Raw genomic sequence first — 53,611 nt, 5'->3', positions numbered from 1 at the left:
CGACCACAACCCCAGGCCCGGGTGCACGTCGAGCATGCCGGCCAGCTTGACGATGGCCACCAGGATGCCCAGCAGGCACACCTCCAGCATGCTCCACGGCCGCAGGTGCTCCAGGGCACGCATGCAGGCCTTGAAGCCCGGCGCCGCGCGCCCGATGTTGGCGAACCCCAGCACCCAGCAGAGCAAGGCGATCTGCAGGCCGGGCGCAAGGATGATGGCCAGGCCGGTGACGGCGGCGATCAGGCTGATGCGGCCCTGGGCCAGGGCTTCGACCGACTGCCAGAGGGTGGCTTCGTTGCTCAGGCCTTCGAGGCTGATGCCGATCACCGGGAAGGCGTTGGCAAACACGAACAGCAGCGCCGCGGTGATCGACAGGGCCAGCAACTGCTGCACGTTCAGATGTTGGGCGCGCTCCAGCACCGCCCCGCAGCGCGAGCACTGGGAGGTCTGGCCTTTTGCAAGCGGCACGGATTCGTACAGCGAATCGCAATGCTCGCAGATGATCCAGTTGGGAGAGAGTGTCATGGTCTTCGAGTCAGGTGGGACAGCGGAGGGCGCTGATCCATGGCGCGTATTCTCTGCAAAAGTAGAGGATGGTGTCTAGTTTTACCTGAGGACTGCAAACGCTCTGGTGCGCCATAATGTATGCTCCTTGCCGCCTCTCAGACCATGAACGATTCAAAAATGCTCCCGGCCAAAAACCCGCGCTCGCCGAAACAGACTCGTGGCCATGAACGGGTCACGGCGATTCTCGACGCCTGCGCCCACCTGCTGGTCAGCCAGGGAGTGGCCAGCCTGACCATGCATGGCATCGCGCGCGAAGCCGGCACCTCCATCGGTTCGCTGTACCACTTCTTCAGCGACAAGCAGAGCGTGCTCGACGCCCTGGGCCAGCGCCATATCGACGCCATCGACCAGATCACCGCCAACCTCCTGGCCATCGACACGGCCACCTGGGTCGAGTTGAACAGCCAGGAGGTGATCGACCGGATGATCATGCCGATCATGGAATACCTCGAGACCCACCCCGACCTGCTGCAGATGATCAGCCCCACCTTCGCCCCCGGACAGCTCCAGGCCCCGGACGTTCATGCGCGGATCCAGGAAACCTACGACCGCATGCTCGCCCTGCGCCTGCCCACCGCCAGCGCCACGGAACGCGACGCCTACGTGACGGCCATGCGCGGATTGCCCATCGGCCTGTTCCAGGTTGCTCTGGAGAATAGTCAGCTCAAGAGCATTCTGCTGCTGCAGGAAGTGCCCAGGGCGATGAAGGCCTACCTCGAGGCCATCGAACGGCACCACGCCGCCCGCTGACCCCTGCTGTTTTCAACTGGCGCGATCGAGCGGGCGACGCAGCATCAACCGCTCCCGCACCAGGTCGTAACCCCAGTGATAGACATAGGTGTACGGCAGGAAGAACAGCAGCACGCCGAGGTCGAGAATCAGCGCCTGCATCAGGCTGACCTGCAGCCACCAGGCAATCAGCAGCACGCTCACCGCCACCAGGCCGCCCTCGAACAGCAGCGCATGGGCGACCCGGGTCCAGCCGCTGGGTGCCAGGGCCAGGCGCTTGAGCAGGCGGTCGAACAGGCCATTGAAGACCACGTTCCAGGCCAGGGCGATCAGGCCGATGGCGATGGTCGCCACGCCCATGTCGACAAACGGCTTGTCCATGATCCAGGCCAGCAGCGGCGTACACAGCGCGAACGCCAGCAACTCGAAGCCCACGGCCTGGAAAACGCGTTCGGTCAAGGATTTGGTGCTGCTCATGATCCGGCTCCCGCCAGTGAATGTGGTTGCCATGATCACCTCCCCTCCCGATACTTCATAATCAGTAACCATCGATCAAGGCGATAGTTCATGGCCTCACACGAAGTACTGCTGGCCTTTGTCCAGGCGGCCACCCAAGGCTCGTTTTCCGCCGCCGCGCGCAAGCTCGGCAAGAGCCAGTCGACCATCAGCGCGGCGGTGGCGAGCCTGGAGATCGACCTCGACCTGCAACTGTTCGACCGCAGCAGCCGCAAGCCCACCCTCACCCCGCAAGGCCGCGTCATGCTGCAACGGGCCGAAGACATCCTGGCCGCCACCAGCCGCCTGGAAATGGCCGCCAGCCAGCTGGCCCAGGGCGTGGAAGCCAAGCTCACAGTGGCCCTGTCCGACACCTATCAGTCGGATCGTTTCGAAACCTCGCTGAGCGCCTTCGAACAGCGCTACCCGGACCTGGAACTGGAATGCCTGATCGCCGAATGCGACGACCTGATCGAGCTGGTCCAGCGCGGCCGGGCGCAGATCGCCTTCGCCGAAATGCAGCCCGACTACCCGGCGGACCTGGACCATGCGACGGTGGACGAGCGCACGGAAATCGCCCTGTTCGTGTCGCGCAATCACCCCTTGGCGGCGCTGAAACATATCGACCAGGCCCGGCTGCAACAGCACCGCGAACTGCGCCTGGCGACCATCGTCAACCCCTACGACAGCCGGGCCAAGGGCCGGGTATGGTCGGCGCCGAGCTACCTGATGCTGCTGGAAATGGCTCAGGGCGGTTTTGGCTGGGCGCCCCTGCCGCGCTGGCTGGTGGAACGTTTCGGTGCCGACAGCCTGGTGGAGCTCGATGCCCGCGGCTGGCCGCGCAACGTGGCGGTCGATGCCCTGTGGTCGCGCCTGCACCCACCTGGCCCGGCGGGCAGCTGGTTGCTGGGGCGGATGCTGGAATAGTCGCGACGATCGGCCGGAACGGCTGCGGCGTATTCGAAATCGCCGAAGGCCTTCGGCCTTATCGCAGCCTGCGGCAGCGGCTACAGGGTTCGCCAGGATTCAACTCAGAGGGTTTTCAGTGCTTCGAGCCTGTTCTCGATAAAGCGCCGCTCCGGCTCCTGGCGGGTCAGTTCCAGGGCCCGCAGATAGGCTTGCCGCGCCGGCTCCACCCGCCCCAACTGCCGGCAGAACTCGGCCCGCGCCGAATGGGCCAGGTGGTAATCCTGCAATTCGCCCCGGGCCAGGATCGCCTCGACCCGCTCCAGGCCGGCCAGCGGCCCGTCCCGCTGGGCGATGGCGGCCGCGCGGTTCAGCTCGATCACCGGAGAAGGCATGGCACGCAACAACACGTCATACAGGCCAATGATCTGCTGCCAGTCGGTTTCCCCGGCCGTCGCCGCCTCGGCATGCACCGCGGCGATTGCCGCTTGCAGGCAGTACGGACCGAAACGCCGGGTGCCCAGGGCGTGCTCCACCAGGGCACAGCCCTCGGCGATCAGTTCGCGGTCCCACAGCGAGCGGTCCTGTTCGTCCAGCAGCACCAGCTCCCCGGTGGCCGAGGTTCGCGCCCGGCGCCGCGACTCATGCAGCAGCATCAAGGCCAGCAAACCCATCACTTCCGGTTCCGGCAGCAGCTCCAGCAACAGGCGCCCGAGGCGGATCGCCTCATGGGTCAGGTCCTCGCGGGTCAGCTCGGCGCCCATCGAGGCCGAATAGCCTTCGTTGAACACCAGGTAAATCACCCGCAACACGCTGTCCAGGCGCTCGGGCAGCTCGCCCAGGGACGGCACCTGATAAGGGATGTGCGCATCGCGGATCTTGGCCTTGGCGCGCACGATGCGCTGGGCGATGGTGGCCGGCGTCGAGAGAAAGGCGCGGGCGATTTCCTCGGTGGTCAGGTCGCAGATTTCCCGCAACGTCAGCGGCACCTGGGCGTCCGCCGCCAGCGCCGGGTGGCAGCAGGTGAAGATCAGGCGCAGGCGGTCGTCTTCCAGGTCCTCCTCGCTCCAGTCAGCCTGCTCCAGCTCTTCGAGCTGGCTGACCAGCGCCGCCTGGGACGCGGCGAACCGCGCCCGCCGGCGCAAACCGTCGATGGCCTTGAAACGCCCGGCCGACACCAGCCAGGCCCGCGGATTGTCCGGCACGCCGTCGCGCTGCCAGCGCTCGACCGCGACGAAGAACGCCTCGTGCAAGGCTTCTTCGGCGAGGTCGAAATCCCCCAGCAGGCGGATCAGGGTCGCCAGGATCCGCCGCGACTCGTTGCGGTAGACCCGCTCCACCAGCGCCTTGACGCTGTCTTGCGCGGCCGCCGGCATCAGTCCGGCATGCCTCGGGTCACCAGGCTTTCCAGGCGATCCAGGCTCTGCCCCCAGCCCTCGTGGAAACCCATGGCTTCATGGGCCTGCCGGTCCTCTTCGCTCCAGTGCATGGCGCGGGCGGTGTAGAGGGTCTTGCCATCCAGGTCGTCGAAGGTCACCTCGGCGCTCATGAAGGCCTTGCCCGAAGGAATCCAGCCCGGCAGGAAGGCGTCGGTGAACACCAGCCGCCGCGGCGCATCTATCTCCAGGAACACGCCCATGGTCGGGTATTCGTTGCCATCCGGGGCGCGCATCAGGGTGCGAAACTGGCCGCCGACCCACAGGTCCATTTCACACTCGGGGGTGGTCATGCCGTGGGGGCCCCACCATTGCACCAGCAACTGCGGTTCGGTCCAGGCGCGGAACAGCTTGCCGGGCGGCGCATCGATCAGGCGACTGATGGACAACTCATATTGGGCGGGCGCAGGGCCCAGGCTGCGGTCGGTCATTGCGAAACTCCTGCTTATGATTGTTTTCAGGGCTCGTTTTCCAAGGTGGCGATCAGGGATTCAACTCGCGCACCGGGCGCACCTCGACGCTGCCGACCCGGGCCGCCGGGATGTTGCCGGCGACCTGGATGGCTTCGTTGAGGTCCTTGGCATCGATCAGGTAGAACCCGGCCAACTGTTCCTTGGTTTCGGCGAACGGGCCGTCGGTGATCGACAGCCGGCCGCCGCGCATGCGCACCGTGGTCGCGGTCTGCACCGACTCCAGGGCCTCGGCGGCGAGCATCCGGCCGCTGCCCTGCACCGACTCGGCGTAGGCCATGCACTCGGCGTCCTTCGGGCTCTCCGGCAGGCTGTGCAACAGCTGTTCGTCGCTGTAGACCAGGCATAGGTATTTCATGGGGCTCTCCTCGATCGAGCTGATCAACTATGGCTGCAGTTTCAGGCTTTGGCGAAAAACCCGACGATCAGGGTTGCAGGTCGAACAATGCGGTGCCGCTCATCATGTCGAAGGGTGCCGACCAGTGTTCGTGGACCACTTTCCACTGCCCACCAATACGCTGGTAACCCGCGGTCACGCGCATCCAGCAGGCCTTGGTCTCGCCCTTGTCGTCGGTGCCGCCACAGTGGGCCAGCCAGTGGGCGAAGGCGATGTCGCTGGCGCCGACTATGTGCAGTTGCTCGAAGTCGAAGATGCCAGGGCCGGGGCAGACTTCCATGCAGGCCTTCCAGTGCGCGCGGTAGGCTTCCTTGCCCTTGAATTGCAACGCGGTCACGGCGTCGAACGAGGTGATGTCGTCGGCGTAGTAGCTGACGATGCGGTCGATGTCCTTGACCATCACGGCCTGGCGCCAGGCGTCGATCAGGCTGCGGATTTCGCTTTCGGTGGTTTGGGCGTTCATGGCAGTTCTCCTTGCGATTGAGTGACACGGGCTCAAGGTGGCCGCCGCAGGGCGACCGTTAAATCGTGAAGACACCCTTAGTCGTCTGGCCGCCCGGCAAATCGACAAGGCCAGGAAAAAAAACCGGGACCCCGGGCAAAATCGCTAGAATCGCCACTCCCGCAGCCCACCCTCAGTGCCCGGATATGGATAGCCCAACGACCACCCGACTCGTGCCCTACGAACAGCTCGACGCCACGCAATTGCAGCAGCTCGACGCGCTCGAGGTGCACCCGCAGCAGAAGAGTTATTCCGGCGATATCTACACCGCGCTGCATACCCTGCTCAAGGCGCCGGAGCCCGGGATCAAGGGCTTCGCCCTATTGGCCGACGAAGTTCCGGTGGCGTTCCTGCTGCTCAAGCGCCCGCCGTTCCTGCCCCATTGGGCCGACCCCGACACCGCCACCCTGCATGCCTTGCAGGTCGATCACCGGGTCCAGGGCCAGGGCTATGGCCGCGCCTGCCTGCAAGCCCTGCCCGCCGCCGCTCGCCAGGCCTGGCCGGAGATCAAGGGGCTGATGCTGTCGGTGGACGCGGACAACGCAGCGGCCTTCAACCTCTACCTGAAGCAAGGCTGGGTCGACAGCGGCGAGGCCTACCGGGGCCGCATCGGCTACGAACGCCGCCTGGCCCTGATTTTCTGACGTTACCCAGGAGAAGCATGATGCTGACCACCCTCGAGCAACTGGAAGCGATCTACGGCCAACCCCTCGAACGGGCCGTGCGCAAGGAAATCCCCTTCCTCAACCCGGACTACCAGGCCATGGTGCGCGCCTCGCCGCTGGTGATCCTGAGCACCAGCGGCCCCGACGGCATGGACGGCTCGCCCCGCGGCGATGTCCCGGGCTTCGTGCGGATCATCGACGAACGCACCCTGGCCCTGCCCGACCGCCCGGGCAACAACCGCATCGACAGCCTGCGCAATATCGTCAGCGACCCGCGGGTGGCCCTGCTGTTCATCATCCCGGGCATCGGCGAGACCCTGCGGGTCAACGGCCGGGCGCGGATCTCGGCCGAGCCGGCGCTACTGGACAGCTTCGCGGTGAATGGCAAACCGGCGCGCACGGTGATCCTGGTGGACGTCGAGGCGGCCTACTTCCATTGTTCCAAGGCCATCGTGCGTTCCGACCTGTGGAACCCCGAGCACTACCTGGAACGCTCGGCCCTGCCCTCGGCCGGCGCCATCCTCAAGCGCCTCTGCGACGGCCAGTTCGACGCCGACCGCTACGACCGGGAAATGCCGGAGCGGGTGCGCAACAGCCTGTATTGAGGGGTTCTTGTAGGAGCGAAGCTTGCTCGTGATGAAGGTTAACGCGGTACATCAGCCAGACCGCGGCGTCCCTATCGCGGGCAAGCCTCGCTCCTACAGGGGGGTGTCGTGGAATGGCAGGCAGAAAAAAGGGCTGCATCGCTGCAGCCCTTGGGCATTTGTATTGATCACAGCTGCAAGCAGTAGTCGATCAACTGCTTTTCAACGCTCTGTCGTTGGCCGAGAACCAGGGCCACGACAACCAGTTTTTCGGCTGGATAGATTTCATACAGAACCCGCTGGCCCATGGGCAGAAACTCATGGAAATGCGTCACCCCCAGGGAGGCCGCTTGCTGGCAAACAGCATAGGTATGGGCCTGCTCACTCAGGGTCGAGATGATTTGCATAACCAACTGGTCAACGAATGGCCCAGCCTTGCGGGCGCCGCACTGCTGAATCAGGTACTGCTCCAGGGCAATCACACCGTGTTCGGCCGCAGTGGCGAACTCAACCCTGCAGGTTTTCTGCATCTTCGTCTTCTTGTTGCGCTTGACGGCGCTGGGCCAGGCGCTCCAGCAGCGTATCACCGCTGATCAGCTTGCCTTGCTCCTTGTCGCGCCCGGCGAACGAAAGCAGCTTGATCAAGGCTATCGCCTCATCTCGGCGCTTACGCTCTTCGTAGGACTCGATCACATAAGCCGGAACCCCATTCTGCGTGACCAGCATGGGCTCGGAGAGGTCGAGATCGGCAGCGTTCTTTTTGACAAAACTGATGGTTTTAATGCGCATGGTTTATCTCCTGCGCTTTGCGCAGCGGTGAATCCAGCGCAGAAGCTGGTCTGAATTTAGACTACAAAAGAACCAGCAGCAAATGACATGTGTTACCGAGGAAGATTCAGCACCATCTCATGCCAGGCCATGCCGCCATGGTCCGACGCCGAGGCCTTGAGGTAGACGAAGCCAAAACGCTCGTACAGCGGCACATGCCGCTCCTTGCACATCAGGTTGATGCTGGCCTTGCCCAGGCCGCGCATGCGCTCGATAAAGGCCTCCAGCAAACGCCGGGAAACACCCTGGCCCTGATAGTCCGGATGCACCACCACCGACATGATCACCACGTGAGGCCCGGCCGGGTCGTGGCCGATCAGTTCCTTGAAGGCCTCGTCGGCCATCTCGACCTCGAAGGCCGCGCCGGAATTGATGAAGCCGGCCACCACGCCCTCCACTTCGGCGACGATGAAACCCTCGGGCCAGGTGGCGATGCGGGTGGCGATCTTCTCCCGGGTGGCGGCTTCGTCGCCTTCGTAGGCCAGGGTTTCGATGGCGAAGCAGCGGTCCAGGTCAGCGGCGGCGACCTGACGGATCAACAGGCTGGATAAGGTCATGGGGAACAGATCGGCTATGGGAAATGCCGCCGATCATAAAGTAATAAGGCTTGCATATCGAACGGCGGCAAGCCCGTAAAACCTGCATATAGTCGCTGTCATCCGCACGCCGACCGGGTTATTTATCAGGGCTCAATCAATCCCATCCTGGTCGAGTACGGAAGTCGCTATGAGCAATGTTCAGATCGGTTTGCTGGTGCTGTTCGGCATCAGTGCGTTCGGTTTTGTCACCCTGTCCATCGACCTGTGGCGCGCCCGCCGGCCGGGCAAGGGTAAATGACCGGGCCCGTCGCAGGCCCGGTCCGTGGCTCACTGTTCCTTGAGCGGTAGCCAGATTTCCAGCACGCCCTGGCCGGTGTCGGGGTTGAAGTCGGCGCTGTAGCGTTCGAATTCCGGCGCATCGGCGGCTTCGCGCCCGGACTGCGGCAGCCAGGTTTTCCAGATGTACTGGAAGGTCTGCGACAGGCTCGCCAGCGGCCCCTGGTGCTCGAACACCGCGTAGTGCTGCGGCGGCACCTCGACCCAGCGGTACAGCTCGGGCAGGTCGTCGAGCCTGCTGATCTCGACCCCGGCGATGTATTCGAAGCCGCCTTTGCCGTCGGGGTTGCAGCAGAGGCCGTAGGTCACCTCCCCCACCTGGCCGGGTATCTTGCCGAGATGGGGAATGAAGCCTTCCCAGAGTTCAGGAATGCGCTGCGTCGTCTCGGGAGTGAAACGCCCGCCAAGACCGGCGATCAGCAGAAAGCGCCCCTTCTCGAAACGCGGCACCGGCCCGCTGACCTGTTTTTGCTCATCCATGATGCGACTCCTGCCTGAAAAATGGGTTCGGCAGGGAGTATAGAGGCCAAACCCGAATCGCCTGCATCAGAGCGCGGGAAGTTCCGCGACCGCCGCGCCGACGATGAACTCCTGATAACCGGACAGGATCACGTAGACCGCGAAATAGCAGAAGATCGCCGCAGATGCCAGGTAGGAGTAACGCAACAACTTGTCCCCCAGCAGCTTGCCGCCCTGGGTCGCGGCAAAGCACAGGCCCACGACCCAGGCCAGCCCGGCGCAGAAGAAACCGCTGAGGAACAGCCCGGAGCTGAGCAGGTCGCCGCCACCGGAACGGGCAATCAGGGTCCCGCCCACCGCGGCGAACCAGAGGATCGCGCTGGGGGACGACATGGCCAGGAAAATACCGCGGAAAAACTCCTTGCGCGGCGAACCGTTGTCGACCTCGCCGGTCTCGGCCAACACCGCGCTGTGGTGGATCGCCGAATAGATCATCTTCGCCGCGAAATACACCAGCAGCGCCGACCCGCCGATCCACAACACCCAGCGCACCGCCTCGTACTGCAGCAGCACGGTCATGCCGGCCAGCGCCAGCACCGCGTAGACCAGGTCACCGACACAGGTGCCCAGGCCCAGGCAGAAACCCTGGAAGTAGCCACGCTGCATGGCCAGGGTAATCATCGCGATATTGGCCACGCCTATGTCCAGGCACAGCGAAAGGCTCAGCAGAAAGCCGCTGGTAAACTCCATCATTCATCCTGTTCGATGCGGTTGTTCGAGTGGGGGGTATTTAACGCGGGCGGGCCCGGCAAACACAATGCGCAGGCTGCGAATCCCGCCACGACGATGCAAATCCCTGTCCAGGCAGCGCCGCTGCCGGCGAAAAAATAGTTGTCGCCCCCCTCTGGACAGCCTGGCGCCACAGCCCTTATCGTCTGCCCCCAGGCCACCGCAGTGGCCGACGTCGCTCGGACGGTTCCGGGCGCTCACGTACTCGAGGCAACAATGGCCGAACAAGGTTCGCCGCGCCGCTTTGCGCGCATAGATCGACTCCCCCCCTACGTATTCAATATCACTGCCGAGCTGAAGATGGCTGCGCGTCGGCGCGGCGAAGACATCATCGACTTGAGCATGGGTAACCCCGACGGTGCGACTCCGCCGCACATCGTCGAGAAACTGGTCACCGTCGCCCAGCGCGAAGACACCCACGGCTACTCCACCTCCAAGGGTATCCCGCGTCTGCGCCGGGCCATTTCGCGCTGGTACAAGGATCGCTACGAGGTCGATATCGACCCGGAAAGCGAAGCCATCGTCACCATCGGTTCCAAGGAAGGCCTGGCGCACCTGATGCTCGCCACCCTGGACCAGGGCGACACCGTGCTGGTGCCCAACCCGAGCTACCCGATCCATATCTACGGCGCGGTGATCGCCGGCGCCCAGGTGCGTTCGGTGCCGCTGGTGCCGGGCGTGGACTTCTTCGACGAGCTGGAACGGGCCATTCGCGGTTCGATCCCGAAACCGAAGATGATGATCCTCGGTTTCCCGTCCAACCCGACCGCGCAGTGTGTCGAGCTGGACTTTTTCGAGCGGGTGATCGCCCTGGCCAAGCAGTACGACGTGCTGGTGATCCACGACCTGGCCTACGCCGACATCGTCTACGACGGCTGGAAAGCCCCGTCGATCATGCAGGTGCCGGGCGCCAAGGACATCGCGGTGGAGTTCTTCACCCTGTCCAAGAGCTACAACATGGCCGGCTGGCGCATCGGCTTCATGGTCGGTAACCCGGAGCTGGTCAGCGCCCTGGCGCGGATCAAGAGCTACCACGACTACGGCACCTTCACCCCGCTGCAGGTGGCGGCCATCGCCGCGCTGGAAGGCGACCAGCAGTGCGTGAAAGACATCGCCGAGCAGTACCGCCAGCGCCGCAATGTGCTGGTCAAGGGCCTGCATGAACTGGGCTGGATGGTCGAGAATCCCAAGGCTTCGATGTACGTCTGGGCGAAGATTCCCGAGGCCTACGCGCACCTGGGCTCGCTGGAGTTCGCCAAGAAGCTGCTGGCCGAGGCCAAGGTCTGCGTCTCGCCAGGTGTCGGTTTCGGCGAGTACGGCGACGACCATGTGCGTTTCGCCCTGATCGAAAACCAGGACCGCATCCGCCAGGCCGTGCGCGGTATCCGCGGCATGTTCCGCGCCGATGGCCTGGTGCAGAAAGGCTGATACCCACCGACAAACAAGCAGGCACAAAAAAACCGCATCGCTGCGGTTTTTTTGTGCCTGTCTGCCGACCCTGTAGCCGCTGCCGCAGGCTGCGATAAGGACCGAAGGGCCTTCAGCGATTGCAAGATCGCTACGGCCGTGCCGGCCGATCGCAGCCTTCGGCAGCGGCTACAGGGCTCGGCTTACACCACCAGCGACAGCAGCAGGATAAAGATCAGGCCCACCACCGAGAGGATGGTTTCCATCGCGGTCCAGGTCTTGAAGGTTTCCGCCACGGTCATGTTGAAGTACTGCTTCACCAGCCAGAAACCGGCGTCGTTGACGTGGGACAGGATCAGCGAACCGGCACCGGTGGCCAGCACCAGCAGCTCACGGTTGACCCCGGGGATCATACCGACCACCGGTACCACGATGCCCGCGCCAGTGATGGTCGCCACGGTTGCCGAACCGGTGGCGATGCGAATCACCGCCGCCACCAGCCACGCCAGGAGGATCGGCGAGATCTGTGCGTTGACCGCCATATGGCCGATCACGTCACCCACGCCGCTGGTCACCAGCATCTGCTTGAAGCCACCGCCGGCACCGATGATCAGGATGATCGCCGCGGTCGGCGCCAGGCTGGCGTCGAGCAACTTGAGGATCTGCTTGGAGCCGATGCCCTGGCGCGAACCGAAGGTATAGAGCGACAGCAGCAAGGCCAGCAGCAGCGCGCTGATCGGGTGACCGATCATGTCCATCCAGATGCGGAAGAAGTGCCCGTCCGGGAAGGCCACGTCGGCGAAGGTCTTGAGCAGCATCAGGAACACCGGCAGCAGCACGGTCAGCAGGGTCACGCTGAAGCTCGGCAGATTGGCCGAGGTGTTTTCGCGTGCCAGCTGGTCGACCAGTTCCTGGGACGGATGACCCGGGATGTGCTTGGCGATGAAGGTGCCGTAGATCGGACCGGCGATGATCGCGGTCGGCAGGGCAACGATCAGGCCGTAGAGAATGGTCTTGCCGATGTCGGCGCCGAACACACCGATGGCCAGCAGCGGGCCCGGATGCGGCGGCACCAGGCCGTGCACCGCGGACAGGCCGGCCAGCAGCGGGATGCCGATCTTGATGATCGACACGCCGGTGCGCCGGGCGACGATGAACACCAGCGGGATCAGCAGCACGAAGCCGATCTCGAAGAACAGCGGGATGCCCACCAGGAAGGCGGCGAACATCATCGCCCACTGCACCCGCTCCTTGCCGAACGAGCGGATCAGGGTCTGGGCGATCTGATCCGCGCCACCGGATTCGGCCATCATTTTGCCGAGCATGGTGCCCAGCGCGAGGATGATCCCGACGAAACCGAGTACACCACCGAAGCCGTCCTGGAACGCCTTGATGATCTTGTCCACCGGCATGCCCGAAGTCAGGCCGAGGAAACCCGCGGCGATGGTCAGGGCGATGAAGGGATGCAGCTTGAATCGGGTGATCAGCACGATCAGCCCGATAATGGTGACCACTGCGTCTACCAGCAGATAGGTCTCTTGGGACATGCCAAACATGGGGTTGCCTCCGGTTTGTTGTTTTTATTCAAGCGTTAAAAACGTGAGCCGAGTGGGATAGCGCTATCTGTGTGAACCGAAGCTTATCGGGATGAATCCAGCCCGTACTCCAGCCACCAGCCATGGGCCTGTTCGGCCAGCCGGTCAACGCTGTGGATGGTGGCGTCCAATGCCAGGGTCAGGGGTTCGCCCACGGGAGATTCGAGGGTAGCGAACTGACTGTCGATCAGGGTCGAAGGCATGAAATGCCCCGGACGGTGGGCCACGCGATCGGCGGCCACCTGTGGTGTCAATTGCAGGAAAACGAAGCCCAGGCCGGGCGTGGCGCTGCGCAGGCGGTCGCGGTACTTGCGCTTGAGCGCCGAGCAGGTCAGCACCGGACGCTGTCCGGCGGCCAGGGCACGACGCAACTCGTCGCACAGGCTGTCGAGCCAGCCGGCACGGTCGTCGTCGTTCAGGGGAATACCGGCACTCATCTTGGCGATATTGGCGGCAGGGTGGAACGTATCGCCTTCAATGGCCGTGGCGCCGCTGCGCTGGCACAGCGCTTCACTGACGCTGGACTTGCCGCAGCCGGCAACGCCCATGATGACCAGGGCGGTGATGGGTTGACTCATGTAACACCTCAGCGCGCAGACAGCGCTACCTTCGCTCTTGAAAATGCTAGTGCAAAAATAGTTTCTGCCGACGCCTTCTTGTCATTTTTGTGGGTTGCCGCGTATATAGGCCGCGAAACCAAAGAGTGCGGGTCAGGCCGACCGCGCTCACGCATTGCAGCTGTTTCGAGACAGCGCTACCTTAGTGACTTGAATTTTGTTTGGCAAGCCGTCTGATGACCTCCTCCAAGAACGATAAAAATACCCGCACCACGGGGCGCCCTACCCTCAACGAAGTCGCGCGCCTGGCCGGCGTCAGCCCGATCACCGCCTCGCGAGCGCTGCGCGGCATCGACACGGTGGCCACCGAACTGGTGGAAAAGGTGCGCAAGGCCGCCAGCGAACTCAACTACGTGGTCAACCCCGCCGCGCGCGCCCTGGCCTCGGCCCAGAGCCATTCAGTGGTGGTGCTGGTGCCGTCGCTGTCCAACCTGCTGTTCATCGACACCCTGGAAGCCATTCATCAGGTTCTGCGGCCCAAGGGCTTCGAAGTGCTGATCGGCAACTTCCACTATTCCCCCGACGAAGAAGAAAACCTGCTGCGCAACTACATGGCCTACCAGCCACGCGGTTTGCTGCTGACCGGCTTCGACCGGACCGAAAGTGCCCGACGGATGGTCGAAGCCAGCAACGTCCCCTGCGTCTACATGATGGACCTCAACCCCGAGGCCGGCCTGAACTGCGTGGGCTTCTCCCAGCACAACGCCGGGGAAACCGCCGCCGAGCACCTGATCTCCCGCGGCCGCAAGCGCCTGGCCTACATCGGCGCCCAGCTCGACCAGCGCACCCTGATGCGCGGCGAAGGTTTCCGCCGTGGCCTGGAGAAAGCCGGCCTGTACGACCCGAAACTGGAAGTCCTCACCCCGCGCCCGTCGTCGGTGGGCCTGGGTGGTGAACTCTTCCTGCAACTGATGCACAGCCACCCGGACGTCGACGCAATCTTCTTCGGCAACGACGACCTGGCCCACGGCGCCCTGCTGGAAGCCATGCGCTGCGGCATCAGGATCCCCGAGCAAGTGGCGGTGATGGGCTTCAACGACCTGCCCGCCTCCGCGCACATGGTGCCGCGCCTGAGCAGCATCAGCACCCCGCGCGAAGCCATCGGCCGCCGCGCCGCGGAGCAGCTGCTGACCCTGATGGCCGGTAACAGCGTGGCCAAGCCGGTGGTGGACATGGGCTTCGAATTGAAGGTGCGCGAGAGCACCTGAGCCGCGTTCAGGAACGCAGGCTCAGGGCGCTGAGCAGCACACCGAAGCCCACCAGCAGAACGCCGAACAGCTGGTCGATACGCCGCTTGTAAGCCATGAGCCGGGCCCGGATGCCCGGCGTCGAGAAGAACAGCGCCACCGCCACGAACCACAGCACATGGGCCAGGACAATGATCGCGCCATAGCCGATCCGCACACCCGGCGCGGTCCCCGGCTGCATCACCTGCATGAACAGGCTGACCACAAAAATCATGGTCTTGGGGTTCAGCGCATTGGTCAAAAAGCCGGTGCGCAGCGCCGTCCATGCCGAAACCCGCGGCGTATCCATCGCCACCTCCTCCTCGACTGCGCGAGTACGCAGCATCCGGATACCGAGATAAACCAGGTACAGCGCCCCGGCGATCTTTAACGCGCCGAACAACAGCAGCGACTCCTTGACCAGCAGGCCGACGCCAAACAGCGTGTAGCCGATATGCAGCATCACCCCGAGCCCGATCCCCAGTGCCGTGAACACCCCATGTCGACGCGACAGCACCAGGCTGTTGCGCGTGACCATGGCAAAATCCGGCCCCGGGCTCAGCACCGCCAGCACAGTGATGGTGATTACCACTAACAGTTCAGTCATTTTCAAACGCCTTCGCTATAGAATCCGGCCCATACTTTATGAGCACGAACCCTCACAGAGCGAACGATGAAAACTGACATTTTCGGTGATAAAAAATCACAGACAATCAATCGCCGCCTGCCGCCCCTGAGCGCCCTGCGCTGTTTCGAGGCCGCCGCTCGCCTGGAGAGCTTCACCCGCGCCGGCGAAGCCCTGCACCTGACCCACGGCGCCATCAGCCGTGCCGTGCGCGCCCTGGAAGAAGACCTCGGCACGCGGTTGTTCGAGCGTCGCAGCCACCGGGTATTTCTCACCGAGGCCGGCCGCGAATTGCTGCACAGCGTGGAGCATGCCTTCGACCTGATCGACGCCGCCGCACGCAAACTGCGAACGCCGGACAAGGCCGCGACCCTGGTGCTGTCCTGCGAACCGACCCTGCTGATGCGCTGGCTGATTCCCCGGATCCCGGCATTCTTCGCCGCTCATCCGGATATCCCCCTGCAACTGGTGGCCGGCGGCGGGCCCTTCGCTTTTGCTCAAGGCATCGACCTGGCAATCCGCCGCAACGACTTTCCCTGGCCGCCGCACACCCATGCGCAGTGGCTGTTCGATGAAGCCATCGGCCCGGTATGCCGCCCGGAACAGGCCGCCCACTGGGCACGCAATGCAGCAGGCACGGCCCAGTTATCGAGCACTGCGCCGCGCCTGCACAGTGCGACCCGGGCGCAGGCCTGGGAGCAATGGTTGACCCTCAAGGGAATGGAACAGGCGCCGGGCAAGGAGCAGGTCTTCGAGCATTTCTACTTCAGCCTGCAAGCAGCAGTCGCCGGGTTGGGACTGGCGATCGCGCCCTGGCAGTTGGTGCGCGACGACCTGGAGTCGGGCCTGCTGGTCGCGCCTTTCGGCTTTATCGCCGACGGCAGCGCTTACTACCTGTTGTCACCCGAGGCGATCGAACCCAACTCAGCCGTCGCCCGCTTGCTCGAATGGCTGCGCCACCAGGCGCTGCCGGGCAGCGAGCCGCACGACGCCACCCGCCCAGGCACATGAGCGGAAGCTCCTACAGCCTCATCTCTGCATGAGCCTCCGAGGTCAGTGCCGGATCCTGCCCACCCAACAACTGCACAAACGCCTGAGCGGCCTTTTGCAGCGGCTGGTTCTTCAGCCAGACCGCGTGCACCGGCAGCAGCAGGCCGTTGTCGATGTTCTTGAAGGTCAGGCGCTTGAGCCTTCCGGCCTTGAGCAAGGGGGCGATCACCGACTGTGGGAAGTTGCCCCAGCCGATACCGGACTCGACCATGTCCAGGGCCATGGCCAGGCTGTCGGTACGCCAGTAAGACTCGGCGATCAGCGGCCGGGTGTCGCGGATCGGCAGGTCGCGGCTGGCGACCACCACCTGGCGGACGTTGACCAGCTCTTCCAGATAGAGGGTGGCGTCCGGCGCCTCGGGTAACGGATGGCGCGCGGAAATGCAGGCGATCATCCGTTCGCTGCCGACGTACTGGAAATACTCCAGCACGTTCAGGCTGAGCCCGGCGAAAGCCACGCCGACCGCGATCCGGCCAGTGTGCAGCAGCTGCAATACATCGTCCTGGGGCGCACTCAGCACCTCGATGTCGAGCAACGGATGGCGCTCGGCGATCAGCTTGATCGCCGCCAGCACCCGGGACTTGTCGATGTCCTCGACCACGCCGATGGACAGCCGGCTTTCCAACCCCAGGGACAGCTCCACCGCATGCACCTGCAAGTGCTTGAGCTGCTCGGCGATCAGCCGCGCGTGGGGCGCCAGGGCGTTGGCCATGGCGGTGGGCACCGGCTCGCGATGGCTGCGATCGAACAAGGGATAACCCAGCTCCGCCTCGAGGTTGGCGATACCCATGCTCACCGCCGACGGCACCTTGCCCAGGGCCCGCGCCGCCGCGGAAAACGAACCGCGCTCAAGCACGGCGAGAAACAACTGGATGCTGTCGCTGGAGAAATTCATGGGGACGCCTGTCTAGGATGCCGATCTATCAGAAAACCTGAAAGCTTCTGACTTTTTCTGTCAGGCATATTGAAGCTATCTTGCGCCGCATTCGCCAGCCATTCCTGCAAAAGGAGCGGCCCGGGCCAACGAACGCGGAGGAAAAGCATGCAAGGCATCAAGCGCAAACTGGTTTACGTGTCACTGTTCGAGGTGTTCGGCATGACTTTCTCGGCCCTGGGCCTGGCCTTGCTGTCCGGCACCTCGCCGAGCAGCACCGGTCCGCTGGCGGTGGTGATCACCAGCATCGCGGTGACCTGGAACTTCATCTACACCAGCCTGTTCGAGCGCTGGGAAAGCCGCCAGGTCTCGCGGACCCGCACGGTCAAGCGGCGGATCGCCCACGCCGTGGGTTTCCAGCTGACGTTGATCCTGTTCCTGATTCCGTTGATCGCCTGGTGGATGCACATCAGCCTGGTGCAGGCCTTCCTGCTGGACCTGGCGCTGATCCTGTTCATTCCTTGCTACACCTTCGTCTTCAACTGGCTGTTCGACCGGGTCTTCGGCCTGCCGGCGTCGGCGCTGCCGGACCCGGCCTGAGCATCCCGGCGCAAATCGGCATCGCCGAGAGTCGGCGACGCTGTTAGATTTCCAGGGCCCTCCACCCGCCAAGGAAAGCTCCCATGGGAACCCTGAGAATTCTCGGTAAAGCCTCGTCGATCAACGTCAGAAAAGTGCTGTGGACCTGCGAGGAATTGGGTCTGCCCTACGAACGCGAGGATTGGGGCAGCGGCTTCCAGTCGACCCACACGCCGGAGTTTCTCAAGCTCAACCCCAACGCCCAGGTGCCGGTGCTGATCGATGACGCAGGCGCGCTCTGGGAATCCAACAGCATCTGCCGTTACCTGACCAGCAAGGTCGCCGGGCAACGACTGCTGCCCGGCGAGCCCCGGGCCCGGGCGCTGGTGGAGCAATGGATGGACTGGCAGGCCACGGAACTCAACCCCGCGTGGAGTTACGCCTTCGTCGCCCTGGTCCGGCAGAACCCGGACTTTCAGGACCCGCAGCGGATCGCCGCCGGCATTCGCGGCTGGAACGCCAAGATGGCCCTGCTCGAACAGCAACTGGCGAGCACCGGGGCCTATGTGCTCGGCGAGCAGTTCAGCCTGGCCGATATCGTCCTCGGGCTGTCGGTGCATCGCTGGATGATGACGCCCATGGAGCGCCCCGACTTCCCCGCCGTCGCCGCCTACTACCAACGCCTCAGCGAGCGTCCGGCCTTCCTGCTGCATGGACGCAATGGCATTCCCTGAATCGTCTTTTTCTTCTGTAGGAGCGAGGCTTGCCCGCGATAAGGCCGTCCCAGACACCACCCAACTCGATCCCTGAACCGGTGTTGCGATTACGGACGCTTTCGCGGGCAAGCCTCGCTCCTACAGACGCTGGATGCCGCTTTGACTGATGCTGCGGCACAAACCGCCAAGATGTAACGAAATACGACAATAAATCACTGTGAAGCCCACCTTCCAGGCCGGCATTCACAATCATTGATTTCCGTTAGCCAGCTAAGATTCCTCTTCACCGAAGCCTGGAATCCCGCCCATGTCGTCCCTCGCCCCCACTGTCGCTACCGATGGCCTCGACCCGCTCCGCGCCGCCGATATCTCCGCCCGCATCGATCGCCTGCCCGCCGTCGCCACGGTCTGGCGCCTGGTGGCGCTGCTGTCCATTGGCGGTTTCTTCGAGCTGTATGACTTGTTCCAGACCGCCTATATCAGCCCCGGCCTGATCCGCGACGGGATCTTCGCCACCGGCAGCCAGGGCGTGTTCGGTTTCTCCGACCAGGCGGCCTTCGCCTCGGCGACCTTTCTCGGCCTGTTCCTCGGCGCCAGCCTGCTGAGCCCGATCGCCGACCGCTTCGGGCGCCGGGCGATCTTCACCTTCGCCCTGATCTGGTACACCGTGGCCACGGTGCTGATGGGCGTGCAGACCACGGCCCTGGGGATCATCGGCATGCGCTTTCTGGTGGGTATCGGCCTGGGCATCGAGCTGGTGACCATCGACGCCTACCTCTCTGAACTGGTGCCCAAGCACATGCGCAGTTCGGCCTTCGCCTTTGCCTTTTTCGTGCAGTTTCTTTCGGTGCCGGCGGTGGCGCTGATGTCCTGGTGGCTGGTGCCGCAAGACCCGTTCGGCATCGCCGGCTGGCGCTGGGTGGTGCTGGCCAGCGCGGTGTTCGCGCTGTTTATCTGGTGGTTGCGTTCACGCCTGCCGGAGTCGCCGCGCTGGCTGGCCCAGCATGGGCGCTTCGCCGAGGCCGAGCGGATCATGGACGGCATCGAGGCACGCTGCGCCAAGGACCATGGCAAGCCGCTGGACACCCCGCAGCCCGAGGCCCTCGGCGTCCAGGGTTCGGGGCGCTTCGCCGATATCTGGCAACCGCCCTATCGGCGCCGGGCGCTGATGCTGATCGTGTTCCATGTGTTCCAGGCCATCGGCTTCTTCGGTTTCGGCAACTGGCTGCCGGCGCTGCTCTCGGGCCAGGGCGTGAGCGTCACCCACAGCCTGATGTACGCCTTCATCATCACCCTCGCCTATCCACTGGGGCCGCTGCTGTTCGTTAAGTTCGCCAACCGCTTCGAGAACAAGTGGCAGATCGTCGGCTCGGCCCTTGGCGCCATGACCTTCGGCACCCTGTTCGCCTGGCAGAGCACGGCCCTGGGGCTGATCGTCTGCGGGGTGATGATCACCTTCTGCAACGCCTGGCTGAGCTTCAGTTACCACTCCTATCAAAGCGAGTTGTTCCCCACCAATATCCGCGCCCGGGCGGTAGGTTTCTGCTATTCGTTCAGCCGCCTGTCGACGGTGTTCAGCAGCCTGTTGATCGGCTTTTTCCTAGACCGCTTCGGTACGCCCGGGGTCCTGACGTTCATCGTCAGCAGCATGCTGATCGTGATGTTCACCATCGGCCGTTTCGGCCCGCGTACCCGCAACCTGGCCCTGGAGAATATCGCCCACCGTTGACCGGTCGCCGCTGGCCGCAAGCGGCAAGGCTTGTCCGCCGCGTGCCGCCAGCCTTGCCGGGCAACCGGCGCAGAGCCCCAATGCAGAGCCCTGTTCCAGGGCCCTGCAGAGCGCTCCAGCACGGCGGCATGCAACTTGCTGCTCAGCCTGCGATAGCCCTTACACACAGGTACCCAATCATGTTGGTCAGTGCCCAGAAAACCTCGGCGATCCAGCCCACCCAGCGGTCCGACATGGACCCGAGCACCGCGGCCGCCAGCGCGCTGTACAGCGGTTTGATGCAGAACGTGCAGAACGCGGCAAGCTTCCAGACATCCCAGGCCGTGCAGCAGGCCAGCAACACGGTCAACGACAATGTCGCGGCGGCCTTCGCCAAGACCCGCGTGCTGCTCCAGGCCACCCCGCCGACCGCCAGCACCGCGCAGGCCAATAGCGCGACCCAGAGCTCGGCCCTGGACGAGTTCAAGGACTACATGAGCAAGTCCCCCGAGCAGCGTATGCGCGACCGCATCCTCGAGGAGATGGGCATTACCGAGGAAGACCTGAAAAACATGCCGCCGGAGAAACAGCAGGCGGTGGCTCAGGAAATTGCCCAGCGGGTCCAGGACAAGCTGAAGCTGGCGCAAGTCGAGAAGGACGCCAGCGGCGTCGATAAGCAAGTCACCGACAAGTTCCTCGCGGCGCTTTAAAAACGGTCAGTCGAAACAGGGTTCCCCACGGGAGCCCTTTTTCATGGGCCGGCTTGAGCGGCTGCGCTCAGCCCTGGGCCAGCATGTCGAGCAAGGCCCGCAGCGCCGGCGACGGCTCGCTACCCTCGGCCAGCACCAGGGCAAAGGTGCGCGGGATCGGCACGTCCAACGGCAGTACGCACAACCCGTGGCGTTGCTCCGGCAAGGTCATCTGCGGCACCAGCGTCACCCCCACCTGCTCGCGAACCAGGGTAAAGGCGCTGCTCCACTCCCGCACCTCGACCCGCACATCCGCCAGCTCCAGGCCGGCATCCGCCGCCAGGCTGCGGGCATTCACCGAACAGCCGCCGGTGGCCAGTACGAAGGGTTGGCCCACCAGTTCCTGCAAGGTCACCCCCTGCTCCTGAGCGCGGCGCGCCAGGGCATGCCCAGCCGGCAGCACCGCCACCCAGGCATCGCGCCCCAGCAGGCCGACGCTGCGCTCGGGCGCAGGATTGAGCAGCACCCCGACATCGATCAATCGCGCTTCGAGCAAGGCCTCGACCTCGTCGTCGCTGACCTCCAGCGCCACCACCTGGATACCCGGATACAACTGCTTGAAGCGCCGCAGCAGCGGCGGCAGGAAAGTCGTCAGCACCATGGGGAAACTCGCCAGGCGAATGGTGCCGCGCTGGATGTCCCGGCAGGCGTCCGCGGTGTCGCGGATGTTCTGCAACGCCGCGAGCATCAGCCGCGCCTGTTCGACCACCTGCTCACCGACGGCGGTGGGCAGGGTCTGGCGGTTCTCCCGGGTGAACATCTGCACGCCCAGGTTGTCTTCGAGCAGCGCCAGGGCCTGGCTGGCGCCGGACTGGGTCATGCCGACTCGCTCGGCGGCGCGGGTGATGTTGCCGGTATCCGCCACGGCCACCAGCATGCGCCAGTGCATCAGGTTCATCATGGCAGTAGCTGTCCTTATGGGAGTCTTATGAAAGATTAATTTTACTGAGAACAGCGCGGACTATGACACTGATCTCCCCCCTTTGGAGAGCCCTCGATGAACCTGTATTTCTCGCCCAACGCCTGCTCGCTGGCCCCGCATATCGTGCTGCGCGAACTGGCCCTGCCGTTCAACCTGGTGCGGGTCGACAACCGCAACAAGACCACGGCCGACGGCGCCGACTTCCTGGCGATCAATCCCAAGGGGTATGTGGCGGCGCTGGAACTGGAGGACGGCCAGGTGCTGACCGAAGGACCGGCGATCCTGCAATACCTGGCCGACCTCAAGCCGCAAGCAGGCCTGGCGCCGGCCAATGGCAGCTGGCAACGGGTACGGCTGCAGGAGATGCTCAACTTCGTCTCCAGCGAGATCCACGGCAGCCTCGGCTGGCTGTTCAACCCCGAGTTTCCCGAAGCGACCCAGGCGCTGATCCGGCAAAAACTGTTCAAGCGCCTGGCGTTGCTGGACCGCACGCTGCAGCAGCACAGCTACCTGCTGGGCGAAGCCTTCGGCATCGCCGACGCCTACCTGTTCACCGTGCTGCGCTGGACCGCCGGCTTTGCCATCGACCTGGAACAGTGGCCGGCGCTGGCCCGCTTCCAGGCACGCATCGCCCAGCGCGAAGCGGTGCAAGCGGCGCTGGCGGCCGAAGCGGCGTAAGGATCGAAGCAGAGATGCCGCAGCAACCTCTGCCTTATCCCGCTCGCAGCAATCCCGATAGGATCGCGACGAGTAAAAACAGGATGGTCCTGGCAAATCTTGATGCTCCCGGTGCAGGTTGAGAGGCAACAGCCAGGTGGGCCATTCGGTGCGGGCGGTGAAGGTCTGGCGCAGGGTGTCGATTTGTTCGCGATGCAGCGGATCGAAGTAATGGGCCATGGCGCTACTCAGGACAGGGGCTGGCCGAAGGGCGAACCTTCGGCGTCTTGCTGTTCTGTGCAACGAGAAGGGGAAACTTGCAGATCGATGGGTTATTTACTTAGAAGCAAAAACCAGGAAGCCCGCGGGGCGGGCTTCCTGGGAGGGTCAATGACCGAAAATATTGTGTTCGGTCTTCTTGGCTTTCTTGTCCGCACGCTTTTCATCGGCGGTCCGGCTGGGTTTTTTCTTCGCCGTCTTTTTGGCATTCATACCTTTGGACATGATGCACACTCCACTCGCAGGGGATCGTTCATCAGGTATACACCTATCCCGAGCGCTCCGTACTTTTATAATCCACCGCCCCGGCCCACCTGCGAAATCCCATGCCCGACACCGAATACCTGCTGCTTGCCGACACCCTGCGACCGCTGCTGAACAAGTTCTATCGCGCCCACAATTCGCCGATGCGCGCCGCCGGCGAAGGGCAATCCTGGGTGGCGAAACACGGAGCGATCATTGCCGGGCTGAGCCTCACGCCCATAGCTCAGGGCCACTGGCTGACCGGGCTGTTCGTCGACCCGGCCCATCGCGGCCAGGGCATTGCCGCAATGCTGGTCGAACGGGCACGCGCGCAGCTGCCGGGGCCGCTGTGGCTGTTCTGTCACCCGGACCTGCAAGCCCTGTACGAACGCATGGGCTTTGCCACGGCCCCCGCCCTGCCTCAGGCCCTGGCGGATCGCCTGGAGCGTTATCGCAGGAGCAAGAGCCTGATCGCCATGGGCATAGATCCTTTGGTTAGGTCGACCAGCGATAATGTGTGATCGCGGGCCCTGGAGCGCGTGCTAGCCTCGGCGGCAAATCGGCCTCTATCAGGATGATCCATGAAACCGACGCTTCTGGCTGTCTCCCTCAGTGCCCTGCTGCTACCCGTATTCACCCATGCCGCCGACGCCGCGGTCTCGCCCCAGCAATACGCCAAGGTCCTGGCCGGCGACTGGCGAGCACCGCAGAACAGTGCCCGCGACCGTTACCGCCATCCGCAGCAGACCCTGCAGTTCTTCGGCCTCAAGGCCGACCAGAAGCTGATCGAGATCACTCCCGGTGGCGGATGGTACAGCGAGATCCTCGCGCCGTTGCTCAAGGACCACGGGCAGTACATCGCCGCCCTCCAGGCCCCGTCCAGCGGCGAGTATTTCCAGAAATCGGCGGACAGCCTGAAGCAGAAATTCAGCGCCGATCCCGCCCACTACGCCAAGGCCAAGTTCGTCGAGTTCGACCCCAAGGCACCGGTGCTCGGCCAGGCCGGTTCGGCGGACACAGTGCTGACCTTTCGCAACGTGCATAACTGGGTGCTGGCCGACACCGCGCCGGCGATGTTCCAAGCCTTCTTCAAGGTGCTGAAACCGGGGGGCGTGCTGGGCGTGGTGGATCATCGCGCCAAGGACGGCGCATCCCTGGAAGACATCAAGCACAGCGGCTACCTGACCACCGCCTATGTGGTGAAGCTGGCGACGGATGCCGGGTTTGTGCTGGACGGGCAAAGCGAGATCAACGCCAACCCGCAAGACACCAAGGACTACACGCAAGGCGTCTGGACCTTGCCGCCGGCGCTCAAGCTGGGGGACGTGGACAAGGCGAAATACCTGGCGATCGGCGAGTCGGACCGGATGACGCTGCGCTTCGTCAAGCCGGCGAAATAACCGCGCGGATCGCAACCTGCGGGCAGGCCGCGATCCTCATCCTTCAATCGTCGGCGTGGGGATCGAGGTCGGGGAACATCACCTCGGTAAAACCGAACTTGCTGAAGTCGCTGATCCGCGACGGATACAGGCGGCCGATCAGGTGGTCGCATTCGTGCTGCACTACCCGCGCATGGAAACCCGAGGCCAGCCGCACGATCGGCTCGCCCTTGGGATCGACGCCTTCGTAGCGAATGTGCTGATAACGCTCGACCGCGCCACGCAGCCCCGGCACCGACAGGCAGCCTTCCCAGCCCTCTTCCAGCACCGGGCTCAAGGGGGTGATCAGCGGGTTGATCAGGATAGTCTGCGGCACGGCCTCGGCTTGCGGGTACCGCTCGCTGTGCTCGAAACCGAAGATCACCAGTTGCAGGTCGACGCCGATCTGCGGCGCGGCCAGGCCGACCCCGCCGACGCTTTCCATGGTCTGGAACATGTCATCGATCAGTTGCCACAGCTCGGGGCTGTCGAACATCTCGGGCGGCACCGGTGGCGCGATGCGCAGCAGGCGCTCGTCGCCCATTTTGAGGATTTCACGGATCATGATCAGACTTCGTCAGTGGTCGGCTTGAGCGAGTGGTCCCGGCCCAGTCCCGATACGTGTTGTTTGGGTTCGTCGTGCTCGCCGGGAACCCTTTCTCCAGGGTTCTTGCCGTCGGACGACATGTGCTCGATCGCCGCATTCATCTCAGCCCCCAGCAACAGCACCGCCGAGGAAATATAGAAGTACAGCAGCAGGACGATGATCGCTCCGATACTGCCATACATGGCGTTGTAGTTGGCAAAGGTCTTCACGTAGAACGCGAAACCCAACGAGGCGATGATCCACACCACCACCGCCAGCACCGAGCCCGGGGTGATGAAGCGGAACTCCTGCTTCACATCGGGCATCACGTAGTAGATCAGCGCCACGGCGACCATCATCAGGATCACGATCACCGGCCAGCGCAGGATGGTCCAGACGGTGACGATGAAGTCTTCCAGGCCGACCTGCGCGGCGATCCAGCCCATCACCTGCGGCCCGAGCACCATCAAGGCCGCGGCCGCCAGGAGCATGCCGGCGATGCCGATGGTGTAGATAATCGACAGCGGAAAACGTTTCCACAACGGGCGCTTTTCCACCACGTCATACGCGGCGTTCATCGCGCTCATCATCAGCCGCACGCCGGCCGAGGCGGTATACAGGGCAATCACGATACCCACCGACAGCAGGCCGCCCTTGGACTGCTGCAACTGGTCGATCACCGGGTTGACCTGCTCCAGCGCCTGGGGCGGCAACACCAGTTCCGATTGCAGGCGCAACCAGGAGAAGAAGTCCGGCAGGTGCAGGAAACCGATCAAGGCGATCAGGAACAGAATGAAGGGGAACAACGAAAACAGCATCTGATAGGCCAGTGCCGAGGCATAGGTCGACATTTCGTCGTCGATGAACTCAGTGACCGTGCGCACCAGCACACGATGCAGGGGCAGGCCTTTCAAATTCGGCAAAAACATAGCGTCTCCTTTCGCCGCAAGCATTCAGGGTCGGTGGCGACTCAAGGGCCGTTTTCTACAACAAACTAGCCTAGTTTGGCGACTTTGAACCCTTTCGTCTCATTTGGTGCCGTGACCGCCATGAAAACGGCCATCCGCGGATGGCCGTCGTGTTGCAGCGCGAGCCGCTGGATCAGGCCTTGTCGATGGTCTTTTTCACCGCGTCCTTGGCCTTGCCGACCGCTTGCTGAGCTTCGCCTTTCTTTTCCTGAATCTTGCCTTCGGTTTGCAACCGGGTGTTGTCGGTGGCCTTGCCGACAGCCTGCTTGATATTGCCAATGGCCTCGTTGGCCAGGCCTTTTGCCTTGTCCGTTGTGCTGCCCATGGTAGTTCTCCGTAGAACGATCGAGGGTTGGGGATCCTGCCCTGAGGTTGACCCGAGGCCGTCGCGCGGAGTTTCAAATATTTTCAGCGGGGCATTTCATCGCCTTATTTGCCCGCCGCACGCAGGTTGCACTTTATGTTTGGCGGCCAACCCACGAGAATGCGCAACCTATTCAGGCGCTGCGCTGAAGATCAAATCCCGTAGGAATGTTATGAAACTCGATAAAAAGCTGGCCATCGCCCGCCGGAACCAGGAACTGGGCGGTGCGGTGCTGGGCGTCAACAACTGCCACTTCGCGGAACTGAGCCGCAGCCGGAATATCTGGTGGTTCGATCTGCCGGTCAGCCGCCTGGCCATCGGTCAGTACGAATGGGTCCACCTGCTGCTGCACACCCCGAGCACCGACCAGTTGCTGCACTTGAAAGTGCCGACTGTGTTCCTGCGGGAAAAACTCGAGGGCCTGGTGGTACGCAACGCCGGCAAGCGCAAGGCGGCCCTGAGCCTGGAACTGAGTGCCGACAAGGACTCCTTCCTCAAGGACGTGCGCCCCGCCGGCACCGGCGTGAACTTCGCGCAGTTCCAGCAGTAACCCGGCGGCGACATCAAGCGCCCAATAAAAAGCCCCGCATCTGCGGGGCTTTTTGTTTGCCTGGCGTTTTACTTCTTCACGCCCAGCTTCTTCAGCTCTTCGTCGCGCAGTTCGCGACGCAGGATCTTGCCGACGTTGGTGGTCGGCAGCGCATCGCGGAACTCGACGGCCTTGGGCACCTTGTAGCCGGTGACGTTGGCGCGCATGTGCTCCATCACCTGCTCCTTGGTCAGGGTCACGCCCGGCTTGGCGACGATGAAGATCTTGATCGACTCGCCCGACTTCTCGTCCGGCACGCCGATGGCCGCGCACTGCAACACGCCCGGCAGGGCCGCCAGCACGTCTTCCAGCTCGTTCGGATAAACGTTGAAACCGGAGACCAGGATCATGTCTTTCTTGCGATCGACGATGCGGATATAGCCATTGGGCTGGATCAGCGCGATATCGCCGGTCTTCAGCCAGCCATCGCTCATCACCTCATCGGTGGCGTCCTGGCGCTGCCAGTAACCCTTCATGACCTGCGGGCCCTTGACGCAGAGCTCGCCGGTCTCGCCCAGCGGCAGTTCGACGCCGGCGTCGTCGACGATCCGGCACAGGGTCGAGGGTACCGGGATGCCGATGGTGCCGATCTGGATGTTCTGGATCGGGTTGACGGTGGCCACCGGGCTGGTTTCGGTCATGCCGTAACCTTCGCAGATCGGGCAACCGGTCACGTCTTTCCAACGTTCGGCCGCCGCCAGTTGCAGCGCCATGCCGCCGGACAGGGTGACTTTCAGCGCCGAGAAATCCAGCTTGCGGAAGGCTTCGTTGTTGCACAGGGCCACGAACAGGGTGTTGAGGCCGACGAAACCGCTGAACTTCCACTTCGACAGTTCCTTGACCATCGCCGGCAGGTCGCGCGGGTTGCTGATCAGGATGTTGTGGTTGCCGATCAGCATCATCGCCATGCAATGAAAGGTGAAGGCATAGATGTGGTACAGCGGCAGCGGGGTGATCAGGATCTCGCAACCTTCATTGAGGTTGGAGCCCATCAGCGCCTTGCACTGCAGCATGTTCGACACCAGGTTGCGATGGGTCAGCATCGCGCCCTTGGCCACGCCGGTGGTGCCGCCGGTGTATTGCAGCACGGCGACATCGCTGCTGGCCGGGCTGGCGTCCTTGACCGGCTGGCCATGGCCCTGGCTCAGCACGTCGTTGAACTTGACGGCCTTGGGCAGGTGATAGGCCGGCACCATCTTCTTCACGTACTTGATGACGCTGTTGATCAGCAGGCGCTTGAGCGGTGGCAGCAGGTCCGCCACTTCGGTGACGATCACATGCTTGACGCTGGTCTTGGGCACCACGGCTTCGGCCAGGTGCGCCATGTTGGCCAGGCAGACCAGGGCCTTGGCGCCGGAGTCGTTGAACTGGTGTTCCATTTCCCGCGCGGTGTACAGCGGGTTGGTGTTGACCACGATCAGGCCGGCGCGGATGGCGCCGAATACCGCGACCGGGTACTGCAGGACGTTGGGCAGTTGCACGGCGATTCGATCGCCGGGTTGCAAATCGGTATGCTGTTGCAGGTACGCGGCAAAAGCACCGGACAGTTCGTACAACTCACCGTAGGTGAGTGTCTTGCCGAGGTTGCTAAAGGCCGGTTTGTTGGCAAAACGTTGGCAGGACTGCTTCAACACCGCCTGAATATTCGGATACTCGTCTGGATTGATATCGGCAGCAATCCCAGCTGGGTACTTATCCTTCCAAAAGTCTTGGATCATGGAAGCCCACTCCTCAGCAACGCGAATTCGTCAGCGCACTTGATGCGATTATTATTTGTGTGTGTTTTTTATTGATGTCTATTGTTGGTGAGTCTGGCTGTCTATATAGGCCGAGAAGTCACAAAGCGCGCCGAGAGTAGCAGCTTTGCCAAAGGCCGACTAGAGCCAAAATCGGCCTAAACAGTCACTTTAGTGACTCAAGAATATTTAATGGTCATTTTTAGAGTAAAAATTCTATCCAGCCATTCAAGGCTCTGGAACGGGCTTTTGCGCCCTTCGAAAGCATCGCGAGCAAGCTGCGCACCTACAGAAACCCTGGGTTCCGGTAAAAGCGAGGCTTGCTCACGATAGTCGCGCCCTGGCGCGGGACTGTTACATCCGGTGAAACATCAGGCGATGTCGCGCAACTCCCGACGCAGGATCTTGCCTACCGGCGTCATCGGCAACGACTCACGCAACACGATGTGTTTCGGCACCTTGTAGCCGGTGAAGTTTTCCTTGCAGTAGGCCTTCAGCTCTTCGAGGCTGACCCCCGACTCGCGGGCCACCACGAACAGCTTCACCGCCTCTCCCGAACGCTCGTCCGGCACACCGATCACCGCGCAGTTGGCGACTTTCGGGTGGGCCATCACCACGTCCTCGATTTCGTTGGGGTACACGTTGAAACCCGAGACGATGATCATGTCCTTCTTGCGATCGACAATGCGCACGAAGCCATCCGGATCGATCACCGCGATGTCGCCGGACTTGAACCAGCCTTCGGCATCCAGCACCTCGTCGGTGGCTTCCGGCTTCTGCCAGTAGCCCTTCATGATCTGCGGCCCCTTGATGCACAGCTCGCCGCGCTCGCCCAGCGGCTGCTCGACACCCTGGTCGTCGATGACCTTGAGGGTCGTGCCCGGCACCGGCAAGCCCACCGTGCCCAGGCGCGACTGGTCGCCGTAAGGGTTGGTGCAGGCCACGGGCGAGGTTTCAGTCAGGCCGTAACCTTCGGTGATACGACAGCCGGTCAACTCCGCCCAGCGCTCGGCGGTGGCCTTGACCAGCGCCGTGCCCCCGGAGTTGGTGAGTTTGAGATTGGAGAAGTCGAGGGTCTTGAACTCGGGATGATCCATCAGCGCCGTGAACAGCGTGTTCAGCCCCAGCAGCGCCGAGAAACGCCACTTCTTCAGCTCCTTGATGAAACCGCCGATGTCCCGCGGGTTGGTGATCAGCACGTTGTGGTTGCCGGTGACCATCATGCACATGCAGTTCGCGGTGAAGGCATAGATGTGGTACAGCGGCAGCGGCGCGATCATCACCTCCCGGCCCTCGCGCAGCAGCGGGTGGCCGTCCGGCCCCAGTTGCCCGAGGCAGGCACTGGCCTGCTGCATGTTGGCCACCAGGTTGCCGTGGGTCAGCATCGCGCCCTTGGCCAGTCCCGTGGTGCCGCCGGTGTATTGCAGCACGGCGACGTCGTCCAGGCGGGCGTTCAAAGGCTTGATCGGCTGGCCACGGCCCAGGTGCAATGCGCTCTTGAAGGAAACGGCCTGGGGCAAGCGATAGGCCGGCACCATCTTCTTGACCTTGTCGACCAGGGTATTGACCAGCCAGCCCTTGGCGGACGGCATCAGGTCGCCCATCTTCGCCTCGATCAGGAACTGGATATCGGTATCGGGCAGCACTTGCTCGACCTTCTGCCCGAACAGGTTCATGTACACCAGGGCCCGCGCCCCGGAATCCTTGAACTGGTGACGCATTTCCCGGGTGGTGTACAGCGGGTTGGTGTTGACCACGATCAGCCCCGCGCGCAGGGCGCCGAACACGGCGATCGGGTAATGCAGGACATTGGGCATCTGCACCGCGATGCGATCGCCGGGCACCAGGTCGGTGCTGCTCTGCAGATAGCCTGCGAAGGCCGCGCTGTAGCGCTCCAGCTCGGCGTAGGTCATGGTCACGCCCATGTTGCTGAAGGCCGGGCGGTCGGCGAATTTCTTGCAGGAACGCTCGAACACCTCGATCACCGACTTATAGGCACCCAGGTCGATATCGACGGGCACTCCGACCGGGCGTTTGTCATTCCAGAAATCAGGCTGCATTGTTCTTGTCCTCGTTACCTGAGTTGTCCGGGCCGCTTCTCTGACGCGACGAAAGGCGGGGCTCTGCGGACGTTAGCAGCTATGGCGAATAGGGCAAATACGGGCAATGGCGTCATTGACAGCGTGAATCTTGCCGCCATGGCGCGCGCAGATCGGACGGGGCTGCGACGATGAGCTATACAATGCAACGACCCCGTGCAAAGGAATCGCCATGATCCACCACTCTTTCTGGCTGACCGCGAGCGACCACAGCCAGCTCTACGTCAACCAGTGGCTCCCGGCGGCCCCGCTCAAGGCCGTGATCCTGCTGGCCCACGGCATGGCCGAACACAGCGGACGCTACGCCAGGCTGGCGCAGGCGCTGTGCAACGAAGGCTACGGCGTCTATGCGCTGGACCAGCGCGGTCACGGCAAGACCGCCGAGCATGGGGTACTCGGGCACTTCGCCGATGACGACGGCTGGTGCAAGGTGGTCGGCGACCTGGCCAGCCTCAACCAGCACATCGGCCAGCAGCACCCGGGAACCCCGATCGTGCTGCTGGGCCACAGCATGGGCAGCTACATCGCCCAGGCCTACCTGCTGCACCACAGCGCCAGCCTGTACGGGGCGATCCTCAGCGGCTCGAATTTCCAGCCAGTGGCGCTGTACCGCGCGGCCCGCCAGATCGCCCGCTTCGAACGCTGGCGCCAGGGCGCCCAGGGCCGCAGCGCGTTGATCGAATGGTTGTCCTTCGGCTCGTTCAACAAGGCCTTCAAGCCCAACCGCACCGCCTTCGACTGGCTCAGCCGCGATCCCGACGAAGTCGACAAATACGTCCAGGACCCGCTCTGCGGCTTTCGCTGCAGCAACCAGCTGTGGATCGACCTGCTGGGTGGCCTGCAGCAAATCAGCAAAGCCTCCAACCTGGCCCAGATCGATCCGGGCCTGCCATTGCTGATACTGGGCGGAGAATGTGATCCGGTGAGCAATGGCATACGTCTGAAGGATCTGGCCGGTGCTTTGCGCGAGGCCGGCAGCCAGTGCCTGCAGCTCAATATCTACCCGCAGGCGCGGCACGAACTATTCAATGAAAGCAACCGCGACGAAGTGACGGCCGATGTACTGGCCTGGCTCGACCAGGCCCTGCAGCATCGCCGACCGCCGAAGACTGAATGACCCTGTTTCCAATCAATACGCCAATCAACGCTCAGCACAGGACTTGAGAGAGATGACCCAAGTTACCAACACCCCGTACGAAGCCCTCGAAGTCGGCCAGACCGCCAGCTACAGCAAGCACGTGGAAGAGCGTGACATCCAGCTGTTCGCCGCCATGTCCGGCGACCACAACCCGGTGCACCTGGACGCCGAATTCGCTGCCGCCAGCATGTTCAAGGAGCGTATCGCCCACGGCATGTTCAGCGGTGCGCTGATCAGCGCCGCGGTGGCCTGCGAGCTGCCTGGGCCGGGCACCATCTATATCGGCCAGAAGATGAGCTTCCAGAAGCCGGTGAAGATCGGCGACACCCTGACCGTGCGCCTGGAGATCCTCGAAAAACTGCCGAAGTTCCGTGTGCGTATCGCCACCCGTGTGTTCAACCAGCGCGATGAGCTGGTGGTGGACGGCGAAGCCGAAATCCTCGCCCCGCGCAAACAACAGACCGTTACCCTGCCGACCTTGCCGGCCATCAATATCGGCTAAGCCGCCCTGTAGCCGCTGGCGCAGCCTGCGATCGATTGCGTAGCAATCGCAAAATCAGCCACTGCGTTTCCCGGGCAGATCCGGGACTCGAGGCTTGCGATTGCTACGTCGGAGTGCCGCCCAAACCGATCGCAGCCTCGCAGGCTCGGCAGCGGCTACAGGCGGGATTAGCGACTCCCCTCCTCCACCTGCACGCTCGCCGTCATCCCGGCGCTCAGGTTGACGCCTTCGGGCACCTTGTCGAGCCTGATGCGCACCGGAATCCGCTGCGCCAGGCGCACCCAGTTGAACGTCGGCTCCACCTCGGCCAGCAATTGCCCGTCCGGCGTGGCATTGCGGTCGGTGATGCCGCGGCTGATGCTTTCCACATGCCCCTGCAAGGCTTCCCCAGCGCTCATCAGCCACACCTTGACCGGGTCGCCGACCTTGATCCGCGGCAGTTTGGTTTCCTCGAAATAGGCCTGCACGTAGAAGGTCGAATCGTCGATCAGCGCCATCACCGATTGCCCGGCATTCACATAGTTGCCTTCGGCCAGGCGCAGGTTGGTGATGTGCCCGCTGCGCGGCGCGCGGACCTGGCTGCGCGCCAGGTTGAGTTCGGCGACCTTGGCGTCGGCCTGGGCCTGGCGCAGCTCGCCACGGGCCACCCCGGCATTGATCTGCGCGTTTTCCCGCAGTTCGGCGCTGATCGCCTGCGGGCCGAGGCTGGCCCGGCGGCTGGCTTCGCGCTCTTTCAGGTTGAGTTGCTGCTGGCGGGTCTGCACCACTGCCTGGGCCTTTTCCAGCGCCGCCTCGAAGCGATCGCGGTCGATGCTCAGCAACAGGTCGCCGGCCTTCACCGCCTGGTTGTCGTAGGCCTTGAGCTCACGCACCCAGCCCGAGACGTCGGGGGCGACTATCACCACGTCGGCGCGAATCCGCGCATCCCGGGTCCAGGGCGTGAGCATGTAGTACTGCCATAGGTGAAAGCCGGCAAACAGCGCCGCCGCCACCAGGCACAGGGTAAAAGCGATACGTACGGAAGCACGCATGAACAACTCCTTATAAAGGTCCGAGTACGACAGTGACCAACGTCAGGACACAGACGTACAAGGCCACATCGAACAGTGCTTCGTGCCAGATCCAGCGCCCCAGCGGCGTTGCGCGCAACAGCATGCGCAGCACCCCGGTCAGCACCAGCGCCAGCACCACATAAATCAGAAACGGGCTGAGCAATACTCCGCCCAGCGACCACTCACGCAGCCCCATGGTTTTCCTCCTGCTGCCGGCACCAGGTGCGCCAGCTCTTCTGCAACTGCACCACCGCGCCCTGGGCCAGCTTCAATGCATCGCTGGGCGGTTGGCTGTCCAGGGCCTCGAGCAAGGCGGTGCTGGCGTTGGCCAGCGCGTCGCCGCGACCGGCCCCCGGCCCGCGCTCCAGCACCTGCTCCAGATACTCGAAATAACGTCGCTGCGAAGCATCCGCGGGCACCTGGGCCACCGCCAGGCTCAAGCGCAGGTGCATCAGTTCGTCGCCGATATCCAGGCCCAGCAGGCCATCGTCCCAGCGGCTGCGCGCCTGCTCCGGCAATTCCGGGTAATGCCGCGCCAGTTGCAGCAGGCGATCGGCCATGCGCCCGCCGAACCAGCTTTCCGCACCGCGCAGGTTGCGCCGGGTCAGGCGCACCAGATCCTGCAGGGTCGCCGCCAACAGGCGCCGCCCATGCCAGGCCGGGTCGCGCAGGATCAACAAGTGAAACGCCAGCACCGCGGCGCCCACGCCGAGCACCATCGCCTGGGCGCTGTTGAAGAAGTTCGCGACGTCGAACGTCATCTGGTTCTGCGGCGAAATCAGCACCACGAAGTGCAGGCAGAACGAGGTGGCCGTGGCGCCGATCTGGGGTTTGGCCATGCCCAGCGCGCCGAAAAACAGCGGCACGCCCATGGCCATCGCCAGCAAGGCAAAACTGCTCCACTGCGGCAGCAGGATCTGCCCGACCACGAAGGCCACCGGGATCGCCAGGAAGATGCCGCGCATGAAACTCATGCCGATCTGCGCACCGTTTTCCCGACTGGCGAACAGGCCGCACACCACACAGGTCAGCAGCATCGCCCCCGAGGCCGCCGGCCAGGCGGTGGCCAGCCAGAAGCAGGCCACAGTGAGGAAGGCCAGGGCACTACGCGCGCCAAACAACAGCGCCAGCGACAGATCGCGATGGGGGCTCAGGGTCGCCGGCTGCTCGACCGGCGCCGTGCCCTCCTCCACCGCCTGCAGCGCCGCGCCGGCGGCCAGGGCGGTATCCAGCAACAGGGTGAAGCGGGCCAGGCAATAGCTTTGCGCCGAGCTGATGGCCGCGTCGTGGGAAGCGTCCAGCAACTGCGGCCGCAACGCCTGCAAGGTCGGCTTGTCCATGGCCGCCAGGGCCTGCTGCACCTGTTCCATCCAGGGTGCCAGCTGGTCCGCCTCGGCCTGGTCCAATTGTTTCCATTGCCGGCGCACCGAACGGGAGATCCGCAGCAGCATCAGCAGCTTCTGGCTCAAGGCGCTGATCGCCCGCGCCCGTTGCCGGCCCAGCGGGCCTTCGAACCAGGCATGTTCGCGCTGCGAGTCCACGGCGACAATGCGCCCGAGGATTTCCAGCAGCCCCTTGCGCGCCAGGGCATCACCGGCCAGGGTCGCCCGCGCCGCCTGCATGCCGCTTTGCCAGGCGCTGCGCGCCTGGGCGGTCAACTGCCGCTCGACCCGCATCGGCCAGAGCAAGGCACTGCTGGCGGTGGCGCAGATAATGCCCAGGGAAATTTCCGTACAACGCGCCACGGCCTGGTCGAATATCGACAACGGGTGGGAGATCGCCGGCAAGGCAATGATCGCCACGGTGTAGCCGGCCAGCACGAACGAATAGGACCAGGCGCTGCGCAGCAGGGTCGAACTGGCGGTGCACAGCCCCAGCCACAGCGCCAGGGCCAGCAGGAACAGCCAGGGCGTCTGGGCGAACAGCCCCATGAACAGCACCGACATGCAGGTGCCCACCAACGTCCCCACCAGCCGTGCCATGCCCTTTTGCAGGACCATCCCGGACAGCGGCTGGGCAACGATGATCGCCGTCATCAGCGCCCAGGACGGCTGCTGCAGCCCCCAGCGCATGGCCAGCCACAGCGCCAGGCCGGCGCCGAGCACGGTCTTGATCGCGAACTGCACGGCCGGGAGATTGGGGGCGAACAGCGCCTGCAAAGTGATACGCACGGAAAGAACCCTGGGAAGGACAAAACAACGATAGATGTACTGAAGCGAGAAATGACACCCGCAAATTATTAGCTAGCTAACTATCAGTCGTCCAGTATTAATTTTCAGGCATAAAAAAACGCCAGACAGGCTGGCGTTTTTGACAGGTTTGACCCGTTATGAACGGGCACGGGCCTGGTTGCGCAGGGCTTTGACCTGATCGTGGTTGCGCTGTACGCCATGGTACTGACGCTCCACCAGGTCGCGGATGCCGACCAGGTTGTGTTTGCTGATTTTCTCCAGCGCGTTTTTGTAGGCTTTCAGCGCATGGTCTTCACCGCGCTCGGCCTCGTTGAGCACCGCTTCTTCATCCTTGCCGGTCACCAGGGACTTGAGGTCGACCCAACGGCGGTGCAGGTCGCCACTGACGCTGGTGGAGGTTTCCGGATCGCCGCCCAACGAACGCACGCTGGCCTGCAATTCGGCCGCAGCGGTGGCGCAATCGGCGGAGCGCTTGACGAACAGCGCTTTCAACTCAGGATGCTTGATGTCTTCTGCGCAGGTCTTGAACCCCTCCTGACCGTCCTTACTGGTTTCGATCAGATCGTTGAGGATCGAAATCGCTTCTTTGTTGATGCCAGTCATTTTCCATTCCTTCCAGGTTGAGGGAGTTGTGATAGGTGTTGCACCCTGCGTGCCAGCCCTGGAATGAAAATTTTTCCATTACTTTTCAAAAAGTTAAGTTTTTTACCGCTTTCTGTATCCGCGTTATTTGCATGATCTGTCATTTGGCCTGCATGCAGAATGCCTGTATTTTCCAAGGTGTTCGTCACCTCTACAGACAGCCGCCATGAATCCCGAAAAACTTGAACTTCTGGTCACCCGCGAAATGCCCTACGGCAAGTACAAGGGCCGCATCCTCGCCGACCTGCCCGGCCCCTACCTGAACTGGTTCGCCCGCGAAGGTTTTCCCCACGGCGAGCTGGGCGGCCTGTTGGCATTGATGCAGGAAATCGATCACAACGGTCTTTCCGATCTACTGGACCCGCTGCGCGCCAAACACGGCAAACCCAAACCCCGTCATTAAGAAGCCCGCCATGCCCAGCAATGCCCAACTCGCCCGCGACGAAGACTATTGGCTAGCCATCGCCCAGCGCTATGACGTCGAACCCGGGCCGATCAACCTGGAAAACGGCTATTTCGGACGCATGAGCCGCGCCGTGGTCGAGGAATACCAGCGCCAGATCGACTTCGTGAACCGCAGCAACTCGGTGCATGTGCGCCAGCATTTCGAACAGATCGGCAATTTGCAGATTCGACAGCAACTGGCCGAACTGCTCGGCGTCGACCGCCAAGCCGTCGCCCTCACCCGCAGTGCTTCAGAGGCATTGCAGTCGCTGATCCGCAACTACAACCGCCTGCAGCCGGGCGACCAGGTGCTGTTCAGCGACCTGGAATACGACAGCGTCAAGGGCGCCATGCGCTGGCTGGCGCGCCATCGCGGGGTCGAGGTCATCGAAATCGAGCATGCCCACCCGGCGAGTTTCGACAGCCTGCTGGCCAGCTACCGCGAGGCCTTCGAGCGCTACCCAAGGCTGAAGCTGATGGCCCTGACCCACGTCACCCACCGCACCGGGCTGGTGCTGCCAGTCCAGGCCATTGCCCTGGAGGCCCGCGAACGGGGAATCGACGTCATCCTCGACGGCGCCCACGCCCTGGCCCAGGTCGATTTCCAGCTCAGCGAACTCGGCGTGGCGTTCGCCGGCTACAACCTGCAGAAGTGGATTGGCGCACCGCTGAGCCTGGGGTTTGTCTACATCGACCCGCAACGCCTGGCCGATATCGATCCGGACATGGGCGAGCAACGTTATGCCCTGGACGATATCCGCTCACGAGCGCCTTATGGCACGCCGAACATTCCGGCCTGGCTGACCTTGCCCCGGGTGTTCGAGGAGCACCGCAGCATGGGTGGCTCGGCCCTCAAGGGCGCGCGCCTGAATTACCTGCGCGACCTGTGGGTGAGCCAGGTGCGCGAGCTGTCCGGGATTGAAGTCATGACCCCGGACGATCCACGGCTGTATTGCGGCATCACCTCGTTTCGCTTCACCCGCCAGCCGGACCAGCAGGCGATGGCCGAACGGCTGCTCAAGGAATACAACCTGTTCACCGTGGCGCGCAGCGGTTCGCGTTGCGGGCCCTGTATCCGCGTGACTCCGGGCTTTACCACGCCAGCCTCGGATATCCATCTGCTGGTCGAGGCATTGACTGAACTGGCGGCCCAGTAACCTGTAGCCGCTGCCGCAGGCTGCGACAGGTCCGAAGGACCTTCTGCGATCCTGAGAACGCTACGGCCTTTCGGCCGATCGCAGCCTGCGGCAGCGGCTACAGACAGTGGCGACCATTCAGATCGCGTTGTCCGCCCCGGCGTCATCGCGCGCAAGCTGCGCTCCTACAGAAGACCCGGCAATAGCCAGGCAACTTTTCTCCAGGCAAAAAAAAACGGTGCACCGACCAAGCGCACCGTAAAGCCGTAGAACACACCAACGAATCTTTGAAAAAAGCAGGAAACCTGTCAGTCCAGCAGCGCCAGGGCCTCGGCCGTGCACTCCTGGATCCGCGCCCAGTCGCCGTTCTTGATCCACTCGGGATCGAGCATCCAGCTACCGCCGACGCACATCACGTTCTTCAACGCCATGTAGCTCTTGATATTGGCCGGGCCGACACCGCCGGTCGGGCAGAACTTCACCTCGCCGAACGGGCCGCCCAGGGCCTTGATCGCGGCCACGCCGCCACTGACTTCCGCCGGGAACAGCTTGAAGCGGCGATAGCCCAGGCTGTAGCCCTCCATGATCCCGGAGGCATTGCTGATCCCCGGCAACAGCGGGATCGGGCTGGCGACGCTGGCTTCCAGCAGGTCACGGGTAATGCCCGGGGTGACGATGAACTGCGAACCGGCGGCTTCGGCGGCGGCCAGCATCTGCCGATCGAGCACGGTGCCGGCGCCGGTCACCAACTCCGGACGCTGCTCGCGCAGGATCTGGATGGCCTTGAGGCCGAACTGCGAACGCAGGGTCACTTCCAGAGCGGTCAGGCCACCGGCGGCCAGGGCGTCGGCCAGGGGCAGCACGTCCTGTTCGCGGGCGATGGTGATCACCGGCAGAATCCGCGCCTTGGCGCAGAGGCTGTCGATCAGGGCAACTTTGTCCGCCATGGAAACGGTCGGTTGTGGGTTTGTCATAGCGGCTGATCCTTGGCTCATGGGCACCAGTAAATCTCTAACGGAGGTTGCAGGAAGGCACGAATCGGCATCGCGGCGACATCGTCACCGGCCAGTGCGGCACTCAGGGTGGTCAATTTGGATTGACCGGAAATCGACAGCACGCTGTACGTGGCCGAAGCCAGCAAGGCGCGGCTCATGCTCAGGCGCTGATGCGGCACGCTCGGCGCCAGCATCGGCCAGCAGCGACGCTGACCGTCGGCCTGCAGGGCTTCGGCCAGGTTCGGGCTGTTGGGGAACAGGGAGGCGGTATGACCGTCATCGCCCATGCCCAGCACCAGCGCGTCGATGGCCGACAACTCGGCCAGCAGACGATCGGCTTGCTCCGCGGCCTGTTCGAGGTTCGCCGCGGCGTTGTACAGGCTGAGGAACTTCGCCTTGGCCGCCGCCCCTTGCAGCAGGTAGCGCTTGAGCAGGCCGGCGTTGCTGTCGGCATGCTCCACCGGTACCCAGCGCTCGTCCGCCAGGGTAACCAGGACCTTGGACCAGTCCAGGTGCTGCTTGGCCAGGTGCTGGAAAAACGCCACCGGGCTGCGCCCGCCGGACACCACCAGGGTGGCTTCGCCGCGAACCTGGATCGCCTGGCTCAGTTGCCCGGCCACCTTCAGCGCCAGGCCTTCGGCCAACAGCGCCGGGCTATGGAACTCGTGGGCGTGTACGCCCGCAGGCAGTTTCAATTTAGATATCGCCATACCATGACCTCCCGTCCCGCGTGATCAGTGCGATGGAGCTCATCGGCCCCCACGACCCGGCCGCATACGGCTTGGGCGCATCGCCGGATTTCTTCCACCCGGCGATCAGTTGGTCACACCATTTCCACGCGGCTTCGATTTCATCTTTGCGGACAAACAGGTTCTGATTGCCACGCATCACTTCCAGCAACAACCGCTCGTAGGCATCGGGGATCCGCGCGCTGCGATAGGTGTCGGAAAAATTCAGCTGCAACGGACCGCTGCGCAGTTGCATGCCCTTGTCCAGGCCTTGTTCCTTGGTCATCACCCGCAGGGAGATACCTTCGTCCGGCTGCAGGCGGATGATCAGCTTGTTGCTGATCTGCAGGCGCTGCTCGGGGGCGAAGATATAGTGCGACGGCTCCTTGAAGTGGATGACGATCTGCGACAGCTTCTGCGGCATGCGCTTGCCGGTACGCAGGTAGAACGGCACCCCGGCCCAGCGCCAGTTGCGGATGTCGGCCCGCAGGGCGACGAAGGTCTCGGTGTCGCTCTGGGTGTTGGAATTTTCTTCCTCCAGGTACCCCGGCACGGCCTTGCCTTCGCTGTGCCCGGCGATGTACTGGCCACGCACCACCTGGGTGGTCAGGCCTTCCGGGCTGATCGGCGCCAGGGCCTTGAGCACCTTGACCTTCTCGTCACGGATGCTGTCGGCCGAGAGGTCGGCGGGCGGGTCCATGGCAATCAGGCAGAGCAGTTGCAGCAGGTGGTTCTGGATCATGTCCCGCAGTTGGCCGGCCTTGTCGAAGTAACCCCAGCGGCCTTCGATCCCGACCTTCTCGGCCACGGTGATTTCCACGTGGGAGATGTAGTTCTGGTTCCACTGGGTCTCGAACAGGCTGTTGGCGAAACGCAGGGCGATCAGGTTCTGCACCGTCTCCTTGCCCAGGTAGTGGTCGATGCGATAGATGCGGTTCTCCGGGAAGAACTGCGCCACCGCGTCGTTGACCTTGCGCGACGATTCCAGGTCCGAGCCGATGGGCTTTTCCAGCACCACGCGGGTGTTTTCGGCCAGCCCGGCCTTCGACAGGTTCTCGCAGATCGCCCCGTACACCGCCGCCGGCGTGGCGAAATAGGCGATCAGGCGCTGCTCGCGCCCGGCCAGCTCGGCCAGGGCCAGGTAATCCTCGGCCTTGAGGAAGTCCACGTGCAGGTAGGTCAGGCGCGCCAGGAAGCGCTCCAGCACCGCAGGGTCTATCTCCTTGGCACCTACATACTTGCGCAATTGCGCTTCAATGAAAGACAGGTGCTGCTGGTCGCTGCCCGGCTCGCGGGCCAGGGCCAGAATGCGCGTGTCGTCATGCAGCAGGCCGGCGCCATCGAGCTGGTACAGGGCAGGAAACAATTTGCGAAGCGCCAGATCGCCCAGCGCGCCGAACAAGGCGAAGGTGCACGGTTCAACCGTTATCGAAGGCATGATGTTTGTTCTTTTATCAAGTTAAGCTACAAATACCTTTTTTCAAGGCATCACTCAAGGGAAAATGTAGTAATAACCACAACATTTTAGCAAAATACAGATTCGAAGTGGTGGTCCGTCGGAGCCATCAGTAGGATAGGCCACCGCCAAAGACCGGTTAAGACCGGCTTCCTTTGCATTGCCGAACCAGGAAAACCCTAATGGACCGCGTGCGAAATCTTCTGGAACAGATCCAGAATCGCCTTGAAGAATTGAACAAGGCGGAACGTAAAGTCGCCGAAGTCATCCTGCTCAACCCACAGCAGGCGACCCGCTTCAGTATTGCCGCCCTCGCCCAGGCCGCTTCGGTCAGCGAGCCGACGGTCAACCGTTTCTGCCGCTCGTTCGGTGTCAGCGGCTACCCCGAACTCAAGCTGCAACTGGCCCAGAGCCTGGCCAGCGGTGCGGCCTATGTCAGCCGCGCGGTGGAAGCCGACGACAACCCCGAAGCCTACACCCAGAAAATCTTCGGCAGCGCCATCGCCTCGCTGGACAGCGCCTGCCAGGCCCTGGACCCGAACCTGATCAGCCGCGCCGTCGACCTGTTGATCCAGGCCCGGCAGATCCACTTCTTCGGCCTCGGCGCCTCGGCCCCGGTAGCCCTCGATGCCCAGCACAAGTTCTTCCGCTTCAACCTGGCGGTGACCGCCCACGCCGACGTGTTGATGCAGCGGATGATCGCCTCGGTGGCGCACACCGGCGAGCTGTTCGTGATCATCTCCTACACCGGGCGCACCCGCGAGCTGGTGGAAGTGGCGCGCATCGCCCGGGAAAACGGCGCCTCGGTACTCGGCCTGACCGCCGCCGGTTCGCCATTGGCCAAGGCCAGCACCCTGAGCCTGAACATCCCGCTGCCGGAAGACACCGACATCTACATGCCGATGACCTCGCGGATCATCCAGCTCACCGTGCTCGACGTCCTCGCCACCGGCATGACCCTGCGCCGCGGCGTGGACTTCCAGCCGCACCTGCGCAAGATCAAGGAAAGCCTCAACGCCAGCCGCTACCCGGTGGGCGACGAGTACAACTGAGTTTCGCGAAACCCGGCGCCAGCGCCTCCGGCCTTATCGCGGGCAATCGAGCATCGACCGGCCGCTCCTACAGTCAATGCGTTTCTGTAGGAGCCAGGCTTGCCCGCGATGACGGCACCAGCCACACCGCCAACCCGCCACTAAGCCCCCGCCCGCGCCTGCAAGCTCAGATGCGCCCGCTCCCCCGGCGCCAGGCACAAGCTGTCGGTGCCCCCCGCCGCCGCCTCGACGCAGACGAACCCGGACACCTCGTTCCAGCTCACCCCCAGCAGCGGCCGGCTGCCCGGATGCCAGACCACGGTGTCGGCGCTGTCGCCGGTGTCGATGCGCAATTCGCGCTGCCAGGCGTGGTCCTTGAGCTGCAATTCGCCCTCGTGCTGGAACACCCGCTGACAGCCACCATCGACCCGCAGCTCGCCTGTTTGCCGGCACGCCTGGCGGCTCAACTGGTCGTAACCCTCGGCGCCGTCGAGCCCAGACAGCGCTACCTCGCCGACGTCGCCAATACGCCAGTAGGCGTGCAAAGCCTGGCTCAGCTGGCACGGCAGGCTGTCCTGGTGCTCGGTGCTCAGGCGCAGGTCCATGCTTTCGCCCAGGTGCGCGTGCAGGTCGACCTGCCAGTCGCACAGCTGCAACTGCCAGTGCAGGTACACGCCCTCGTCATCGCTGCGGCTGTCGAGCAGCTTCCAGTCGATCAGTCGGGCCCAGCCATGGGATGGCCAGGCGTTTTCGCTCGGGTGACGGCCGTACCAGGGCCAGCACACCGGCACCCCACCACGGATCGCCCCGACCTGCGGCCACTTCGCCGCACACCACAGCCAGGGCTTCTGCCCGGTCGGCTGAAAATGCAGGAGCTGCGCGCCCTGGCGACTGAACACCGCCTGGCACAGCGGATGGTCGATCACCAGCACGTCGCGCATCTGATAGCGCTCCCACGCGAAGATCGGGCGCTCGCGCAAGGATTTGAAAAAGCGTTGTAGCGGATGCTCATGCATGGGCCACGGTCCTGAAGATCATTGCTGTACCGATATTCATCATTGATGCGCAAAACCCTGTAGCCGCTGCCGCAGGCTGCGATAAGGCCGCAGGCCTTCAGCGATCTTGAGGACGCTACGGCCGTCCCGGCCGATCGCAGCCTGCGGCAGCGGCTACAGGGAACGGGTTCGTCCCCAAAAAAAAGCGGATAGCCTGGGCCATCCGCAAAAATGCGCACATTGAGGAGGAGCTTATCGCAACAGCGTTAGAACACCGACTGAATTTTCAGGCCGGCCACCAGGGCGTTGTCGACTTCATCCACACCGCCTGGATGGGTGATGTACTGCAGGTTGGGACGCACGGTCAGCCAGTTGGTGACATGGAAGCCGTAGTTGATTTCGTAGTTGTACTCAGTCTCGCGGATCGGCGAGAACAGCGGATCGTCGTAGTTGCTGACGCCATTGGTGTCATTGAGCAACTGGGCGTTTTTCTTCACGTCGTCGTTGACATGGATACGGGCGAAGCCGATGCCGACGTCATCCTTGGGACGTGCGTCGAACGGGCCCTTGTACACCAGCATCAGCGACTGGTAGTTGTCGATGAAGTTGGTGTCCTTGTCGTGGAACGTGGCGTTGGCCGCGATGTTCAGACCGCGGGTCGCATCGCCGTTGTGAGTGGTGAGTTGCTGCTGCCCGACGAACCAGTAGCCGTGCTTGCTGCTGTGCACGCGATAGCTGTCACCGGTGACGGCGGCGTCCTGGCCATTGACGTCCTCGCGCACGTCGCTGGCATCGGCCGTGCTCTTGTAGTAACCGACGCGGTATTCGCCCGGCAGGTTGTTGACCTTCGGCGACCAGACCAGCTCGACCGGCAGCACGGTGCCCTTGGTACCGCTGCCGCTGAGCTTGAAGCCGTTGCCGTGCTCCAGTTGCGACGGGTTCTGGTTGTACGCGCCGATCTGCGCATACAGCTCAGGCGTGATGTGGTACTTCACCCGCAGTGCCGCCTGGCTGACCGGCCAGTTGTACCAGATGTTGGTCGCCCAGTTGCCCACCTGGGAGCCGCAGAACGCCAGGTTCTGGAAGTCGCAGGGGAAAGTATTGAAGTCTTCGCCTTCGCCGAAGTAACCGGCCTTGACGTCGAGCTTGCCGTCGAGGAACTGGTGCTGGATCCACAGTTGGGTCAGACGCACCATGTGGCCACGGCCGTAGACTTCCTGGGAGGAGCTCAAGGTGCCGGCACGCGGGTCGCCGATACGGTCGTTGGAGATGTTCTGGCCGTTACGGTTGGTCAGCTGGATCTTCGCCTGGGTGTTATCCCAGCCCCAGAGCTTTTCCAGGTCCAAGGCCACGCCCAGGCCGAACTGGTCGCTGTAGCGTCCGGTCTTGTCGTCGTTGTAGCCGCCATGCAGGTTGGCGCCCATTTCGCCAACGTAATCGGCCTTGATATCGATCCCTTTCTCGAGCAGTTTGGTCCGCTCGCCACCCCAGTCACCGGTCATCCATTTCGAATCGGCGCTGAACGCTTCGTCAGCGTGCGCGCTACCGGCCAGGGTCATTGCCGCAATCGCTGACAACTGGCAGATCAAGCGTGCATTGGTGCTCTTCTTTTTCATCCCTACATCCTCGTCTTTATTGTTATTAACTGTTTTTCTCTAACGCGGTTTACACCTGATGCGACGGATGACAGGCCATCCGCCGCGCATTCGGTACGTCCTTGCTCCAATAACGCGGGCTTCAACGCCCCTTGAACTGCGCCACGTTGCTGGCATGGGCTTCGGACTGCGCAGGGGCCGCAACACCCAGGCGCTCGCCACTCTTGGCATCGAACAGCAGAACCTTGGCCGGATCGAATTGCAGGGTCAGGGTTTCGCCGACCTGCGGCGCCACATCCGGCGCCAGGCGGCAGCAGACCTTGGTGCCGTTGAGGTTGACGAACACCAGGGTGTCGGGGCCGGTCGGCTCGGTGACCTGGACCTCGGCGCGCAGGGTCGGCAGGCCGTTGCCCTCGCCGTTCGCCAGGCCGATCTGCTCCGGACGGATGCCGAGGATCACTTCCCGGTCTTCCAGGCCGGCGTCCTGCATGCCCAGGGGCAGCTCGCAACGGGCCTGGCCGCTGTCCAGCAGGGCCAGCAGGCGGCCGTCCTTGCGTTGCAGGCGCAGGGGGATGAAGTTCATCGGCGGCGAACCGATGAAGCTGGCCACGAACAGGTTGGCCGGGTCGTTGTAGATCTGTTTCGGGGTGCCGAACTGCTGGATGATGCCGTCCTTCATCACCGCCACCTTGTCGCCCAGGGTCATGGCTTCGATCTGGTCGTGGGTGACGTAGACCGTGGTGGTTTTCAGGCGCTGGTGCATCAGTTTCATTTCGGTGCGCATCTCGACCCGCAGCTTGGCGTCGAGGTTGGACAGCGGTTCGTCGAACAGGTAGATCTTCGGCCGCCGCGCCAGGGCCCGGCCCATGGCCACGCGCTGTTGCTGGCCGCCGGACAGCTGGCCGGGCTTGCGGCTGAGCAGGTGTTCGATCTGCAGCAGCTTGGCCACCCGCGCCACTTCCTCGTCGATCTCGGCGGCCGGCATCTTGCGGATCTTCAGGCCGAAGGCGATGTTGTCGCGCACGCTCATGGTCGGGTACAGCGCATAGGACTGGAACACCATGGCGATGTCACGGTCTTTCGGGCTCATGCCGCTGATGTCGGCGTCGTCCACCAGGATCGCCCCGCCGCTAATGTTTTCCAGGCCGGCGATGCAGTTCATCAGGGTGGACTTACCGCAGCCCGAAGGCCCCACGAGAATCAGGAACTCACCGTCATCGATCTTCAGTTCGATGTTCTTCAGGGTATCCGGCAGGCCAGTACCGTAGGTCTTGTTGACGTTGCGTAATTCGAGAGTTGCCATCTTTTACCCCTTGACCGCGCCGGACGTCAGCCCACGCAGGAAATACTTGCCAGCGAATATGTAGACCAGCAGTGTCGGCAGCCCGGCGATCATCGCCGCCGCCATATCAACGTTGTATTCCTTGGTCCCGGTGCTGGTGTTGACCAGGTTGTTCAAGGCCACGGTGATCGGTTGCGCATCGCCGCTGGCGAACACCACGCCGAACAGGAAATCGTTCCAGATCTGGGTGAACTGCCAGATCAGGCAGACCATGATGATCGGCACCGACATCGGCAGCAGGATCTTGCCGAAGATAGTGAAGAAGCCTGCGCCGTCCAGGCGCGCGGCCTTGACCAGGGCGTCCGGGATGCTCACGTAGTAGTTGCGGAAGAACAGCGTGGTGAACGCCAGTCCGTAGACCACGTGCACCAGCACCAGGCCGCTGGTGGTGTTGGCCAGGCCGAACTTGCCGAGGGTGAAGGACGCCGGCAGCAGCACGGTCTGGAACGGCAGGAAGCAACCGAACAGCAGCAGGCCGAAGAACAGCTGCGAACCGCGAAAGCGCCACATCGACAGTACGTAGCCGTTCATGGCGCCGACGAAGGTCGAGATGATCACCGCCGGCACGGTGATCTTCACCGAGTTCCAGAAGTAGCCGCCCACGGTGTCCCAGGCCTTGATCCAGCCGATGCCGTCGATCACGGCCGGCCAGCTCAGCAGGTTGCCGGTGCGGATGTCTTCCGGGGTCTTGAAGCTGGTCAGCAGCATCACCACCAGCGGCACCAGGTACACCGCCGCTGCCAGCAGCAGGGTGGCGTAGATGGCGATGCGGCTGAAGTTCAGCGCAGGTTTTCCGAGCTGGTTAGTCATGGCGTTTGCCTCGCAGTTCGGAGTACAGGTACGGCACCAGGATGGTCAGCACGGCGCCCAGCATCAGCATGGCGCTGGCCGAACCTATGCCCATCTGGCCACGGCTGAAGGTGAAGGAATACATGAACATCGCCGGCAGGTCGGACGAGTAGCCAGGGCCGCCGGCGGTCATTGCCGCCACCAGGTCGAAGCTCTTGATCGCGATGTGCGCGAGGATCATGAAGGCGCTGAAGAACACCGGGCGCAGGCTCGGCAGGACGATCTTCAGGTAGATGGTCGGCAGGCTCGCGCCATCGACCTGGGCGGCACGGATGATCGACTGGTCGACGCCGCGCAAGCCGGCGAGGAACATCGCCATGACAAAGCCCGAGGCCTGCCACACGGCGGCGATCACCAGGCAGTACACCACGCGGTCCTGATCCACCAGCCAGTCCAGGCGGAAGCCTTCCCAGCCCCAGTCACGCAGCATCTTGTCCAGGCCCAGGCCAGGGTTGAGCAGCCATTTCCAGGCGGTGCCGGTGACGATCATCGACAGCGCCATCGGGTACAGGTAGACGGTGCGGATAAAGCCTTCCTTGCGGATGCGCTGGTCCAGCAGCACCGCCAGGAACACGCCCAGCACCAGGCTGATGCCGATGAACATGCCGCCGAACAGCGCCAGGTTCTTGCTCGCCACCCACCAGCGGTCGTTGTCCATCAGGCGCATGTATTGCTGCAGGCCGACCCACTTGTAGCTCGGCATGAAGCTGGAGTTGGTGAAGGACAGAATGAACGTCCAGATGATGTAACCGTAAAAACCGACCAGGACGATCAGCATGCTTGGCGCCAGGACCAACTTGGGGAGCCAGCGCTGCAGCGCGTCGAACGGTGAGGCTTTGCTGAAAACCGCCACAGAGCTCATCGGGATAATCCAGTTGAAGAAATGAAGGCCGAAGCGATCCCCTCTTGTGTAGGAGCGAGCTTGCTCGCGATGACTGCGGGACATTCAACATGGATGCCGACAGACCGATCGCTATCGCGAGCAAGCTCGCTCCTACAGGGGGAAAGCGCCGTCAGATAAATCGCCGCAAGCAGGCTTGCGGCGTTCGGAGTTACTGGGCGGCCTTGACGGCCGATGCCAGCTGCGCACTGGCCTTGGCCGGGTCCGCGTCCTTGTCGTTCATGAAGTTGGTCACCACATCGAAGATCGCGCCCTGCACGGCCAGGGAGGTGGCCATGTTGTGCGCCATGCTCGGTTGCAGGCCGCCGGTCTTGTCGTCAGCCAGGAAGTCCTTGGCCGCCGCCTGGGCGCAGGAGTCGAAGCCTTGCGCGGCCATGTCGTTGAGCATGTCGGTGCGCACCGGGATCGAGCCCTTGTTGATGCTGAAGACCTTCTGGAAGTCCTTGCCCAGGGCGACCTTGGCCAGGTCCTGCTGGGCGGCGATATCGCCCTTGCGATCGGCCTTGAGCTTGAACACCGCCAGGGAGTCGATGTTGTAGGTGAAGGCCTTGTCGGTGCCCGGGAAGGCCACGCACTGGTAGTCCTTGCCGGCGACTTTCTTCGCCGCGGTCCACTCGCTCTTGGCCCAGTCGCCCATCATCTGCATGCCGGCCTTGCCATTGATGACGTCGGCGGCGGCGATGTTCCAGTCACGCCCGGCGCGGTTCGGGTCCATGTAGCTGGTGACTTTCTTCAGCTCGGTGAAGGCCTTGGTCATCTCCGGGCCGGCGAGGGTCTTCTGGTCCAGGTCGACCAGGGCTTTCTTGTAGCCATCGGCGCCCATGACCGAGAGCACCACGTCTTCGAACACGGTGCTGTCCTGCCATGGCTGGCCGCCGTGGGCCAGGGCGATGAAGCCGGCGGCCTTGAGCTTGTCGCCGGCGGCATAGAATTCTTCGAGGGTGGTCGGGGCCTTGTCGATCCCGGCCTTCTTGAAGACTTCCGGGTTGATCCACAGCCAGTTGACGCGGTGGATGTTCACCGGCACGGCGACATAGTCACCTTCGTACTTCACGGTGTCGGAGACTTTCTTGGAGAGCAGGCCGTCCCAGTTTTCCGACTTGGCCACGTCTTTCAGGGCGTCGGTGCTGAGCAGGCCGGTGCTGCCCCACTCCTGGATGTCCGGACCCTTGATCTGGGCAACGCCCGGCGGGTTGCCGGAAACAGCGCGGCTTTTCAGCACGGTCATGGCCGTGGCACCGCCACCGCCGGCGACTGCGCCGTCTTTCCAGGTGAAGCCGTCTTTTTCGACCTGGGCCTTGAGCACATCGACCGCCGCTTTTTCACCGCCGGACGTCCACCAATGGACGACTTCCACGGAGCCTTTGGCGTCGGCGGCAACGGAAACGAGAGGGAATGCACTGAGGGGAAACAACGAGGCAACGGAAATGACAGCAGCTAGACGAGAAATCGCATTCATCTGAGGTGTACCTTTCTTGTTGTTATGCATGCAAGTCTGGTGCTTGCGCTGCATAGGATTCTAAACAGGGGGCCTACCCGCGCAGGTAACGAAGGGATGCGCGAATGTCACCACATGGTTACACAACCTGCAGTCTAGACACTTCGGCCAGCGCCGATGCCATGCTCGGCGCCAAAGGCAGGCGCGGAATCAGCACCGCCTGCCAGGCGTGATACAGGTCCGGCTTGCCGGCCCAGATCTCGGCGCTGGGCCTGTTGTTGCTGTCCAGCTCGTGGTGCCAGCTGCCGTGCAGCGGGTCGATGAAATGCTCGGCAGTGAACTCCCAGAAGCGCCGATACCAGGTTTCGTACTGCGCTTCCCCGGTGCGTTGCAGCAAGGCGCTGGCCGCCGCCGCGGCCTCGGCGTGGGTCCAGTGCAGGCGCTGGCGCACCACGGGGCGCTGCTGCCAGTCCAGGGTGTAGACAATGCCCGGCGCGCCATCGACGTCCCAGGCGTCACGGCAGGCGGTTTCGAACAGCTTCTGGGCATCCAGCAGCAGCCAGCCGGGGCTGAGCATGCCGGCCTGGCAGCGCGCGGCTTCGAGGTGCAGCAGCAGGCGGGCCCACTCGAAAGCGTGCCCGGGGGTAGTGCCATAGGGGCGGAAACCGTCGGCCGGATGTTCCTGGTTGTAATCCGGCAATGGCTGCCAGTGGCGGTCGAAATGCTCGATGACCCGGTAATCGCCAGCGGCGGCATGCTGATGGATGACCCGCTCGACAATGTGCAGGGCGCGGTTGAGCCAGCGCGGGTCCTGGGTGACATCGGCCAGGGCGAGGAACGCCTCGGTGGCGTGCATGTTGCTGTTGGCGCCGCGATAGGCCTCCTCGCCGCTCCAGTCGCGGTTGAAGGACTCGCGCATCGCGCCCTCCTCCTCGCTCCAGAAATGCCTTTCGATGACCCGGATCGCCTCCGCCAGCAAGGCCTCGGCGCCGGGGCGCGCGGCCACCACCGCGGAACTCGCCGCCAGGGCAACGAAAGCGTGCAGGTACGCGGCCTTGCCGCTATTGCCATCGGCATGCCCGGGAGTGGCGAACCAGCCGCCGTATTCGCCATCGCGCAGCGCGCCGTTAAGCGCGGCGATACCGTGGTCCACCAGCGCGGCGTAGCCGGGAATGCCCTGGATATGGGCCATGGCGAAACTGTGGGTCATGCGCGCGGTGTTCATGGTGCCGGCCCGGGCGTCGCTCGGCAGGCGCCCGCGTTCGTCCAGGTCGCCGAAGCCTTCGGGCAGCCGGGCCGCGCGGGCGAAACCCAGCAGGCGCTGGCCTTCGGCGGCCAGCCATTGATGATGGGCAGGAGCGTTCAGCCAGCTGCTGAACGTCAGGGGAATAGGGTTCATGGCGGACCTGTTGTTGTTTTTATCAGGGCCTTGAGTCTAAACAACGGGTTCGCGCGGGCAGGTAACGAAGGTCACAGGAAATGTCACCAAGCCGTGACAAAACTCCCTGTAGCCGCTGCCGCAGGCTGCGCTCGAGACCGCAGGGCTCGCAAAGCTGGCGCCTCGGTCATACAGCCAAGCGCGGCATGAAATTTTACGACCGCTACGCGGCCGATCGCAGGCTTCGCCAGCGGCTACAGGGGCATCAATCCATGGAACGCGGCAGGTACAGGGTCACGCGCAAACCGCCTTCGCGCAGGTTCTGCAGGCTCACCTCGCCGCCATGGCTGTGGGCGATGTTGCGCGCGATGCCCAGGCCCAGGCCGTAGCCTTGCTGCTGGCCGGACAGGCGAAAGTGCGGCTCGAACACCTGCTCCAGGCGCTGTTCTGGCACGCCCGGGCCTTCGTCGTCGACATGCAGGATGAACGCGTTGGCATCGTCGTCGATGTGCAGGTGGGCGTTCTGCCCGTACTTCAGCGCGTTGTCGATCAGGTTGCCCATGCAGCGCTTGAGCGCCAGGGGCTTGCCCGGATACGGCGCCAGCGCCCGCCCCTGCTGGGTCACGCGGCCGTTGCCATTGGGCGCCAGGTAAGGCTCCACCAGGCAGTCGAGCACCTGGTTGAGGTCCACCGGCTCGATGTTCTCGTGGATGTCGGTGTCCTTGACGCATTGCAGCGCGCCCTTGACCAGCAGCTCCAGCTCATCCAGGTCGCGGCCGAACTTGCTTTGCAGCTGCTCGTCTTCCAGCAGTTCGACCCGTAGCCGCAGCCGGGTGATGGGCGTGCGCAGGTCGTGGGAAATCGCACTGAACAGCTGGCTGCGCTCGGTCAGGTAACGGCTGATGCGCTCGCGCATGGCATTGAAGGCCCGGCCGACCTCCACCACTTCGCTGCCGCCGCCTTCGGCCACCGGCTGCACATCGGCGCCCAGGGACATGTCCCGCGCGGCCCGCGCCAGGCGCTTGAGCGGCCGGCTCTGCCAATGCACCAGCAGGCCGATGAACAGCAGCAGGAAACCGCTGGTGAGCACGATGAACCACACCTGCTGCGCCGGCAGCCCCTGCTCTTCGAGGCTGGTGTAGGGCTCGGGCAACAGCGAGGCGATGTACAGCCACTCCCCCGGCGCCATCTGGATCTGGGTGACCAGCACCGGCGGGTTCACCGGTTCCAGGGTCAGGGCGTAATGGGCCCAGGAACGCGGCAATTCATCGAGTTTCAGGCCGCCGTTGAAAATCCGCAGGTCCTCGGGGCTGACGAAGGTCACCGAGATATAGGCGTCGTTGCCCAGGGACTGGCGCAGCACTTCGTCCACCGCCTTGAGCACCGCCTGCTTGCGCGGCGTGATGGGCAGCACTTCCATGCCCAGCGGCTTGTCGTTGAGGGTCACGACAAAACGGGTGCCGCCCATGCTGCGCAACTGGTCGAGCACCAGCGGCCGGTACGCCACCGGCAGCGAACGAAAGTAGCTGACGCTGGCGGTCATCGAATGGGCCAGGCTGCGGGCGCTGGTGACCAGGCCTTCGAGCTGGGTGGCGCGCAGCTGGGAAACCCAGATCACGCTGGACAAGGTTTGCGCGAACAACACCGCCAGCAGCGTCAGCAGCAACATCCGGCCCAGCAGCGAACGCGGTACCGGCACCCGCGCCAGCAACTTGCGCGACCACTCAGTGAGCATTGCCGGCAACCACATTGGCTGCCAATTGATAACCGCTGCCGCGCACGGTGCGGATCAGCCGCGGCGGCTTCTCGGTGTCGCGCAGGCGTTGGCGCAGGCGGCTGACCGCCATGTCGACGATGCGGTCCAGGGGCATCAGTTCGCGCCCGCGGGTGGCATTGCCGATGGTGTCACGGTCGAGGATTTCCTGCGGGTGATCGAGGAACAGCTTGAGCAGGGCGAAGTCGGCGCCGGAGAGGATCACTTCCTCGCCGTCGTTGTGAAACAGCCGGTGGCTGACCATGTCCAGGCGCCACTCGTCGAAGCACAGCACCTCGCCGCCGGCCCGTTCCTGGCCGAACTGCGCGCGGCGCAACAGGGCCTTGATCCGCGCCTGCAATTCGCGAGGGCTGAAGGGTTTGCCCAGGTAATCGTCGGCACCCAGTTCCAGGCCGATGACCCGGTCGGCTTCGTCGGAGCTGGCGGTGAGCATGATGATCGGTACCTGGCCGACCCGCGGGTGCTGGCGGATCCAGCGGCACAGGCTGAAACCGTCTTCGTCCGGCAGCATCACATCCAGAATCACCAGGTCGCTCGGCGCCTCGTTCAGCGCCTGGCGAAAACCAGCGCCGTTGGGCGTGCTGCGGACCTGGAAGCCGGCGCGACTGAGGTAGGTCTCCAGCAGCTCGCGGATTTCCTGATCGTCATCAACCAACAAGATCGACTTACTGACTGAACTCACGCGGGCCGTCCTTTGTTGTTATGAATGGAGCGGGATTATGCCTCATGGATCAGCTCCGTAGCCGCTGCCGAGCCTGCGAGGCTGCGATCGAGGACGAAGTCCTCGCAAAACCTGAACACAGGGTTTGCCAGAAAGAAACGGGGGCCCGGTTTACGTCCGCTTCGCGGCCGGTCGCAGCCTCGCTCGCTCGGCAGCGGCTACAGAAGCAGCGTTCCAACACGAAACCCGAGCGAAGCCTGCTTGCGACAAGCCCCATACGTTCGATCAGGCAAACGCCTGCTCGAGCGCCACCCCGGCGCCGGTCAGGCCCGAGTACGGCGCTGTCACCAGCCATACCGGAATGCCCTTGAAGTAATCGCTCATGCAGCCCTTGTCGGCAAAACAACGGGCGAAACCGCTTTCGACGAAAAAGTCGGCGAACCGCGGAATCACCCCGCCGACGATGTACACGCCACCGCGCCCGCCGGTGGTCAGCACGTTGTTGCCCGCCACCCGGCCCAGCCAGCAGCAGAACTGCTCGAGCACTTCCAGGGCGATGGGGTCGCCGGCCAGGCCCGCCGCGGTGATGGCTTCCGGGGTATCGAGCACCGGCTCATGCCCGTCCACCGCGCAGATCGCCCGGTACACCCGAG

General features: G+C 63.5%; 58 protein-coding genes and 1 pseudogene (2 of these 59 only partly in view). 20 read left to right on the top strand and 39 right to left on the bottom strand.

The features are described from left to right. Positions 1–525, bottom strand: the 5' portion of a protein-coding gene (locus tag PVZ78_RS09255; RefSeq protein WP_023966714.1) for a paraquat-inducible protein A. It extends 84 nt beyond the left edge of the window; 525 of the gene's 609 nt are visible here — the first part of the coding sequence; its start codon is at positions 523–525; its stop codon lies beyond the left edge, outside the window. Positions 526–669: 144 nt separating this feature from the next. Here PVZ78_RS09255 and PVZ78_RS09250 point away from each other — a divergent pair, with 144 nt between their 5' ends. Next, a complete protein-coding gene (locus PVZ78_RS09250) occupies positions 670–1,317 on the top strand; it encodes a TetR/AcrR family transcriptional regulator (RefSeq protein ID WP_029526909.1) in 648 nt (215 codons plus the stop codon). Between the two features lie 12 nt (positions 1,318–1,329). On the opposite strand, the gene PVZ78_RS09245 is transcribed toward PVZ78_RS09250, so the two are convergent. Continuing rightward, positions 1,330–1,773, bottom strand: coding sequence for a multidrug/biocide efflux PACE transporter (locus PVZ78_RS09245; protein ID WP_273828594.1), 444 nt, complete (start codon positions 1,771–1,773; stop codon positions 1,330–1,332). 90 nt (positions 1,774–1,863) lie between these two features. Here PVZ78_RS09245 and PVZ78_RS09240 point away from each other — a divergent pair, with 90 nt between their 5' ends. After that, positions 1,864–2,718, top strand: a complete 855-nt coding sequence (locus tag PVZ78_RS09240; protein ID WP_273828593.1) for a LysR family transcriptional regulator — start codon at positions 1,864–1,866, stop codon at positions 2,716–2,718. A 104-nt stretch (positions 2,719–2,822) separates the two neighbouring features. Here PVZ78_RS09240 and PVZ78_RS09235 read toward each other — a convergent pair whose 3' ends face one another. From PVZ78_RS09235 to PVZ78_RS09220, 4 genes are all read right to left on the bottom strand, one after another. Then, positions 2,823–4,073 carry an RNA polymerase sigma factor gene (locus PVZ78_RS09235; protein WP_009050363.1) on the bottom strand — a complete coding sequence of 417 codons (1,251 nt, stop codon included), beginning with the start codon at positions 4,071–4,073 and terminating at the stop codon, positions 2,823–2,825. Further along, a complete protein-coding gene (locus tag PVZ78_RS09230) occupies positions 4,073–4,564 on the bottom strand; it encodes an SRPBCC family protein (RefSeq protein WP_009050364.1) in 492 nt (163 codons plus the stop codon). The genes PVZ78_RS09235 and PVZ78_RS09230 overlap by 1 nt, the downstream gene beginning before the upstream one ends. A gap of 52 nt (positions 4,565–4,616) precedes the next feature. Beyond that, entirely contained in the window at positions 4,617–4,961 is a 345-nt protein-coding gene (locus tag PVZ78_RS09225; protein ID WP_007925146.1) for a YciI family protein, read from the bottom strand. A 67-nt stretch (positions 4,962–5,028) separates the two neighbouring features. Then, the gene (locus tag PVZ78_RS09220) at positions 5,029–5,463 is read right to left on the bottom strand and encodes a YybH family protein (RefSeq protein ID WP_273828592.1); all 435 of its coding nucleotides are present in this window, start codon (positions 5,461–5,463) and stop codon (positions 5,029–5,031) included. A 185-nt stretch (positions 5,464–5,648) separates the two neighbouring features. On the opposite strand from PVZ78_RS09220, the gene PVZ78_RS09215 reads away from it, so the two are divergent. Beyond that, a complete protein-coding gene (locus PVZ78_RS09215; RefSeq protein WP_009050366.1) occupies positions 5,649–6,146 on the top strand; it encodes a GNAT family N-acetyltransferase in 498 nt (165 codons plus the stop codon). A gap of 20 nt (positions 6,147–6,166) precedes the next feature. Beyond that, positions 6,167–6,772: a pyridoxamine 5'-phosphate oxidase family protein gene (locus PVZ78_RS09210; RefSeq protein ID WP_016703878.1), complete on the top strand. Its 606-nt coding sequence runs from the start codon at positions 6,167–6,169 to the stop codon at positions 6,770–6,772. A gap of 167 nt (positions 6,773–6,939) precedes the next feature. On the opposite strand, the gene PVZ78_RS09205 is transcribed toward PVZ78_RS09210, so the two are convergent. The 5 genes from PVZ78_RS09205 to PVZ78_RS09185 all read right to left on the bottom strand — a co-directional run bounded on the left by PVZ78_RS09205 (position 6,940) and on the right by PVZ78_RS09185 (position 9,663). Further along, positions 6,940–7,233, bottom strand: coding sequence for a type II toxin-antitoxin system RelE/ParE family toxin (locus PVZ78_RS09205; protein WP_273828591.1), 294 nt, complete (start codon positions 7,231–7,233; stop codon positions 6,940–6,942). Positions 7,234–7,258: 25 nt separating this feature from the next. Continuing rightward, entirely contained in the window at positions 7,259–7,540 is a 282-nt protein-coding gene (locus PVZ78_RS09200; protein ID WP_009050369.1) for a type II toxin-antitoxin system Phd/YefM family antitoxin, read from the bottom strand. A gap of 92 nt (positions 7,541–7,632) precedes the next feature. Beyond that, positions 7,633–8,136, bottom strand: a complete 504-nt coding sequence (locus PVZ78_RS09195; RefSeq protein WP_009050370.1) for a GNAT family N-acetyltransferase — start codon at positions 8,134–8,136, stop codon at positions 7,633–7,635. A 309-nt stretch (positions 8,137–8,445) separates the two neighbouring features. Then, on the bottom strand, positions 8,446–8,934 hold the full coding sequence (locus PVZ78_RS09190; RefSeq protein ID WP_273828590.1) for a GyrI-like domain-containing protein: 489 nt from the start codon (positions 8,932–8,934) through the stop codon (positions 8,446–8,448). A gap of 66 nt (positions 8,935–9,000) precedes the next feature. Continuing rightward, positions 9,001–9,663, bottom strand: a complete 663-nt coding sequence (locus tag PVZ78_RS09185) for a LysE family translocator (RefSeq protein WP_009050372.1) — start codon at positions 9,661–9,663, stop codon at positions 9,001–9,003. A gap of 255 nt (positions 9,664–9,918) precedes the next feature. On the opposite strand from PVZ78_RS09185, the gene alaC reads away from it, so the two are divergent. After that, entirely contained in the window at positions 9,919–11,130 is a 1,212-nt protein-coding gene (gene alaC, locus PVZ78_RS09180) for an alanine transaminase (RefSeq protein ID WP_007925133.1), read from the top strand. A gap of 182 nt (positions 11,131–11,312) precedes the next feature. Here the strand turns inward: alaC and PVZ78_RS09175 are convergent, their stop codons facing one another. Together PVZ78_RS09175 and PVZ78_RS09170 are read right to left on the bottom strand one after the other, a co-directional pair. Further along, positions 11,313–12,665 carry a GntP family permease gene (locus tag PVZ78_RS09175; RefSeq protein ID WP_009050373.1) on the bottom strand — a complete coding sequence of 451 codons (1,353 nt, stop codon included), beginning with the start codon at positions 12,663–12,665 and terminating at the stop codon, positions 11,313–11,315. Between the two features lie 83 nt (positions 12,666–12,748). After that, positions 12,749–13,282, bottom strand: a complete 534-nt coding sequence (locus PVZ78_RS09170; protein WP_273828589.1) for a gluconokinase — start codon at positions 13,280–13,282, stop codon at positions 12,749–12,751. A gap of 215 nt (positions 13,283–13,497) precedes the next feature. Between PVZ78_RS09170 and PVZ78_RS09165 the strand changes: the two genes are divergently transcribed. Beyond that, positions 13,498–14,529, top strand: a complete 1,032-nt coding sequence (locus PVZ78_RS09165; RefSeq protein ID WP_016703873.1) for a LacI family DNA-binding transcriptional regulator — start codon at positions 13,498–13,500, stop codon at positions 14,527–14,529. Between the two features lie 7 nt (positions 14,530–14,536). Here PVZ78_RS09165 and PVZ78_RS09160 read toward each other — a convergent pair whose 3' ends face one another. Further along, positions 14,537–15,154, bottom strand: a complete 618-nt coding sequence (locus tag PVZ78_RS09160; RefSeq protein ID WP_009050375.1) for a LysE family transporter — start codon at positions 15,152–15,154, stop codon at positions 14,537–14,539. Positions 15,155–15,220: 66 nt separating this feature from the next. Between PVZ78_RS09160 and PVZ78_RS09155 the strand changes: the two genes are divergently transcribed. Beyond that, positions 15,221–16,183: a LysR substrate-binding domain-containing protein gene (locus PVZ78_RS09155; protein WP_028683200.1), complete on the top strand. Its 963-nt coding sequence runs from the start codon at positions 15,221–15,223 to the stop codon at positions 16,181–16,183. Positions 16,184–16,193: 10 nt separating this feature from the next. On the opposite strand, the gene PVZ78_RS09150 is transcribed toward PVZ78_RS09155, so the two are convergent. Then, on the bottom strand, positions 16,194–17,117 hold the full coding sequence (locus PVZ78_RS09150; protein WP_016703870.1) for a LysR family transcriptional regulator: 924 nt from the start codon (positions 17,115–17,117) through the stop codon (positions 16,194–16,196). A 147-nt stretch (positions 17,118–17,264) separates the two neighbouring features. On the opposite strand from PVZ78_RS09150, the gene PVZ78_RS09145 reads away from it, so the two are divergent. The 4 genes from PVZ78_RS09145 (at position 17,265) to PVZ78_RS09130 (ending at position 20,809) form a co-directional block, all read left to right on the top strand. Continuing rightward, a complete protein-coding gene (locus PVZ78_RS09145) occupies positions 17,265–17,696 on the top strand; it encodes a PACE efflux transporter (protein WP_009050378.1) in 432 nt (143 codons plus the stop codon). Positions 17,697–17,779: 83 nt separating this feature from the next. Beyond that, the gene (locus PVZ78_RS09140) at positions 17,780–18,409 is read left to right on the top strand and encodes a glutathione S-transferase family protein (protein ID WP_273828588.1); all 630 of its coding nucleotides are present in this window, start codon (positions 17,780–17,782) and stop codon (positions 18,407–18,409) included. Between the two features lie 289 nt (positions 18,410–18,698). Then, on the top strand, positions 18,699–20,120 hold the full coding sequence (locus PVZ78_RS09135) for an MFS transporter (protein ID WP_273828587.1): 1,422 nt from the start codon (positions 18,699–18,701) through the stop codon (positions 20,118–20,120). Between the two features lie 179 nt (positions 20,121–20,299). Beyond that, entirely contained in the window at positions 20,300–20,809 is a 510-nt protein-coding gene (locus PVZ78_RS09130) for a hypothetical protein (RefSeq protein ID WP_009050381.1), read from the top strand. Between the two features lie 67 nt (positions 20,810–20,876). Here PVZ78_RS09130 and PVZ78_RS09125 read toward each other — a convergent pair whose 3' ends face one another. Continuing rightward, positions 20,877–21,749, bottom strand: a complete 873-nt coding sequence (locus PVZ78_RS09125) for a LysR family transcriptional regulator (protein ID WP_273828586.1) — start codon at positions 21,747–21,749, stop codon at positions 20,877–20,879. Positions 21,750–21,845: 96 nt separating this feature from the next. Here PVZ78_RS09125 and gstA point away from each other — a divergent pair, with 96 nt between their 5' ends. Further along, the gene (gstA, locus tag PVZ78_RS09120) at positions 21,846–22,448 is read left to right on the top strand and encodes a glutathione transferase GstA (RefSeq protein ID WP_009050383.1); all 603 of its coding nucleotides are present in this window, start codon (positions 21,846–21,848) and stop codon (positions 22,446–22,448) included. A gap of 111 nt (positions 22,449–22,559) precedes the next feature. On the opposite strand, the pseudogene PVZ78_RS09115 reads toward gstA, so the two are convergent. Continuing rightward, positions 22,560–22,667 (bottom strand): annotated as a pseudogene (locus PVZ78_RS09115) (fatty acid desaturase); the annotation flags it as partial. Between the two features lie 365 nt (positions 22,668–23,032). On the opposite strand from PVZ78_RS09115, the gene PVZ78_RS09110 reads away from it, so the two are divergent. Together PVZ78_RS09110 and PVZ78_RS09105 are read left to right on the top strand one after the other, a co-directional pair. Beyond that, positions 23,033–23,470, top strand: a complete 438-nt coding sequence (locus PVZ78_RS09110) for a GNAT family N-acetyltransferase (protein ID WP_273828585.1) — start codon at positions 23,033–23,035, stop codon at positions 23,468–23,470. Between the two features lie 60 nt (positions 23,471–23,530). Then, positions 23,531–24,349 carry a class I SAM-dependent methyltransferase gene (locus PVZ78_RS09105; protein WP_273828584.1) on the top strand — a complete coding sequence of 273 codons (819 nt, stop codon included), beginning with the start codon at positions 23,531–23,533 and terminating at the stop codon, positions 24,347–24,349. 43 nt (positions 24,350–24,392) lie between these two features. Here PVZ78_RS09105 and def read toward each other — a convergent pair whose 3' ends face one another. The 3 genes from def to PVZ78_RS09090 form a co-directional block, all read right to left on the bottom strand. Continuing rightward, entirely contained in the window at positions 24,393–24,932 is a 540-nt protein-coding gene (gene def, locus PVZ78_RS09100) for a peptide deformylase (RefSeq protein WP_025805831.1), read from the bottom strand. A 2-nt stretch (positions 24,933–24,934) separates the two neighbouring features. Then, entirely contained in the window at positions 24,935–25,882 is a 948-nt protein-coding gene (locus tag PVZ78_RS09095; RefSeq protein WP_053280564.1) for a YihY/virulence factor BrkB family protein, read from the bottom strand. Between the two features lie 172 nt (positions 25,883–26,054). Continuing rightward, positions 26,055–26,246, bottom strand: coding sequence for a CsbD family protein (locus PVZ78_RS09090; protein WP_063432752.1), 192 nt, complete (start codon positions 26,244–26,246; stop codon positions 26,055–26,057). A gap of 211 nt (positions 26,247–26,457) precedes the next feature. Here PVZ78_RS09090 and PVZ78_RS09085 point away from each other — a divergent pair, with 211 nt between their 5' ends. After that, positions 26,458–26,835, top strand: a complete 378-nt coding sequence (locus tag PVZ78_RS09085) for a hypothetical protein (RefSeq protein WP_025805832.1) — start codon at positions 26,458–26,460, stop codon at positions 26,833–26,835. 68 nt (positions 26,836–26,903) lie between these two features. On the opposite strand, the gene fadD1 is transcribed toward PVZ78_RS09085, so the two are convergent. Both fadD1 and fadD2 read right to left on the bottom strand, forming a co-directional pair. Further along, complete coding sequence (gene fadD1, locus PVZ78_RS09080) at positions 26,904–28,592, bottom strand: long-chain-fatty-acid--CoA ligase FadD1 (protein ID WP_053280566.1); 1,689 nt, start codon at positions 28,590–28,592, stop codon at positions 26,904–26,906. A gap of 389 nt (positions 28,593–28,981) precedes the next feature. Continuing rightward, positions 28,982–30,670, bottom strand: coding sequence for a long-chain-fatty-acid--CoA ligase FadD2 (fadD2, locus tag PVZ78_RS09075; protein ID WP_273828583.1), 1,689 nt, complete (start codon positions 30,668–30,670; stop codon positions 28,982–28,984). A 211-nt stretch (positions 30,671–30,881) separates the two neighbouring features. On the opposite strand from fadD2, the gene PVZ78_RS09070 reads away from it, so the two are divergent. Together PVZ78_RS09070 and PVZ78_RS09065 are read left to right on the top strand one after the other, a co-directional pair. Next, positions 30,882–31,826, top strand: a complete 945-nt coding sequence (locus tag PVZ78_RS09070) for an alpha/beta hydrolase (protein WP_273828582.1) — start codon at positions 30,882–30,884, stop codon at positions 31,824–31,826. A gap of 52 nt (positions 31,827–31,878) precedes the next feature. Continuing rightward, complete coding sequence (locus PVZ78_RS09065; protein ID WP_009050394.1) at positions 31,879–32,349, top strand: MaoC family dehydratase; 471 nt, start codon at positions 31,879–31,881, stop codon at positions 32,347–32,349. Between the two features lie 167 nt (positions 32,350–32,516). On the opposite strand, the gene PVZ78_RS09060 is transcribed toward PVZ78_RS09065, so the two are convergent. The 4 genes from PVZ78_RS09060 to PVZ78_RS09045 all read right to left on the bottom strand — a co-directional run bounded on the left by PVZ78_RS09060 (position 32,517) and on the right by PVZ78_RS09045 (position 36,196). Further along, positions 32,517–33,380 (bottom strand): efflux RND transporter periplasmic adaptor subunit, encoded by an 864-nt coding sequence (locus PVZ78_RS09060; RefSeq protein WP_009050395.1) that lies wholly within the window; start codon positions 33,378–33,380, stop codon positions 32,517–32,519. Between the two features lie 10 nt (positions 33,381–33,390). Further along, positions 33,391–33,597 (bottom strand): DUF1656 domain-containing protein, encoded by a 207-nt coding sequence (locus tag PVZ78_RS09055; RefSeq protein ID WP_007925079.1) that lies wholly within the window; start codon positions 33,595–33,597, stop codon positions 33,391–33,393. After that, complete coding sequence (locus PVZ78_RS09050) at positions 33,584–35,572, bottom strand: FUSC family protein (RefSeq protein ID WP_053269753.1); 1,989 nt, start codon at positions 35,570–35,572, stop codon at positions 33,584–33,586. Before PVZ78_RS09050 ends, PVZ78_RS09055 begins: the two co-directional genes overlap by 14 nt. A 156-nt stretch (positions 35,573–35,728) precedes the next feature. Then, on the bottom strand, positions 35,729–36,196 hold the full coding sequence (locus tag PVZ78_RS09045) for a ferritin-like domain-containing protein (RefSeq protein ID WP_009050397.1): 468 nt from the start codon (positions 36,194–36,196) through the stop codon (positions 35,729–35,731). A gap of 205 nt (positions 36,197–36,401) precedes the next feature. Between PVZ78_RS09045 and PVZ78_RS09040 the strand changes: the two genes are divergently transcribed. Then, positions 36,402–36,638, top strand: a complete 237-nt coding sequence (locus PVZ78_RS09040) for a DUF3820 family protein (protein WP_007925076.1) — start codon at positions 36,402–36,404, stop codon at positions 36,636–36,638. Between the two features lie 10 nt (positions 36,639–36,648). After that, positions 36,649–37,836 (top strand): aminotransferase class V-fold PLP-dependent enzyme, encoded by a 1,188-nt coding sequence (locus PVZ78_RS09035; RefSeq protein ID WP_273828581.1) that lies wholly within the window; start codon positions 36,649–36,651, stop codon positions 37,834–37,836. A gap of 287 nt (positions 37,837–38,123) precedes the next feature. Here the strand turns inward: PVZ78_RS09035 and PVZ78_RS09030 are convergent, their stop codons facing one another. The 3 genes from PVZ78_RS09030 to zwf are packed head-to-tail and all read right to left on the bottom strand — an operon-like array spanning position 38,124 to position 40,976. Beyond that, a complete protein-coding gene (locus PVZ78_RS09030; protein WP_023966782.1) occupies positions 38,124–38,789 on the bottom strand; it encodes a bifunctional 4-hydroxy-2-oxoglutarate aldolase/2-dehydro-3-deoxy-phosphogluconate aldolase in 666 nt (221 codons plus the stop codon). A gap of 17 nt (positions 38,790–38,806) precedes the next feature. Beyond that, complete coding sequence (gene pgl / locus PVZ78_RS09025; RefSeq protein WP_101283254.1) at positions 38,807–39,520, bottom strand: 6-phosphogluconolactonase; 714 nt, start codon at positions 39,518–39,520, stop codon at positions 38,807–38,809. Further along, a complete protein-coding gene (gene zwf, locus PVZ78_RS09020; protein ID WP_023966786.1) occupies positions 39,507–40,976 on the bottom strand; it encodes a glucose-6-phosphate dehydrogenase in 1,470 nt (489 codons plus the stop codon). The genes pgl and zwf overlap by 14 nt, the downstream gene beginning before the upstream one ends. 209 nt (positions 40,977–41,185) lie before the next feature. Between zwf and PVZ78_RS09015 the strand changes: the two genes are divergently transcribed. Continuing rightward, positions 41,186–42,046 (top strand): MurR/RpiR family transcriptional regulator, encoded by an 861-nt coding sequence (locus tag PVZ78_RS09015; protein WP_169914959.1) that lies wholly within the window; start codon positions 41,186–41,188, stop codon positions 42,044–42,046. Between the two features lie 140 nt (positions 42,047–42,186). Here PVZ78_RS09015 and PVZ78_RS09010 read toward each other — a convergent pair whose 3' ends face one another. From PVZ78_RS09010 to PVZ78_RS08965, 10 genes are all read right to left on the bottom strand, one after another. Further along, positions 42,187–43,041: a D-hexose-6-phosphate mutarotase gene (locus PVZ78_RS09010; protein ID WP_101283256.1), complete on the bottom strand. Its 855-nt coding sequence runs from the start codon at positions 43,039–43,041 to the stop codon at positions 42,187–42,189. A gap of 245 nt (positions 43,042–43,286) precedes the next feature. After that, positions 43,287–44,636, bottom strand: a complete 1,350-nt coding sequence (locus PVZ78_RS09005) for a carbohydrate porin (protein WP_007926337.1) — start codon at positions 44,634–44,636, stop codon at positions 43,287–43,289. Positions 44,637–44,757: 121 nt separating this feature from the next. Then, entirely contained in the window at positions 44,758–45,918 is a 1,161-nt protein-coding gene (locus PVZ78_RS09000; RefSeq protein ID WP_016703424.1) for an ABC transporter ATP-binding protein, read from the bottom strand. Positions 45,919–45,921: 3 nt separating this feature from the next. After that, the gene (locus PVZ78_RS08995; protein WP_009045231.1) at positions 45,922–46,767 is read right to left on the bottom strand and encodes a carbohydrate ABC transporter permease; all 846 of its coding nucleotides are present in this window, start codon (positions 46,765–46,767) and stop codon (positions 45,922–45,924) included. Continuing rightward, positions 46,760–47,668 carry a carbohydrate ABC transporter permease gene (locus tag PVZ78_RS08990; RefSeq protein ID WP_008032969.1) on the bottom strand — a complete coding sequence of 303 codons (909 nt, stop codon included), beginning with the start codon at positions 47,666–47,668 and terminating at the stop codon, positions 46,760–46,762. Before PVZ78_RS08990 ends, PVZ78_RS08995 begins: the two co-directional genes overlap by 8 nt. A 190-nt stretch (positions 47,669–47,858) precedes the next feature. Continuing rightward, complete coding sequence (locus PVZ78_RS08985) at positions 47,859–49,166, bottom strand: ABC transporter substrate-binding protein (protein ID WP_009050405.1); 1,308 nt, start codon at positions 49,164–49,166, stop codon at positions 47,859–47,861. Positions 49,167–49,284: 118 nt separating this feature from the next. Then, the gene (locus PVZ78_RS08980; protein ID WP_273828580.1) at positions 49,285–50,544 is read right to left on the bottom strand and encodes a D-mannose isomerase; all 1,260 of its coding nucleotides are present in this window, start codon (positions 50,542–50,544) and stop codon (positions 49,285–49,287) included. 244 nt (positions 50,545–50,788) lie between these two features. Next, positions 50,789–52,258 (bottom strand): ATP-binding protein, encoded by a 1,470-nt coding sequence (locus PVZ78_RS08975; RefSeq protein ID WP_009050407.1) that lies wholly within the window; start codon positions 52,256–52,258, stop codon positions 50,789–50,791. Next, the gene (locus PVZ78_RS08970; protein ID WP_007926317.1) at positions 52,248–52,979 is read right to left on the bottom strand and encodes a response regulator; all 732 of its coding nucleotides are present in this window, start codon (positions 52,977–52,979) and stop codon (positions 52,248–52,250) included. Before PVZ78_RS08970 ends, PVZ78_RS08975 begins: the two co-directional genes overlap by 11 nt. A 264-nt stretch (positions 52,980–53,243) precedes the next feature. Beyond that, positions 53,244–53,611: the end of a glucokinase gene (locus tag PVZ78_RS08965; RefSeq protein ID WP_009050408.1), read on the bottom strand. 589 nt of this gene lie beyond the right edge of the window; the window shows 368 of its 957 coding nt (coding positions 590–957); its start codon lies off the right edge, out of view — the gene reads right to left on this strand; its stop codon occupies positions 53,244–53,246.

The organism is Pseudomonas sp. SBT1-2 (assembly GCF_028640875.1).
GTDB lineage: Bacteria > Pseudomonadota > Gammaproteobacteria > Pseudomonadales > Pseudomonadaceae > Aquipseudomonas > Aquipseudomonas chlororaphis_I.
Note: the sequence above shows the minus strand (reverse complement) of the source record. Positions and strands in the feature narration are given on the sequence as shown.

What these genes read in the sequence shown, in the direction of transcription:
- PVZ78_RS09250 (WP_029526909.1), top strand. Translation starts at nt 670, where the DNA reads ATGAACGATTCAAAAATGCTCCCGGCCAAAAACCCGCGCTCGCCGAAA.
- PVZ78_RS09245 (WP_273828594.1), bottom strand. Translation starts at nt 1,773, where the DNA reads ATGAGCAGCACCAAATCCTTGACCGAACGCGTTTTCCAGGCCGTGGGC.
- PVZ78_RS09240 (WP_273828593.1), top strand. Translation starts at nt 1,864, where the DNA reads ATGGCCTCACACGAAGTACTGCTGGCCTTTGTCCAGGCGGCCACCCAA.
- PVZ78_RS09235 (WP_009050363.1), bottom strand. Translation starts at nt 4,073, where the DNA reads ATGCCGGCGGCCGCGCAAGACAGCGTCAAGGCGCTGGTGGAGCGGGTC.
- PVZ78_RS09230 (WP_009050364.1), bottom strand. Translation starts at nt 4,564, where the DNA reads ATGACCGACCGCAGCCTGGGCCCTGCGCCCGCCCAATATGAGTTGTCC.
- PVZ78_RS09225 (WP_007925146.1), bottom strand. Translation starts at nt 4,961, where the DNA reads ATGAAATACCTATGCCTGGTCTACAGCGACGAACAGCTGTTGCACAGC.
- PVZ78_RS09220 (WP_273828592.1), bottom strand. Translation starts at nt 5,463, where the DNA reads ATGAACGCCCAAACCACCGAAAGCGAAATCCGCAGCCTGATCGACGCC.
- PVZ78_RS09215 (WP_009050366.1), top strand. Translation starts at nt 5,649, where the DNA reads ATGGATAGCCCAACGACCACCCGACTCGTGCCCTACGAACAGCTCGAC.
- PVZ78_RS09210 (WP_016703878.1), top strand. Translation starts at nt 6,167, where the DNA reads ATGCTGACCACCCTCGAGCAACTGGAAGCGATCTACGGCCAACCCCTC.
- PVZ78_RS09200 (WP_009050369.1), bottom strand. Translation starts at nt 7,540, where the DNA reads ATGCGCATTAAAACCATCAGTTTTGTCAAAAAGAACGCTGCCGATCTC.
- PVZ78_RS09195 (WP_009050370.1), bottom strand. Translation starts at nt 8,136, where the DNA reads ATGACCTTATCCAGCCTGTTGATCCGTCAGGTCGCCGCCGCTGACCTG.
- PVZ78_RS09190 (WP_273828590.1), bottom strand. Translation starts at nt 8,934, where the DNA reads ATGGATGAGCAAAAACAGGTCAGCGGGCCGGTGCCGCGTTTCGAGAAG.
- PVZ78_RS09185 (WP_009050372.1), bottom strand. Translation starts at nt 9,663, where the DNA reads ATGGAGTTTACCAGCGGCTTTCTGCTGAGCCTTTCGCTGTGCCTGGAC.
- alaC (WP_007925133.1), top strand. Translation starts at nt 9,919, where the DNA reads ATGGCCGAACAAGGTTCGCCGCGCCGCTTTGCGCGCATAGATCGACTC.
- PVZ78_RS09175 (WP_009050373.1), bottom strand. Translation starts at nt 12,665, where the DNA reads ATGTTTGGCATGTCCCAAGAGACCTATCTGCTGGTAGACGCAGTGGTC.
- PVZ78_RS09170 (WP_273828589.1), bottom strand. Translation starts at nt 13,282, where the DNA reads ATGAGTCAACCCATCACCGCCCTGGTCATCATGGGCGTTGCCGGCTGC.
- PVZ78_RS09165 (WP_016703873.1), top strand. Translation starts at nt 13,498, where the DNA reads ATGACCTCCTCCAAGAACGATAAAAATACCCGCACCACGGGGCGCCCT.
- PVZ78_RS09160 (WP_009050375.1), bottom strand. Translation starts at nt 15,154, where the DNA reads ATGACTGAACTGTTAGTGGTAATCACCATCACTGTGCTGGCGGTGCTG.
- PVZ78_RS09155 (WP_028683200.1), top strand. Translation starts at nt 15,221, where the DNA reads ATGAAAACTGACATTTTCGGTGATAAAAAATCACAGACAATCAATCGC.
- PVZ78_RS09150 (WP_016703870.1), bottom strand. Translation starts at nt 17,117, where the DNA reads ATGAATTTCTCCAGCGACAGCATCCAGTTGTTTCTCGCCGTGCTTGAG.
- PVZ78_RS09145 (WP_009050378.1), top strand. Translation starts at nt 17,265, where the DNA reads ATGCAAGGCATCAAGCGCAAACTGGTTTACGTGTCACTGTTCGAGGTG.
- PVZ78_RS09140 (WP_273828588.1), top strand. Translation starts at nt 17,780, where the DNA reads ATGGGAACCCTGAGAATTCTCGGTAAAGCCTCGTCGATCAACGTCAGA.
- PVZ78_RS09135 (WP_273828587.1), top strand. Translation starts at nt 18,699, where the DNA reads ATGTCGTCCCTCGCCCCCACTGTCGCTACCGATGGCCTCGACCCGCTC.
- PVZ78_RS09130 (WP_009050381.1), top strand. Translation starts at nt 20,300, where the DNA reads ATGTTGGTCAGTGCCCAGAAAACCTCGGCGATCCAGCCCACCCAGCGG.
- PVZ78_RS09125 (WP_273828586.1), bottom strand. Translation starts at nt 21,749, where the DNA reads ATGATGAACCTGATGCACTGGCGCATGCTGGTGGCCGTGGCGGATACC.
- gstA (WP_009050383.1), top strand. Translation starts at nt 21,846, where the DNA reads ATGAACCTGTATTTCTCGCCCAACGCCTGCTCGCTGGCCCCGCATATC.
- PVZ78_RS09110 (WP_273828585.1), top strand. Translation starts at nt 23,033, where the DNA reads ATGCCCGACACCGAATACCTGCTGCTTGCCGACACCCTGCGACCGCTG.
- PVZ78_RS09105 (WP_273828584.1), top strand. Translation starts at nt 23,531, where the DNA reads ATGAAACCGACGCTTCTGGCTGTCTCCCTCAGTGCCCTGCTGCTACCC.
- def (WP_025805831.1), bottom strand. Translation starts at nt 24,932, where the DNA reads ATGATCCGTGAAATCCTCAAAATGGGCGACGAGCGCCTGCTGCGCATC.
- PVZ78_RS09095 (WP_053280564.1), bottom strand. Translation starts at nt 25,882, where the DNA reads ATGTTTTTGCCGAATTTGAAAGGCCTGCCCCTGCATCGTGTGCTGGTG.
- PVZ78_RS09090 (WP_063432752.1), bottom strand. Translation starts at nt 26,246, where the DNA reads ATGGGCAGCACAACGGACAAGGCAAAAGGCCTGGCCAACGAGGCCATT.
- PVZ78_RS09085 (WP_025805832.1), top strand. Translation starts at nt 26,458, where the DNA reads ATGAAACTCGATAAAAAGCTGGCCATCGCCCGCCGGAACCAGGAACTG.
- fadD1 (WP_053280566.1), bottom strand. Translation starts at nt 28,592, where the DNA reads ATGATCCAAGACTTTTGGAAGGATAAGTACCCAGCTGGGATTGCTGCC.
- fadD2 (WP_273828583.1), bottom strand. Translation starts at nt 30,670, where the DNA reads ATGCAGCCTGATTTCTGGAATGACAAACGCCCGGTCGGAGTGCCCGTC.
- PVZ78_RS09070 (WP_273828582.1), top strand. Translation starts at nt 30,882, where the DNA reads ATGATCCACCACTCTTTCTGGCTGACCGCGAGCGACCACAGCCAGCTC.
- PVZ78_RS09065 (WP_009050394.1), top strand. Translation starts at nt 31,879, where the DNA reads ATGACCCAAGTTACCAACACCCCGTACGAAGCCCTCGAAGTCGGCCAG.
- PVZ78_RS09060 (WP_009050395.1), bottom strand. Translation starts at nt 33,380, where the DNA reads ATGCGTGCTTCCGTACGTATCGCTTTTACCCTGTGCCTGGTGGCGGCG.
- PVZ78_RS09055 (WP_007925079.1), bottom strand. Translation starts at nt 33,597, where the DNA reads ATGGGGCTGCGTGAGTGGTCGCTGGGCGGAGTATTGCTCAGCCCGTTT.
- PVZ78_RS09045 (WP_009050397.1), bottom strand. Translation starts at nt 36,196, where the DNA reads ATGACTGGCATCAACAAAGAAGCGATTTCGATCCTCAACGATCTGATC.
- PVZ78_RS09040 (WP_007925076.1), top strand. Translation starts at nt 36,402, where the DNA reads ATGAATCCCGAAAAACTTGAACTTCTGGTCACCCGCGAAATGCCCTAC.
- PVZ78_RS09035 (WP_273828581.1), top strand. Translation starts at nt 36,649, where the DNA reads ATGCCCAGCAATGCCCAACTCGCCCGCGACGAAGACTATTGGCTAGCC.
- PVZ78_RS09030 (WP_023966782.1), bottom strand. Translation starts at nt 38,789, where the DNA reads ATGACAAACCCACAACCGACCGTTTCCATGGCGGACAAAGTTGCCCTG.
- pgl (WP_101283254.1), bottom strand. Translation starts at nt 39,520, where the DNA reads ATGGCGATATCTAAATTGAAACTGCCTGCGGGCGTACACGCCCACGAG.
- zwf (WP_023966786.1), bottom strand. Translation starts at nt 40,976, where the DNA reads ATGCCTTCGATAACGGTTGAACCGTGCACCTTCGCCTTGTTCGGCGCG.
- PVZ78_RS09010 (WP_101283256.1), bottom strand. Translation starts at nt 43,041, where the DNA reads ATGCATGAGCATCCGCTACAACGCTTTTTCAAATCCTTGCGCGAGCGC.
- PVZ78_RS09005 (WP_007926337.1), bottom strand. Translation starts at nt 44,636, where the DNA reads ATGAAAAAGAAGAGCACCAATGCACGCTTGATCTGCCAGTTGTCAGCG.
- PVZ78_RS09000 (WP_016703424.1), bottom strand. Translation starts at nt 45,918, where the DNA reads ATGGCAACTCTCGAATTACGCAACGTCAACAAGACCTACGGTACTGGC.
- PVZ78_RS08995 (WP_009045231.1), bottom strand. Translation starts at nt 46,767, where the DNA reads ATGACTAACCAGCTCGGAAAACCTGCGCTGAACTTCAGCCGCATCGCC.
- PVZ78_RS08990 (WP_008032969.1), bottom strand. Translation starts at nt 47,668, where the DNA reads ATGAGCTCTGTGGCGGTTTTCAGCAAAGCCTCACCGTTCGACGCGCTG.
- PVZ78_RS08985 (WP_009050405.1), bottom strand. Translation starts at nt 49,166, where the DNA reads ATGAATGCGATTTCTCGTCTAGCTGCTGTCATTTCCGTTGCCTCGTTG.
- PVZ78_RS08980 (WP_273828580.1), bottom strand. Translation starts at nt 50,544, where the DNA reads ATGAACCCTATTCCCCTGACGTTCAGCAGCTGGCTGAACGCTCCTGCC.
- PVZ78_RS08975 (WP_009050407.1), bottom strand. Translation starts at nt 52,258, where the DNA reads ATGCTCACTGAGTGGTCGCGCAAGTTGCTGGCGCGGGTGCCGGTACCG.